This is a genomic window from Paenibacillus sp. P2(2022) (assembly GCF_029522175.1).
Classification (GTDB): Bacteria; Bacillota; Bacilli; order Paenibacillales; family Paenibacillaceae; genus Paenibacillus; species Paenibacillus polymyxa.
This window is the reverse complement of sequence record NZ_JAKWFI010000001.1, coordinates 230,686-288,356: the sequence shown is the minus strand read 5'-3', so window position 1 is coordinate 288,356 and position 57,671 is coordinate 230,686. Positions and strand designations below refer to the sequence as shown.

Here is a 57,671-nt window from a genome sequence, read left to right as displayed (position 1 = left end):
GAATTTGACTGGTTTGACCAGGCTTATTGGAGTATGCTGTGGAGATATTCGGGGAATCTATTAATCCCAATCCATATAAAACGTTGCCTTCAATTTACCCTTCTCACATGTTGGGCAGCTCAAATGAACCGGCACATTGTTTTCAATGTGTTCCTGCTGCATAACACTCGCGCATCTAGGACAAGCATAAGAAATTTTATACTGTGATGAGTCCGATTCCATCTCAATAAACAATTCATTACGGATGGCCTGACAGACCGGGCACACATACAGAGCGTCATAAGCATCATATCTCGTCGAAGGGTTGCCTATGAATTCCTCAATACGCCATTTAAGGGCAGCATCCTGTACAAACGAAGCAATAGATTCCAAACGCATATATAATAAACCAAACCCCACAAATATGTTCTCAGTATACGCACAGATATCACAGTCCAGCTTGTACGCTTCGCCCATTTTATCCTCCCCAGCTCTTCATATAGTTAATGAAGCCTCTATCTATCTCTTTATAAGACTTGCTGCATGTGTGACCCGGTTTCTCCCGCCACTCTTGGAAGCATACAGTGCCAAATCTGCTTGATGAACTATCGATTGTTCCGTATCCGCTTGTGTAACCGTTGCCACGCCAATACTCACAGTAATGCTGTAATCTCCCCAATCCCTTGAGGCCGTCGTGGAGCGATATCTTTCTGCTGCACGAATGGCTTCCTCTGCGTCGTTGCCCGGAAGAATAATGACAAACTCCTCGCCACCATAACGAGCGACAATATCCATCTCCTGTGACATGGATTGTAGTAACTCAGCCAGATTAGTGAGCACCAGGTCGCCCACCGGATGACCATAAGTGTCGTTAATGTTTTTGAAACGATCAATATCAATGATCAGCAACGAGAAAGGTATTCCGGTCTCTTGAAAGGAGGCTAGGCTGATTTGTAATTGATCTTGAAAATATCTTCTATTTTTAAGCCCAGTTAACGGGTCGGTTGACGCCATCGTTTCTAGCTGGTGATTAATCCGCACTAGTTCCTGCTGTTTGATTTCATATTCTTCGTGCAACCGTTTAAGCTTCTGGTTTGCTTCATTCGTCGCCTGATATAATTCCTGAAGCTTGGTTTTGGTCTGTAGTATATCTTTCTCATGTTCAATCCGCTTACGCATCATAAGCACTACACAATCAATAACAGCTTCTCCATTGCGTTCCTGCCGAACTCCGTTTAGAAGTACAGGCACATCCTGTCGATCACTTGTGCGAAACGAGAAGTACATCTCATCAACATGCCCGTACAACTGGATGTAGGGATAAAAATAAGTATGAAAAAATAGCTTGTTCGTAACAGACATTGTCGTTTCAATCGGCCGCCCGAGCAATTGATCACGTTCATAAAGAAGCATGTCCAATAAAGTTTGATTTACCGATTGAATGATCCCAGCGTCCGAAATTGAAAAGTATCCACAGGGAGCTTTATCTAATTGAATATCCATTGCATGACTGCCTTTCTTTCGATATTACACACTGGCTAAATATTCTTTGATTAAATCGCTCGTTTCTCCTGGTTGGCTTAAATGAGGATAATGCCCCTTTGCTCTCATCTGCTGAAGTCTGCTATTTCTAAGATGGGTATGCAAATAATCCCCTACCTCAATTGGAGCAATACTATCGTCTGAGCACTGGAGAATAAGCGTAGGAACCGAAGCATGCGGAAGATCGACACGGCAATCTGAAAAAAATGTAACCTCTGCGAATTGCCGTGCAATATGAGGATCTCTGGAGCAAAATGCCTTTTCCAACTCTTCGGTTAAGTCCCCTCGCTCGGGATTTTGCATAGCAATGGGCGCCATGTAACTAGCCCAGCCAATAAAGTTCATTTGCATCATATCCAGTAATTCATCAATATCACTCTTATCGAAACCTCCATAATAAGAAGGCAGGTCATTCACATAGCGTGGAGAAGGACCGAGCATGACAATGCGTTCAAAATATTGAGGGCTTCGGATGGATGCGAGCATTCCGATCATGCTGCTAACGGAGTGTCCGACGAATATGGTATTCCGTAATTCTAACGCTTCCATAATATCCAGCACATCTTGGGCATATCCTTGCAAGTCACTGTATTTTTGGGAATCATAGTATTTTATTTGGGAATCTCCAGACCCAACGTAATCAAATAAGACGATTTGGTAGTTGTCGATAAAGCTAGGGACGATATAACGCCACATATCCTGATCGCATCCAAAGCCGTGAGCAAATACAATCGTCTGGCTGCCTGTACCCAACACTTTTACATTATTACGTCGGAGAATATCAACGGTCATTGTAAATCACCTCTCTGAGGTAGTATCTGTTCTATGGCTTCTCTTCCCTATTATATCGGAAAAGATTTGATTATGGATAATGGATCTCATTCATAAATCCAGCGTTTAATGATCCCCTTTACCTTGTGCACATGTTGCTGTGATGGGGAACAAATAATAACTAATTCGTTTTTCCCATTCGTATCTAACCAATAGTGAACGTCATCCCCCTCATTAACCGTTTCATGAATGATTCTGATGGATTTATGACTTATTTTCGATTTAGCCGAAAAAATGGGGTTCATATCCATAACTTTCTGACCATTAGAAAAGGATGTGTTGTAATAAGGAATCACCCAGTTCTCTTTATCCTGATCTTGTACTAAATTTAGAAATACACGCACCCAATAATCCTCTAGTTCTGTGTAACTCTGTTCATTCAACCCATTCAAATTCATATATGTATCCACTCCAAATGATTTAATAAACTTAAAAAAGTCTCGCCCTGTGATCACATTTCCATGACGGAATGCACAATTCACAGACCGAGACTTCTTCCAATCTTTATTTTACATCCACATCATTCGTGATTTTCTCTATTAAACCTCTCAAGCCTTGGTTGGTATCATTTAATTGATCAATAATATTCATGAACTCCGACACAAGCTTGGCCTGCTCTTGGGAAGATACAGTAATCTGCGTAATCTCTTGTTCCATACTATAAACCGATTGTCTGACAGCTTGCAAGGATTGCTCGATTCGCCCAGTGGCTTCCTTGGTGCCCGTAGACATCTTGCGGATTTCTGCGGCAACAACCCCAAATCCTGCTCCTGCCTCACCCACCCGAGCAGCTTCAATGGCTGCATTTAGTCCAAGCAAGTTTGTCTGCTCTGAAATTTCCTTGATGTAGCCAGCCACCTCAGTCACATTACCAGAGTCCTCAACCGCCTTTTTCGTATTGCTTAAAATTTCCTCGGCTGTCGCACTAAGCTCCTCCGAATGGGCTGCTACATGCTGAATCCCTTCCACTAGCTTGCTTGTAACATCCTCTGCTTGGCTCATCAACTTCTTCAGTTGATCCTGATTATCCATACTATAGGTGATGCACATTACTGCCTCAATCTCATTCTGTTCGTTCTTTATCGGATGAAAGTAAGAATCAGCAGCAAACCCGAAAACTTCGGCATCATAGCGAACTCGGGTCTTTTCTCCGCCTACTAGCATTTTGAAGTTCTTGTGTACATCAGGGAGAGGGTCGCCTGCCTTGAAATCATAGACTAAACTTTTCCCCGACTGAAAGAATAGAAATTTTTCTTTATCCATTACAGATATTAAAACATCATGTCGTGCAGCTTCTCTAATAAACGGCATGGCAGACAAAACAGCTTCTACTTGATTCATAATATGTATCCACTTCCTTATATTTTGTTATCCACCCTACCCTTTATTTCGACATTTTCACCCCATGTGTTTAGTAAAATTAACATACTATTGACTATGGTGATCTCCTAATCTGTATACATTCACCGTAGTTTCCTGAAGGGAAGCTGGTTTTAAATCCAAACAGCGCATGCCTACTGAATAGGCATGCGCTGACTGTATCACTTTTTGAAGACACACACTAATATTTAGTCCAGCTGTTCCCCATTAGTTTCGATCACACTCTTATACCAATAGAAGCTCTTCTTTCTGAATCTGGCAAGTGCTCCTTTACCTTCATTATCCTTATCGACGTATATGAATCCATAGCGTTTTTTCATTTCACCGGTTCCCGCACTTACTAGATCAATACATCCCCAAGGTGTATAACCTATTAAATCTACTCCATCAGCAATGGCTTCTTTCATTTGCTCAATGTGCTGCTTTAGATAATTAATTCGATAAGCATCTTGAATGGAGCCGTCTTCTTCCACTGTATCCACAGCGCCCAGACCATTTTCCACAACCATTAACGGGATTTCATATCGATTATAAATGTTATTGAGGGACCATCTCAATCCCTGCGGATCGATTTGCCAGTCCCATGCGCTTGCTTTTAAATAGGGATTCTTTAATCCCATGGATAAATTCCCACCCACCTTCTCCTGATTGGGGTCTGCACTGACACAAGTGGATGAATAATAACTGAAAGTATAAAAATCTACGCATCCTTCTTTTAAGACGTCCTCATCATTGTCCTGCATCGTAATTTGGATATTATGTTCTTTAAAATATCGTTTGGCAAATCCGGGATAAGCACCTCTTACTTGAACATCTGAACATAGGAAATTACTCAAGTTATCCTTTTGTTGAGCGAGCAAAACATCATCGGGGTTACAGGTAAGTGGGTATGAACACATATAAGCAATCATACAGCCAATTTTAAAATCCTTATTGATTTCATGCCCCAGCTTTACTGCCTTTGCACTGGCTACAAATTGATGATGCAAAGCTTGATACAGGTCCTGCTCATCCTTCACTGTAGCATGGGCAAGCTCTCCATTCCCCTCTGGCATCATCGCTCCAGCCATGAACGCCCCAAAAGACAAGGTTAAGATATTGATTTCATTAAAGGTGAGCCAGTATTTTACGACATCTTTGTATCTGTTAAAAAGAACTTCACAATATCTTACATAAAAATCTACCACTCTGCGATCTGACCAGCCGTTATATTTTTGGGTTAAATGAAACGGTGCTTCATAATGTGAGATCGTAACCAACGGCTCAATGTTGTACTTTTTTAATTCTGCGAACACACGATCATAGAACTGCAAGCCTTGCTCATTCGGCTCTGTATCATCTCCGTTCGGAAATATTCTGGACCAAGCGATGGACATTCTAAAAACCTTGAAACCCATTTCAGCAAATAATCGGATATCCTCTTTATAATGATGGTAGAAATCAATTGCCTCGTGACTTGGATAGTTCATGCCTTCTTCCAATACAGGCGTAATTCTTCGGGAAATAGTATGCGTCCCGGCTGTTATTACATCAGCAGTGCTTAGTCCCTTACCATCCACGTTATACCCACCTTCAAATTGGTTAGCAGCCGTGGCCCCTCCCCATAAAAATCCTTGTGGAAACTCCTTGGTTATATTATTGTTCATTGTTTATTCCTCCTAAAATATAGGTATCTTAGACCATGACCGTCAACAAATCCTCTTTATAACCAATCGTCTTCTTCTCCGTTTCAATAACATCCAAGTAACTAGCAGTGTTGGCAACAATTACAGGAGTAGTCAGAACATAACCAGCCTCTTGGATAGCCTCCAGATCAAACTCCATGAGCAATTGTCCCTTTTTGACGGCTTCCCCTTGTTTTACTTTGGGATAAAAATGTTTACCTTTCAATTTGACTGTATCCTTACCTACATGGATGAGAATTTCCACGCCCTGATCACTGGTAATTCCGATCGCATGACCTGACGAAAATAAGGATGTTAAGACACCATCTACAGGTGAAACGACCTTGCCTTCGGAAGGCTCAATGGCAATCCCTTTACCCAGAGCACCTGTCGAAAAGGCTTCATCAGTTACCTCAGATAAAGGTTTTACATCACCCTTTAACGGACTAATTACCGTCTCCTGTCTTATTAAGACTTCTCCTCCTTTTGCTGCTCCCGTTGAACTAACTTCTTTTTTCGTTTCTTTCACCTCATCATCTTTAAATCCGCCAAAAAACATAAGCAAGAAGCCTAATACGAAACTTACCAGGATACCAATAACAGCCCCATAAAATCCGCTGTCTATTCCTGACGGATTAATATAGCTCGGAATCGCGAAAATGCCTAAGCCGCCAATGATATAGCCTTTCGTTCCCATCATTCCGATAATACCGCCACCTACTGCAGACGCTATACAGCTTAAAATGAATGGTTTCTTACGTGGTAATGTAATCCCGTAAATCGCGGGTTCTGTTACACCAAAGATCCCGGAGATAACAGCTGGAATGGAAAGGGATCTCAGCTTTACATTTTTGGTTTTGAACAAAATCGCCAGTACGACACCTGTTTGAGCAAAGGAGGCTCCCAGCGTTGCAGCAAGGATCGGATCGAATTTGAGCACCGCCAAGTTGTTCATAGCGATAGGAACAAGACCCCAGTGCAGTCCAAAAATAACAAATACCTGCCAGAAAGCCCCCATGATAATACCTTCAATCATCGGGCTTAAGTTATACACAAAGAGGGTGGCTGCGCCAAGCAGTTGACCTGCCCAAGTCGAGAGTGGTCCAATCACAATCAGCGCTAAGGGTACAATAACTAACAAAGTGAAAAACGGAACCAAGAATGTTCTCACTACGCTAGGGATGACCTTTTTAAAGAAATTTTCTATTTTTGAGCCTACATAGGTGGATACGATAATCGGAAGAACCGTTGATGCATAGCTCATCAGAATGACCGGAATACCTAAGAAGGTGATATATACCGGTGACTCAAATATAGTGCCGCTAAATAAAGTGTATAGCGGTTTACCCGAGGCTGTTATCGTGCTAAAGGTTGGATAAACAAGTGACGCCCCGATCGCCATACCTATAAAAATGTTGGCATTGAATTTTTTAGCTGACGTATACCCCAGGAAAATAGGGAAGAAGTAGAACAAGCAGTCTCCTAAAGCATTGAGAATTTGATAGGTACCCGATGTAACAGTCAGCCAGCCTATAGCTACAAACAAGGCCGTAAAACCCTTAATCATACCCGTGGCACTCAAGACACCCAGCGTGGGTGTAAATACACCTGAAATGGTATCAATAAACCTATTGAACAAACTGACTTTTTCATCTGATGTTTCTTCTGAATCACCTGCCTGGAAGCCGCCTATCGCAGCAACATCCGCATAAACCTCGGGCACATGATTACCGATCACAACTTGGTATTGTCCCCCGCTTTTTACCACCGTGACGACACCATCCATACTTTTCAGAACCTCTGTATTGGCCTTATTTTCATCCTTTAGCTTGAAGCGCAAGCGTGTAATACAATGAGTTAGACTATTTACATTTTCTTTGCCGCCGACATTTCTGATGATGTCTTTTGCTAATGTCTCATACTTCATTGTAACTGCCCCTTTATTTGTATTTATAAAAAAAGGCAAAACCAAAATAGATCAAATTCGATCTAGGTTGGTTTCGCCTGCATTACCAGTAACAATCCAAGGAGTTATTCAATTGGTCATTGAGTTACGCGCTGAATATGAATCGTTATATACAGTTTTTCTTCATCTGACAATACCGTGTCCAAGTATTTCTCAATTTTCAGCATACAACTGTAAGCTTTTTTGTACTTTGCTTTCACTTGCCTTAATAGAAAATCATCTTCCAGTGCTAATTTTTCTTTTTGAATTAACCGCTGAAAGAAAAACCTTAAATGTGTAATAAATCGTTCATAGCTAGTCGAGTGTTCATCCAGGGTAATATTGTAAGAGTACTTAATAATATTTAGGATATCCTGTATTTTTTGAGTTTGCTGAGCGACATCCGCTACTTTATGGTAGGAGCTGTTGACTTGAGCATTGATTAAATGAAGAGCTATATTACCTGCTTCATCTTCAGACAATCGTTTACCTGTTTCGTCTTCAATAAACTCCAGCGCTTTTAAGCCAACTCCAAACTCTTTAGGATAAAATTTTTTAATTTCCCAGATGAGCGGATTTGCATTTTTAAACCCTTCATCAAACATTTTAAATGCATTGTTCATGTGATCTGTAAGCGAAACATATACATAGTCGCTCAGCTGTGCTTCCAATATGCTTTTTCCATATTCAATGATGTCATAGCATAACGAAACATATTCTGTAGGGACATCCTCTAACAGTAATTTAAATTTCTCTGAAGCATCTTTTTGTTTAAGTACAAACACCTTTTCAATTAAATGCTCTTCTACTTGTTCTCCTGCATTCTTTTTGAATGCAATTCCACGACCCATAACAACAAATTCATGCCTTTTTGAATCTTTGGCTATTATGGCGTTATTATTAAATATCTTTGTTATGATCATTCTGGCTGCCCCCCTGATCCCGCAATAATCTAAAAAAGGATTTAGATGCTGGGCGATATTTCAGATAGGTCACAAGACGGTAATAGCCGATCAAGCTTTCGCAGTAAACCAAACTATAATGTGTAGATTTATAAACCCATTAAAATGAAAGCGTATTCATAAAGAGGAATAAGCCCTACACTATCACTCACCTTTCTACGTTATTGCAAATCTGTATACAAAAAGAAAAGGCAAAACCCAACACATGGAAGTCCAGTTCCATGTCCCGGGTTTTGCCTTTTCAGTAACAATCCCAAGATCATAATAACATCGAATTTAAGTTTTGCCAACAAAAATGTTTGCGCTTTCTTTTCGGGAATATCCACATCGAATACGGCACATTACCCGTATAAAAATGTCAGCCGCCAATGTAGGACATGTTAATTTTTTTTCTGTTGTTTGCAGTCTGTTCTGTACGTTCATCGGAATACCGATCTATGCGTTGTTCCCATACTGAAGTAATCGCATCAAGTAATTCCTGATCATTCGCCCCGTTACGAAGCATCTGGCGCAAATCAAATCCGTCTGAAGCAAACAAACACGTATAAAACTTACCATCAGAAGATAAACGGGCACGCGTGCAGGATGAGCAAAACGAATCCGAAACCGAAGTAATAAAGCCAACTTGCGCGTCGCTGTCTTTATAACGGTAACGTTTTGCCACTTCTCCAAAGTAATTCTGATCTACCGGCTCCAACTCGTACTCATTCTTAAGTCGCTCCATAATTTCTTCTTTTGTTACTACCTTTTTGAAGCTCCATCCGGTATCGTTACCTACATCCATAAATTCAATAAAACGAAGAGTTATTCCCTGGTCCTTAAAATAAGCAGCCATCGGCAAAATCTCAGAATCATTAACACCTTTTTGAACCACCATATTGACCTTAATCTCAAAACCGATTTCTCTTGCAAAATCGATCTGCTTCAAAACAAACGCAGGCTTAATGCCCCGTCCATTCATCTGCCCAAATAGCTCGGGGTTCAGAGCGTCTACACTGACATTAAGCCGTCGCAGTCCCGCGTCATAGAGGCGTTGCGCCTGTTGTCCTAGTAGCAAACCATTTGTGGTCAACCCTATATCCTCAACTCCACTGATAGACAAAATACTAGAGACAAGGTCGGGAAGGTTCGGTCGCATTAACGGCTCACCACCTGTGAGTCGTATTTTTTTGACCCCAAGGCCTACAAAGAGCTCCGTAAGCCGATGAATCTCTTCAAACGATAGGCATTCGCTTTTAGGAAGAAAGGCAAAATCGTCGCCGAAAATTTCTTTTGGCATACAGTAGGAACAGCGAAAATTGCAGCGATCCGTAACAGATATACGTAAATCACGAATCGGACGCCGCAATGGGTCCTTCAGCGGATGTGAACTCATGTGACCACCTTCTTTTTTTCATTAGCTGTATTTGACGTTGCGGACATGGACACATGACAAGCACTTTCACTAGCCGCCGCTGACAGGCGGAATAAAAGCTGCGATATCTCCATCCTGCAGTACATCTGTAAGCAACGCGTACTCCTCGTTTACTGCAATTCGTGTAGAATTGATCGGCATATCCGGGTATTTATCTGTGATCCAACTGTATAATTCCCCTACAGTTTGGCCTGCCAAATCTGCCATTTCTTCGAATTTTCCCGTTACTTCACGGAGTCCCGCAAAATAGTACAGCTTAATCATGACTGATTTCCTCCGGCTTTTTCTTTTGTTGTCCGATCCATTGTGTTCCGTTTTCCCATATCTCTCGCTTCCAGATCGGAACGATTTCCTTGATTCGTTCGATTGCGTATTCATTCGCCTTATACGCATCCGAGCGGTGTGGTGAAGAAACAGCGATGACAACGGCAATATCACCGATCTGAAGCTCACCAATCCGATGTGCAATTGCTACTCTTGTCCCTTCCCATTTCCGTTCAATTTCGTGGCCAATCTCTGCAAGCTTTTTCTCAGCCATAGGCACATAGGCCTCGTAAGCAAGATATAATGTCCGTACGCCTTGGGTCCACTCTCTTACGTGCCCTGTAAACACGGTCACCGCTCCCGCTTCTGGTCTTAAGACATAATCTGCATAAATCTGCGGAAGAATGGGCTCCGTCACGATTTCAAATACACTCATCTTTTCCACCTTCCAGCCACCTGGCAAGCTACTCTGCTATGAAAACTCTGCTCACTATTTATATTTCCTGGATCTATATCCCTTGTTTAACCGAACAACTGATGGTATAGCTTTTGACCTCTGGCAATACTTCCAATACCGTGAATGAGGAGCCTTCCGTTTTTAAATAAAATCATTCGGTGCTCAAAGGCATAAAATTCAACGAAATAAGGGGTCCTTTTTACACGTTCCGCCATAAGCCTGCCCATTTTCTCTGCATCGTCCAACGTAATCGGACGATGAGGGTCTGGAAGAACCTGCACTACATCCCGTCCGCACAGCGAAGCATACGCCGAGCGACGGGATGCGGTCAGTGCAGGAAACACAGGATGCTCTCCACAGGTCGGACAATTCTGATTGCGGATGCGGGAAATCCCTATGTCCATCTGCGTATTTTCCCATAGATCAAATAAATGAACCTTGCTGCGCATTTTATCATGTTTACCGCTCAGCCACTTCATGGCTTCTGCACTTTGGAGAGCAGCCGTCACTTGAACTGCGGGCGAGATGATTCCAGCCGTATCGCAGGTCTGATTGATTGCCGGCAGCGATGGCAGTAGGCAACGAAAACAAGCTGACTTGCCCGGCACGAACGGAAAAACAACGCCTGTGCTTCCAACACAGGCGCCGTAAATCCATGGAATTTCAGCCTTTCGTGCAGCATCGTTTATAAGCAGCCGGGTTTCAAAATTATCCGTTGCATCCATCAGCAATGTGCTTTTACCAGCAAGCTCTTGAGCAAGCCCGGTATCCAAGCTGTCGAGATAGGTATACAAGCGTACGTCTTCTCGTATCGCCTTTAACCTTTTTTCAGCAGCCGTTACCTTGGGGAGCATTTGTGCAGCATCCTGCTCCGTGAATAACTGCTGGCGTTGCAGATTCGACGTCTCCACATAATCACGGTCAACCAGGTGAATCTCTCCGACGCCCGCTCTTACTAATGTTTCAGCGATGGCGGAGCCTAGTGCCCCGCAGCCGATAATGGTAACAACAGCTTCAGACAGATTACGTTGTCCTTCACTGCCGATGGGTCTAAATAAGATCTGTCTTGAATAACGTTCCTTCATCACAATGTCCCCCTAACGTTGAAGAGCGATCGTTAACTTTGTGCTTTTTCCTGTGGCTCTCGCTAGAAACGTTAAAGGTGTCTTTATAATTTCTCCACTCTTAATGCTTTACTGCTGAAGTTCCTTTTGTTTCTCAAAGCGGTTCTGCTCGGCAGCTACAGGGAAACGTCCTTGATAATATAGCCATATGACGAGAATCAGGCTAGCCAGTGCCACTTGGGAGAGTAACATGAACCCAATGGAATATTGGCCAGTAGCCGCATGAATCGTCGATAACAAGATCGGAGGGAAAAAGCCACCCAGGCCACCCATCATGGATACAATTCCGTTCACTATGCCTGCCTGTTTATTAAAATAAAATGGAACTAGCTTGAAAATGACACCGTTCCCGATTCCCGCACTCACAGCGATAGCCAAGCACCCTACGGTATACAGAGTGATGTCTGGTGAAAAAGCCAGAAGAATCGCAGCGACCGTATACACAGCAAACGTACCTACCAGCAGAAACAAGGGCTGAAAACGATCCGCCAGCCAGCCACCGATCGGGCGGAAGAATGTAGCAATCGCGATAAAGCCTGCTGTACGCATCCCTGCATCCACTTTATCCAGCTCAAAGTTCGATACGAGAAAATTCGGTAGATACACCGTGAACGCTACAAATGAGCCAAACGTAATAAAATAAAAGAGCGAGAAAAACCAAAGCTTTTCATTTTTGTAAACCCCTTTGATTTGCTCCATAATGGGCGTCTTGACTTTAGCTTCATGACGGTCCCCAAAGAAGAAATTCAAAACGATAAAAACAAGCAATAGGATAAGATACAGCTTGACTGTAAGTGCCCATCCTACCTGTGTCGCTACAATCGGAGCGGAGAAGGTCGTTACTGCTGTCCCCAGGTTGCCCACACCATACATCCCGTTGACAAAGCCATGTCTTTCTTTCGGATAGTACTTGGGCAGTGAAGTTACTCCAACCGAGAACACCGCTCCCCCAATCCCAAGGAACAAGCCACCGATAATTAAATCCGTCATCGTCGAAGCTTCACTGATATAGTAGACCGGAAACAAAAGCAAAACAAAGCTAACGAGGAAAACGATTCTCGCCCCGAAAATATTGGCATAATAACCAAGCGGAATGCGCAGAATCGATCCAAGCACGACCGGAATCGCCGTAACCATGGCCAGTTTTCCGGGTGGAATCACGATATCCTCCGTAATGAACGGCATGAGGGAAGAAATGATGACCCACACCATGAATCCAAGAATCAGGTTCAATGTTTGTAGCGGCAACTGCATTTTTCTAATCATTTAACTCACCTTTTCAACTTTATTCTGTCGAATGTTTGATTTGTATTTTTCTGTTCCCATTGTAGCCGCTAGCCGTTCCTTTCGAATATAGGGGACTCCCCTTTCCCGGTCAGGGGAGTCCCTGAAAATAAAAAAGCCGCTTCTCGTAAGAAGCTGCTTGATTCATTGTAGATATATTATTGGATTAAAAATAATCTTCTTCATAAACTAGAAATCCAGCATTTTTTTCTTTAAAGCATATTGGACCAGCTCAGGCCGGCTTTTTAAGTTCAACTTCTCCATGATTTTAGCTTTATTCGCTTCCACGGTTTTGACAGAAATGAACAGCTTTTCGGCAACTTCCTTGTTACCGTATCCCTTTGCAACCAAAGGGAGAATCTCTAGCTCGCGCTTGGACAGAATCTCATACGGATCTTCGGTTTGTGATGTTGTGTCTTTCTTAATGAACTCACGCACGAGAGAAGTGGCCATTTTAGGATGGATATAAGTCCCACCCCCATGAATGGTACGTATGGCAAGCAATAACTCCTCATCTGGCGCATTTTTCAAAACGTACCCTGAAGCACCATTCTTCAAAATATGAAATAGATATTCTTCGTCGTCATGCATGGTCAAAATCAGAATTTTAGTATCAGGATGGTCCTCTTTAATCTTGCCTGTGGCGATCAATCCACTTTCGCCTGGAGGCATGCTGAGGTCCATAATTAGAATATCCGGCTGATGTTTGGCTACCATAGTATACGCTTCAATCCCGTCCGCAGCCGTTCCGACAACCTCCATATCCGATTGGAAGTTGAGAATCATGGAAAATCCGCTTCGTACAATGGCATGATCATCCGCTAATACAATTTTGATCAAGTTTCTATTCCTCCTCGTGTCCAATCGGAATTTGTAAAAAGACTTTGGTTCCTTGGCCAACATTCGAAAGGACGCCAAAACTTCCACCTACCAGCTCTGCTCGCTCCTGCATACCATACAAGCCTAGTCCTGTTCCAATAGGCTTGCCCCCCTTATCAAAGCCAATCCCATTATCCTCTACAGTCAAACGAAGCGCGTGTTCGTGCTCCGACAAAGTAACTTTAACGGTATCCACCTGGGCATACTTCAACGCATTGAGCACAGCCTCCTGACAGACGCGATAAATGACTGTTTCTTTTTCGCTTCCATACCGCTTCTGGGGAAGATCAGATACGAACTCAACCACTAGACCAAAACTTTGCTCGACCCGCTTAAAGTGGGAACGGAATGCCGCCTCAAGTCCAAAATCATCAAGGGTAGCAGGACGAAGATCCACAGACAGGTTGCGGATATCATCCAGCAAGCGTGTCATGGATGCTTCTGTTTGTTTCATGTTTTTAATGAGCTGCTCATCATTCGTCATGTATTTTAATACCCGTAGTTCAACAACCGCGCTCATCAATTCCTGGGCGACGCTGTCGTGCAGCTCTCTGGAAAGCCGTTTACGCTCGTTTTCCTGTGCTTCAATAACATGTTTCATCATTTTGTTCTGATACAATTTCTCCTGCGTCTGAAATTGCGGGGTCAAATCTCTCAGCATCAGCACCCGGATTCCATTTGTAGAATCAATCGTATGAAAAGAAGCTGCATAGGGAACCATTCCGTTGCTTTTCGTCTCCAGATAAACCTGAAAAGAAGCAAAATTGTTGGATTCAGGCACATTGAAATAACAGTCAAGGCAGGTACGGGGCTCTGTGTCGCTAGTATAGCCTCTGCATGTTCCACATAAGGCCCTGTCCTGTCCTTCATAGAGTTGAATGAGAACGTCATCGTCTACAATCTCCTCAGCCGCCGGGTTCATGGCTAGGGTTTTCCCTTCCCTATCAAAAAAGAAGATAGCTTCTGTACTGTTCTCAAACATCTTCACCATTAGCGCACTCAAAGAGTCTGTCCCTATAGACAATGTCAATTCAGATCACTTCCTTCCCGTTCAACTCTCCAATTCCCCTATGTGCCAAGGTTTCCAAATCACGCATCATAGCTTCGGTCATCAGCTGTTCTTCTCGAAATCCACCCAGCAGTACACCCGCGACGCGAGCATCATTCCACAGGGGCACAGCGCCGAGACTCTTGAGCTTCTCGGATTGAACGATTGGATAGTTAAACAGGTTGTCTGCCCCAACAAATTGATGAACAGATGGAATAAAGATAGATTTCCCGGTTTTAAACACGACTCCTGCTATGCCCTTTCCAGATTGCAGTACAATCCGCTTAAATCGATCATTCAAATTGCCAGCGGCGTTTTTCCATTTAATGACGTATTGATATTCGGCCGGTTCAACCAGAGCAAGTGCCATAAAATCATAACCGAAATGTTCGCGTATTCGCTCAAGCTCCCTTTGATAATCCATCTTATTATTCATCACTCTCTCCTAATAAAACTAGGAAAGAAGGCAGAGCCCGCTTTCCTAGTTTGATTTATGTCTTCTGTAAAGGATATAACTTCTGCGCACATAATTCAACGGAACACTCCACACATGTACAAGCCGGGTAAACGGCCAGAATGCAAAAATCGCAAAACCCATAAGTACATGAAGCTTGAAAGAAATCGGTACATCTCTCATCAGTGTAGGGTCAACACGGAATATGAACAAACCGCGGAACCAGATCGAGATTGTCTCCCGATAATCAAATTCCGGCTGAACCGCATTCGTTACGAGTGTGGCAAACATCCCCATGCACACAAGCGCCAACAGCAATACGTTTACGATCAAATCAGAAGCTGTACTTAAACGGCGCACATTACGAATTGTAAAACGTCGAGAGGTAAGTATCAACATCCCAAGGAACGTCATGGCTCCAAATATTCCACCAATATAGACCGCTCCAATGTGATATAGATGATCGTTTACCCCCAGTGCATGCATCCAGGTTTTGGGTATACCCAGACCAGACACATGACCGAAAATAACTGGAATGATCCCCAGGTGGAATAAGAGGCTTCCGATCATCAATTGTTTCTTTTCAATAAATTCGCTCGATTTTGCCGTCCAATTGAATTGGTCCGTTCTATAGCGGAAGATATGGCCTACGATAAAAATGACCACACACATATAAGGGAAAATGACCCATAAAAACTGCTCCATCATCATAGCGTGGCTGCCTCCTGTTCTACGCAAGCTTTAAGCGTTTCGCGCAGTCCCTTGACCAGATGAAAATACGGGCTTTCCATTTTTTCCAGCGCTTTAAGCAAATGATAAGTGCCGTCTTCCAAAATCGCGATCGGCATGCGGAAATTTTCTGTCGTCTTTGCATCCTGTACCCATTCGGCGGCATACAGGAATTCACACATGAGCGGTAGGTAATCCGGCAACTCACCATCTGGCATTTCAAGACCATACATTTCATAGAGAACCTTTAACTTGACCAGCATTTGTCCTCTTTCTTTTGCATCTTCAAACTTGAAGTAAGTCATATATAGTGCGCAATTTTTTTGAAAATCGAAGGTTTCTGTATACAGTTCCTGGATCTCTTCCATACTAAACTCTTGCATAAGAGACCAGTACTTATGAGCATGCGTATACGCAGGATGATCCGGATCAAATGATGCTTCCAGAAAAGCCGGATGAAAATCCAGCTTTTCCGGGTACATGAGTTGTTGGGCGAAAAACCCGAATGAAGGCTTGAATTCATACAGTTTCGCTACATTAATCACGCCAAATACCCCCGTAGAAGTTTTCTTCATACATTTGCTTGCCTGATTTCGAAGGCTCTTCCATTCCCGTGGAGCTTGCCAGGCTACAACCGCTACAGCCAGCTCCTTCAACTCCACAACCTTCCATATTCCCTAAGGTATCACCGTAACCAGCAGCTCCTTGGGCGCGATATGGATTAGAATAACCCTCTTTATGCGATGTTGGAATAACGAAACGGTCCTCGTATTTGGCAATGGCCAGAAGCCGGTACATCTGCTCGGCCTGACGTGCTGTCATGCCGGTGCGTTCCAGACGGCTTTCATCGAAAGATTGTCCTGCGGACTGGGCACGCATATAGGAGCGCATCATAGCCATCCGCTGCAGCGATTCTTTCACCGTCTGGGTGTCGCCCGCCGTCAACATATTGGCAAGATACTGAATAGGCGTGCGCATTTCTTCGATAGCTGGAAAGATCATATCTGGATTCTCGATGGAGTCTTTCCCTTCAAAGTAATTCATGATCGGACTAAGTGGTGGTACATACCAGACCATCGGCAGCGTGCGGTATTCCGGATGAAGCGGGAATGCCAGCTTATACTCAATAGCAAGCTTGTAGACCGGTGAGTTCTGCGCAGCCTCAATCCAATCTTGCGAGATCCCATCTTTTTTTGCCTGCGCAATTACCGCTGGATCACTTGGGTCCAAGAACAAATCACACTGTGCTTTATACAGATCTTTCTCATCCTCTTTAGAAGCAGCCTCCTGCACCTTATCCGCGTCATACAATAGAACGCCAAGGTAACGAATTCGTCCGGTACACGTCTCGGAGCAGACGGTTGGCAACCCGGCTTCTACGCGCGGGAAGCAGAAGGTACATTTCTCTGCTTTATTCGTCTGCCAGTTGAAGTACACTTTCTTATATGGACAACCCGTCATGCAATATCTCCAGCCGCGACATGCTTCCTGATCCACAAGCACGATGCCATCCTCGTCCCGTTTGTACATGGCACCTGAAGGGCAGGATGCGACACAGCTTGGATTCAGACAGTGTTCGCAAAGCCGAGGAAGATACAGCATGAACGACTTCTCGAAATTGAATTTAATCTCTTCTTCAATTTTCTGAATATTGGGATCGAGAGGTCCTGTCACATGGGTACCTGCCAAATCATCCTCCCAGTTTGGCCCCCAATTCAGATCCATTTTTTCGCCTGTTACAGCAGATTGTGCACGCGCGACCGGAGAATGCTTCTGCTCTTTGGCGTTGGTCAAATGTTCATAATTGTAAGTCCAGGGTTCATAATAATCCTTCATTTCAGGCATATCGGGATTGTAGAAAATTTTACCGAGCGCTATCTTGGACAGCTTGTTCCCTGACTTCAGTTCAAGCTTCCCTTTGCGAAGCTGCCAGCCCCCCTTATACTGTTCCTGGTCTTCCCAGCGTTTTGGATAACCAATACCAGGCTTCGTTTCCACGTTGTTGAACCACATATATTCCGCACCTTTGCGGTTTGTCCAAGTTGTTTTGCACGTCACGCTGCACGTATGGCAGCCAATACATTTATCCAGGTTCATGACCATGGCAATTTGAGCTTTAATCTTCAAGCCAGTTAACCTCCTTCATTTTACGTACCGCTACGTACACATCGCGCTGGTTGCCGATTGGACCGTAATAGTTGAACCCATAGCTAAGCTGAGCGTATCCGCCAACCATCTGGGTCGGTTTGAGATGAATTCTTGTTGGCGCATTATGACTGCCCCCGCGTGTATCCGTGATTTCGGAGCCTGGCACTTGAATGTGCTTATCTTGTGCATGGTACATAAACATCGTTCCTCTTGGCATCCGGTGGCTGACAACTGCCCGGGCGGTGACAACACCGTTACGGTTGTATACCTCTACCCAGTCATTGTCGGCCAGATCGTGGGCTGCTGCGTCTTCGTTATTGATCCATACCGTTGGGCCTCCACGGAACAGCGTAAGCATATGCTGGTTATCCTGATAAGTGGAGTGAATATTCCATTTCCCGTGTGGAGTCAGATAACGAAGCACAAGTGAATCCTGGCCACCCTTGATTTCCCGATCACGTGTACCGAATACCATCGGTGGCAAAGTCGGTTTATAGATAGGCAGCGACTCCCCAAACTGCTGGAAGATTTCATGATCGATATAGAAATGCTGTCTTCCTGTCAAAGTCCGGAACGGAACGAGACGCTCAATATTCGTGGTAAATGGCGAGTAGCGACGTCCCTGCTTGTTAGAGCCACTGAATACCGGTGTCGGTATAACTTCACGCGGCTGCGCTGTAATGCTTTGGAACGTGATCTTCTCGGCGGCGCGGTCGGCTGAGATGTCCATTAGCTTCACACCGTGATCCTTTTCCGCCTCTGCGTAGGCTTTTTGGGAGACACGACCATTCGTTGCAGACGAAAGATGAAGAATCGTATCAGCCACTTGACGGGCTGTCTGGATCTTCGGTAGTCCATCTTTGATGGACTCATCGTAATAAACCCCGTTCAGCTTCTTCAATTCCTCATATTCATCCGCTACCGAGAAGCTAACGCCATGCGCGCCCGTTTTTCCTGTAGCCAAATTTGGACCGAGCGAGACATATTTATCGTAAATTTTGGTGTAATCGCGTTCTACGATGCTGAAATTAGGCATGGTTTTACCCGGCACAGCTTCGGCCTCGCCTTTCGTCCAGTCCTTTATAAGACCCATCGGTTGCGCAATTTCGCCTATGGAGTCATGCCCAAGCGGTGCAGTTACAAGGTCTTTATATATTCCCGGTAGATGCTCTTTGGCCATGTTCGAGAAGGTTTCAGACAACTGACGGTAAATATCCCAGTCCGAACGTGATTCCCAAAGCGGATTTACCGCAGGATTAAATGGATGCACGAACGGATGCATGTCTGTCGAGGACAAATCCGTCTTCTCATACCAGGTTGCCGCCGGAAGTACGACATCCGCGTACAACGGTGTTGTGGTCATCCGGAAATCAAGTGCGACCATCAAATCAAGCTTTCCTTCCACATCTTCCCGCCAGACGATTTCCTCAGGCTTCTGATCTTCGTTCGGCCGGGCAAGCAGCGCGTCGGAGGCTCCGAGCAAATGCTTCATGAAATATTCCTGTCCCTTGGCCGAGCTGGAAATGAGGTTGGACCGCCAAATAAAGAGCGAACGCGGAAAGTTCTCCGCTGCCCCTGGATCTTCAATAGCAAAACGAGTCTTACGCGATTTAATCTCTTCCACAGTGTGGTTAATGATTTCCTCGTTTGACTTCTTGCCTAATTGCGCCGCCTCTTCGGCGAATAGCAGGCTGTTTTTATTAAACTGCGGGTAAGAAGGCATCCAGCCCAACCGTGCAGCAAGTACATTGTAGTCCGCCGGATGTTGGTAACTGACCTCTCCCCCAGTCGGCGATTTCAATGTGTCGGTGCCGCTTTCTTCATAGCGCCATTGTTCAGTTGCAAAATAGAAAAACGAAGTAGCATTTTGCAACCGAGCCGGTCCCTGCCAGTCTTTGGCAAAGGCAATCGTTGACCAGCCTTCAATAGGACGGCACTTCTCTTGACCTACATAATGCGCCCAGCCTCCACCGTTAACACCTTGGGAAGCCGTCAGTACGACCAGGTTCAAGATGGAGCGATAAATGGTGTCACTGTTGAACCAGTGATTGATCCCCGCCCCCATAATGATCATGGAACGTCCTTGAGTGTCGATAGCGTTCTGAGCAAATTCGCGAGCAACTTGCACTACGACCGATGCCTTGACTCCCGTGATCTTCTCCTGCCAGGCAGGAGTGTAATGAGAAGCTGCATCGTAATAATCCTTTGCATTATGAGGGCTATCATTGCGAGCGACACCATACTGACTCATCATCAAGTCATATACGGTGGCTACGAAACGCTCTGAGCCATCAGCCAGACGTACTTTTTTCGCCGGAATGACACGTTTGAATGTTCCGTTACCTGTGTTATCAAAATAAGGGAATACGATTTCTTCCCATTGCTCGTCATGACCTTCCACCGTGAGCGCAGGCTCAACCTTGGTTCCATCTTCCCGCTCCAAGATCAGATTCCATTGCTTATCCTGCTCCCAGCGCTGTCCCATTGTACCGTTCGGGACCATCATTTCCCCTGCTACTTCATCGAAAATGACCGGTTTCCAATCTGCATGCTGTGAAGCATCCCCCAGATCACTCGCCCGCAGAAAACGCCCACCTTTCCAGGCTCCTTCGTGGGGATCAAGCAGAATCATGAATGGCATATCTGTATATTGCTTGGCATAGTTAATGAACATGGGTTCCTGACGTTCCTGGTAGAACTCATCCAGAATGACATGAGTCATCGCCTGTGCCACAGCGGCGTCTGTACCCGGATTGGGTGCAAGCCAGTTGTCAGCGAACTTCACATTTTCCGCCAAATCCGGAGCCACGGATACGACCTTGGTTCCTTTATAGCGTACTTCCGTCATAAAGTGGGCATCCGGCGTCCGGGTAAGCGGCACATTCGAGCCCCACATGATCAGGTAGCCCGCGTTGTACCAATCTGAGGATTCAGGTACGTCCGTTTGCTCACCCCAAATTTGGGGAGAAGCAGGCGGAAGATCAGCATACCAGTCGTAAAAGCTCAACATTTCCCCACCAAGCAATGAAATGAACCGCGCTCCCGAGGCGTAGCTTATCATTGACATCGCTGGAATGGGTGTGAAGCCTGCGATCCGGTCAGGACCGTACTTACGAATGGTATAAATTAATTGCGCCGAAATCAGGTGTAGAACATCATCCCAAGCCACACGAACATGCCCGCCTTTGCCGCGAGCCGATTTGTAGAGCTTGGCTTTCTCTGGGTCTTCCACAATGCTGGCCCATGCGTCTACCGGATTGCTATGCTCCTTGAGGGCAGCTTGCCATAGTCGCAATAGCTTACCGCGCATATATGGATATTTCACACGTAACGGGCTGTATTCATACCAGGAAAATGAAGCACCACGCGGGCATCCACGCGGCTCAAATTCTGGCATGTCTGGACCGCAGGAGGGATAATCGATTTGCTGATTTTCCCAAGTGATGATGCCGTTCTTAACAAAAACCTTCCAGCTACAGGAGCCGGTACAGTTAACACCATGCGTCGTGCGAATCACTTTGTCATGAGACCAACGCTGGCGGTACACGTTTTCCCATTCTCTATTTTTTTCTTCAAGGATTGACCAATTTCCAGAATAGCTCTCGATTGGCTTGAAGAAGTTGAGACTATATTTTTTTTTCATCGGTGATCAACGCTCCTTTTCAGAATAAATCAGCCCGTTGCAAACCCGCGGAGAGGATTCATTCGCTTACTCTCATTATGTAATTCATTCCTCTCCGTTCCCATTAGGGAATGTCCTATAGCGCTATAGAAAATCCCTCGTTCTAAGGAAAGATACAAAAAAAGCCCCCCTCTACCAGAGGGAAGCTTGTATGAATAGATTAATTGTTCTTTTGGCCTGTTAACAGGAGCATTATAAAGGAAATGAATATGATAGAGCATGTCCAAGCCCAGGCCATAGGAAGATGGCCAGAATCCACTGCAATATAGATGGCTGTAGGGATCGTTTGTGTTTTACCCGGAATATTTCCGGCAATCATCAGCGTAGCACCGAATTCTCCCAGCCCACGGGCAAAACCAAGTATAAAGGCCGCTTTAAAAGAAGGGAAAATCAAAGGAAAGGTGATATATCGGAAGACCTGCCATTCATTTGCCCCCATCGAGCGCCCCGCGTTTTCCAAGTCACGATCCACTGCAGCGAATCCCATTCTCAGTGTCCGATAGACTAGGGGAAAAGCCACAACCACCGCGGCCACGACCCCAGCCCACCATGAGAATACAATAGGCTCGCCAAACCAATGCTCCACCAAACGTCCAAACCCACTTTTTCGTCCGAGTAAGATTAGCAGTAAAAATCCAACTACCGTCGGCGGGAGCACCAAAGGCAGCATAAGCACGGTTTCAACGAGTGTTTTCCCTTTAAATAATCCTAACCGCGACATGGACCATGCCGCAAACAAGCCTAATAGGATCACCAAAACGCTGGATAACAGTGCAATCTGTAACGATAATCGAATCGGAGGCCAATATTCGCTCCAATCTATAGCCTGCATGCTCACTTCGGTATGGTAAATCCATACTTAGCCATAATGTTCAGAGATTCTTGCGATTGAAGGTATTCATAGAAGCTTTCGGCTTCTTGGATGTGTTTGGAAGCTTTGATGATCCCGATAGGGTACTCAACCGTTGAATAAGTTTTAGAGTCCACCTCAAAAGCAATTTTCGCCTTTTGCGAAGTTAACGCATCTGTCTTATACACAAATCCGACATCTGCGTTACCCGTTTCTACATATTGCAGCACTTGTCTAACATCTTTTGCCTGAACAAGCTTGTCTTGTAACACATCCCAAAGCTTAACGTTCGTCAGTGCTTCCTGTGCATATTTGCCTGCAGGAACACTCTCAGGAATACCGATTGCTACCTTTTTCACTTCTTTTTGCATTAAATCCTTTACACTCGTGATGCTCGTCGTCCCGTCAGCAGGGATCACCGCTACCAACTCGTTCGTCAGCCATGTTTTTTGTTTATTGCTCTCTATTAAATGCTGATCTACGAGAGACTTCATGTTTTTCTTCGAAGCAGACAAAAACAAGTCCGATGGAGCTCCTTGCTCAATCTGCTTTTCCAGTGCACCAGAACCACCAAAGTTGAAATTCAATTGAATACCTTTATGGGATGATTCGTACAATGTCTGGATTTCTTTAAGTGCATCTGTTAAGCTCGCAGCCGCGGAAATGGTCAGTTCTAAAGTTTCAGTCTTTTTCGATGAATCCTGGCCGGAGACCTCGTTCTGGACCGCGCTGCTACCACTTGAAGCTGATTGTTGCCCCGCACCGCACCCTGCTAGTAATAACACAACACAAAAAGCAAAAAAGAGTGCCTGGCTATGTTTAATAATTTTTTTCATTTTGTTTGACTCCTTACGTCTAGCCTGTCATGAAGTGATAGGTTTCATTATGAATGGGGTTGTGCCTGTCTGGTACGTTCAACTAGTGTACAATTCTCAAGAAGAATATGATTATAAATGTCCGCTTCCAGATCCTCCAAACGCTTCAATACAAGTCGATGTGTGCCACAAGCTTCCTGTAACGGCTCAAAGCCATTGGTAATCAAACGCAGCTCCTGCAGTAAATCCACAACCGCTTGGTGCTCGTCTTGCAACTCGGATAAGTGAAAAAGAAGTGCGTCCACACGCTCAAACGTCGAGTCCTGAAAAAACGCCTGAATCAACGGAAACAGAAGACTTTCCTTGAATTGAATATGTACCGTTAACTTCTGTTTAAGCAAGGTATAAAGTTCATTCACTCGCTTCAGGTGCGAATAGCGTTCGCCATGAACCCGTGTTAGCTTGGTAATATACGGTGTGAGCGCCGCTAGTTCTTCACACAACTTTGTATGATACTCATCCTGAATATAGGCGATCAGTTCTTTGGGTTCTAGTGAGGAGGGTTGCATTTGCTTATGCTGTGCCTGATTTTCCTCCACTTCATGCACCCGCGCCAGCAGTTCACCAGCGTGCAGCCCCCGGCTGGCAGCCGCTTCACGGAGCGATATTTTTCCGCCACAGCAGAAGTCAATCCGTAGTTTACGGAACAAGTCACTTGTTTTGGGTACTTCTTTTACAATGTCCGCTACCCATGTTTCTTCCGTTAACTGGCTCATTTTCATTCCCCCATCTTACTTCAGTTTTATACTTAACTCTCATTTTATGTCTCTCTCAAGGCTGAACCAATTAGGGCGATCCCTTTTTCACTCATGGAAAGCGCCTGCTTATAAAAAAACTGAGACCAGCTGTTCAGCTGCTTCTTTGCCTTGAGCGATACAATCCGGAATGCCAACCCCTCCATAACCAGCACCACATAAAAATACACGCGGAAAATCCTGTGACAAATCATGTCTCACCTTCGCCATCTGCTCTTTGTGTCCTATCGGATATTGTGGCATGGATTGATTACACCGACTGACTTCAGTTAATTCAGGTTCAGCATCGATTCCCATTAAATCCTTCAGGTCTTTGCGCGCCGCAGCTACAAGTTCATCGTCTGTCATCTGAACCCATCCCTGTGCGCCTGCATGCCCAATGTAAGTCCGTAAGAGTGTATATCCTTCAGGTGCGGTATGGCTCCACTTTGTCGATGACCAAGTACAGGCCGTAATCATTTTTCCTTCTTTGCGGGGAACTAAAAATCCAGTTCCCTCATAGGCAAGATCAAGGTCTGAATTTTTATACGCCAGGGAAATATTCGCTACCGAAACGTAGTTAATCTTATGGAGCCAGCTCACACTTGCGATATCGGAAAATAATGTGGCCGCTTCAAAGGCTGGAACAGCGCAGATCACTGCATCTGCATCTATGATTTGCCCATGGTCTAGTACTACTTGATAACCGTCCTCTTTTCTCACCTCAGCCACACGCTGTCCCATCACAAAATGGACGGTGTCGAGCTTTTCCTTTAACCGCTCCACGATGGTCGATAATCCATGTTGATAGGAAAGAAACATGCTCTTCTTGGCGATTTCTGGGTATTTGTTAGGTGCACCCGATCTTCTCCCTGCCCCTTTAGCCATACCTATAATCAGACTTCGATGCTTTTGTTCCATCTGCTTAAATTGAGGGAAGGTTGACTTGAGGCTAAGAGAATACGTATCGCCAGCGTAAATACCAGATAGCAAAGGCTCAGTAATCTGCTCCAACACCTCTTTACCTAGACGTCGCTTGATAAAATCCCCCAGAGATTCATCCGTATCGCCTTGCTTGGCTGGAATGATTAGATCCAGGGCTGCGCGCGCTTTTCCCAGTGGAGAGATTAGCCCTGTCCGAATGAAGGGAGTTAACTTTGTTGGAATGCCTAAAATAAAGCCCATTGGCATAGTATGTAGCTTGCCTTTATGCAAAATGGAGGCCGACTTGGCCTTCGGGTTTGTTGACACCAAATCGGCTTCCAGCCCCAATTCCATAGTCAGATCCAATATAGCTGTTTTTCTGGCCAGAAAAGCATCCGGTCCTTTTTCGATCATAAAATGGTTTTGGCGAACCGTTTGCAGCTTTCCTCCCAGACGGTCGCTTTTCTCCACCAGTGTAATCTCCACTTCAAGCTGCCTGTCCTCCGCCAGCTTTTTCACATAAAAGGCAGCACTTAAACCGCTTATTCCTCCACCAAGGATAACAACTCTTTTAGCATTTTTATTCATGAGCACACGTTTCCTTCCCCACTCCAGGCATATATGCACAATAAGGGTCACTCTCCAAATAGTCTCCTGTGATGGCAAAAGCCCTTGCTCTGGAGCCTCCACAGACTGTATTGAATTCGCAAACTCCACATTTGCCTTTAAGCAGAGATTTATCCCGAAGATGGTTCATAATCGGAGAGTGCCGATAAATATGGGCCAAACTATCCTTTCGTACATTCCCGCAAGTTAGAGGTAGGAAACCACTCGGGTACACTTCGCCGATATGACTGATAAAAACAAATCCATCTCCATCATTTACGCCTTTCGGGGCGCGTCCCAAGACATCTGCCCTTTTTTGTTCGGACGTTGTGTTATGCTGTCCTGCTTTGTGCTTTTCCTGTAGGACAACCCTTCGATAATGAGGTGCTTCGGTAGCCTTTACACCGTAGGGCATCTGTTGCTGTATCTGATACAACCACTTCATTACAGCCTCATGCTCATCAGGAGTAATCATATCTTTTTCCATCCCACGCCCGGTTGGAACCAGAAAAAACAAGCTCCATAACACCGCCTGCATTTCCTTTACCTTTTCTGCAATTCGCTCCAGATCGTGAAGATTGTATCGGGACACGGTGGTGTTCACTTGGATAGGGATGTTCAATTCCTTCAAATATCCAATTCCCCGCATGGTCGTATTGTAAGAACCCACAGTCCCGCGAAAATGATCATGAATGTCCGCGCATGAACCGTCCAGGCTAAAAGCCCATCGTGATAAGCCAACCTGCTTTGCTTTTTCGACCGCTGCTCTTGTCACTTTTGGGGTAGCACTGGGAGTCATGGAAACCGATAGCTTTTTCTCCTCAATTGCATATTGAGCCAACTCAAATAAATCAGGACGCGATAACGGATCTCCACCTGTGAAAACCACCAGTGGTTGATTCATTTCAGCGATTTGATCGAGCAGCTTTTTGCCCTCTTCAAATGTCAGCTGACGAGGGTCAGGCTTATATTGGGCTTCCGCTCTACAGTGAAGGCATTTTAATGCGCAAGCTCTCGTTACCTCCCAAATGACGATAAACGGGTCTACGCGATAATCTCGTGGCGTTTGCAAAGATATCATTGATGTCTCTCCTTTTTAAAAATATAAAAACAGCACAGATACATAGAGCATCAATGAAAATCCAATTTCAGCCATGCCTACATGCTTTGCCTTTAACTCGAATTTAGGAAGCCATATAGCTCGTATGAACAAAATTAAAAATGGAATAACCAAAAACACCTTGAGCCAGGCGGCCAACAGCACAATGATCAGATGATAGGTAATAGACGCATAATAGTAACGTGGATTTTTTCTTTCACGGATGATCGTTTTAACATAAAGAGCCGTTCCTATGAAATAACATACCAACAGCAAAAATAGCTCTGTGGTTAATGTCCAATCTCCACCTTCTCCAATATGAACAACAGGGTATATAAAAGAACAGAAAAGCAGAATCGCGGTAATGTCATTTAACAAAGCACGCTCATTCTTCATTTTGGCGTAATACATATTAGCCATAAAAAAGAACAGGAGCAGAACTCCGTACCAGATCAACGCAGGTTTAACCCATACTAGAGAAGCCAAAAGAGGAAGGAGTATTGCTCCGTATATAACAACAGGTTTACGGTATCTTTTACTGTTTCCCGTTTTGATCCATTGGAGAACAGGAAAACTAAATAAATAGATAAAAAACCAGCATACGAATAGAGGTATATGAATGAATTGTTTTGGAGAAGCAGCTAAGCCAAACAAAAATGGAAGAATGAGCATTGCCCAGGCTCCATGCTGATTGGGGATGTATCTATCGATCCCTTTCAAAGTCTTGATCCTTTTTTCACAATGTGTAACATCTTTATAGCTTCGGTTAATCGACTCATCATCCATTCCCCCAAAATTCAATTTTTCACCCTACTTTAATTCTAAGTATTCTGTCCAATTGAACCAATCAGGGAGTTCCCTTTTTTGTTTGGGGGAATAGCCTAACCTGAAGATAAACCTTCACTTTCTTTATAAAAACGTACCAAAATAATAGTCCAGCGCTTCCTGGGAGTATCCGTCATCTCCTTGCCAGGCTGCTACCGAATAAAAATCATCATTGCCGCCGCGGCGTCTACGAGGTGTGTCCCGTGGTGCCAGCAAGCCAGCATATCCCCATACCTCCATAACCACGTCGCGTTCATTTTTGCTGGATGGGAACACATCTTTCCAGCGCTTCTCCAATTGCCGCGCACCATTCTGAGCCTCACAGTCCTGAACCGCTTCCAGCATGTTATGAAGGATAGCCAGATCCTCATCAGAAACCTGGAACTCCTCTTCTTGACTAAACAATTCAAGGTCCATCCAGCAGTAAAGAAGGTGATTCAGCCGAATACCGCCCCATTTGATCCGTTCAAAATTCAGCACATTCAAATCCTTATTGACGTATTCCTTATCGGACATTAGTTTATGAAAATTACAATCCCCACAGCTGCTGTAATTGGTCAGGACGACAGGTCGCTCCCCATAGGTATGCATAGGCAGTTTTGCGGTTAATGCCCAGCTCGATAAGGCGCTTCGCAAATGAACCTTTTTCGTGGAAAGACTGTGCAGAAACGCCGCTGCCACTCGCTCTTTTGTAGCCTTTTGCTGATGCAGCTCATATAACCTTTTTATCATCTCATCATGTGTAATGGTGATCGGATCGAACATCAAGCCCTTACTTTTGGCATATTCAAAATCCTCACCCGAAAAGGGTCCTCGCTCCTGCTTCCAGCCGCTGGACCAGAAAGTGTTCATGAGTATTTTCTTTGCTTTTTTATCCATCACACTTCTCCTTACTTATCCCAACAGTCTCACCTACAAGATCGCTATTCACCTTTATACTTAAAAGCAACGGCCGTATTTCCCGACCGCGGGTCAAAATAAGAAGAGATTTTCCCCCAGTCAAGTTCATATTCCATATAGGGGTAAGGCTTGGTTTGACGATAGCTTGGCTTTACGGACAAATGTCGTTGTAACAAACGATCATGCTCCCTTTGACGCTTTCTTTCCCCTTCTTCAGACCAATTATCCCATGAAGTTGGAAATTCATTGCCTTGGAGCGAAATCTCCACAACCACTAGACTCGTATCCTTAAAGCATACAGACACAAAAAAATACCGGTGCAGCAGAGGAACTTGATCAAAATGATACCAAATGTAATCATTCCCTAGCTTTCTTACAGAATGAAAATATTTCGTGTACAAATCGGTCTCTAACAACTGCTCTTCTGTTAAAGAAGAATAAATCGCGTGCTCATTATCAACTTGAATGATGCCCGATTCCCAGTCATTCATTGCTGCCACTCCTTAAACTGATATGCCAATCTTCTACAGCTACTCTTTATCCTCGTTTGTCCACATGATGGAAAATGGCCTGCCAGGACCGATCCAGCACACGCGTATGTAATCGTCTGGCATAAACATTTCTCACGATGGCAAGAACGATCACACCCACAAATACAACACTAAGTATCGTAATAGAGGGAACCCAGTGGTCAAACATGGCATTCGCCAACACTTGCAGCAGATGCCGCTCCGGCTGCAAATATTCCACCACTGCAACGATAACTGCTGCCAGCAATATAATCACAGATAGGATCATAAGCATTGCATTGATTACTTTGTATCTGGCAAGCCCTTGCTGAAAAATGCGAGTGCCAGCATATTGCTCCAGCAAGATAATTTGCTTGTGAAAATCATCTTCCACCTGCTCTACAGGCAGGTCGTGCTTTTGAATCAATGCATGTGCTTTCTTCAGTTCGGATTGAATAAATAGGCTGCTCTGGATAGCAGATCCTAACTGACCTAAAACATTCATATCTTTTTACCTCATTTCAATAGTTTCTAAATTACGAGTATATCGTTTCACACTGAACATGACAATGTATGGAAAATTATAAACAAATGATAAGATAGGATAGTCTAATATAAAACAGAAGGGAGATTGGTCATGCAGTCTGTTGATCACCAACTCTATCTGGCTGAAAGCCATCGTATTCCTAAATTATCCATGTCACGGTACATTCAATATTTTAATATAAATGTCAAACCATTTTTGGAACAATGTATGGTTGAGCATACGAGCCAAGGCTATGAAGTCTACAGATTCAGATTGACGGCAGAAAAGCGCGGAGAATTCGATTCATGGAACTTCCTGCTGCTTCTACAAGTTGAAAGCAAATCGGTCGCCGAGCAATATGTGAAGTTAAAGCAACAGCTGACAGGCTTCCCAAAAGAAATAGAGGTACGCAGCGAATTGATGATCAGCACGCCCCAATCGAATTACCCCACACCACCGCAACATGTACAGCGACGTGCATTCAAACCCTTTTTTGCTGTTGAATATGTAGATGTGCAAGCCCCATATTTGGATGAATTTCGGCACATTATGATTCACAATAACGGCCCTGCCATGCGAAACATTCTTGAGCATAAAAAGTGGTGCTACATGATGATTGCCCTTGAAACATTGGAAGTGTGGTACCATCATGACGCCTTTCCGACATGGAATCAAATTCATATCATTGGCCTTTACCCAGAAGCTATGCTCCATTATAAAAAAGATTTCGAAGAAGGCTTGCAACAACATGCCGGAGTTACTTTTCAGGAAAACTTCGATAGACTCAAAAGTATTCGAACCATGCTGTACAAAACGATCGCTTCCAGGCTCTTCCCTACATGAGCTTATTAATAGAAATCAAAGTAACCTCGCCAGGTTCCTTCATTCTGATGCTTGGCAAAATAAAAGCTACCCCCATCGACAATATTCAATTCGGCTTTGGCATCTGACGCAATCTGAAACACAAATTCACAGCCTTCGCCAAAGTCGATGCCTGGTTGAATAAAGCTGGGATAGCCGCCCATTTTGTGAACCGCATATATGTCCTCTACGATGTCCTCGAAATAGTCGGGCTCCTCCTCGTCCATATCTTTGAGGGCATTGCCGTATTCCTCAGGAATATCTTCACCGTCCCAGACCGGATAATCATTCTCTATGAGCTCGGGGAACAGCGGAAATGCTTTGATTTGCATAAATGCCGGACCAAAATCTTTTTCAACCAAATCCTCTACCGACGTATACTCACGAATACACATATATCCTTCCATATCCTCATGATCCAGTACATCGGGAGACAGGAAGACTGTCAACAGCTTGATATCACGTATAGCCTGAGGAACAAAAGGCATAGCAGGCAGATACAATTGCATGATCGGAGCCATAACATTTCCCTGTACGTCAATCGGCTGTTCCTCTGTCGGTAAAGCTACTGTGACTCTACCGATCCAGCTCTGATCAAGGGAACCCGACGGTCTGCGTCCCCCTGTATGAAAAATAGTAGCTTTACGTCTTAAAATCGTTCTTAGCTTCTCAATGGAGTTGCTGGACAACGAAATCACTCCTTTCTAACCTAGAATAGAAACATCACAACATCCTCGCCTGCTCTACAACCAAACTCACTTAAGCGGTCTTCCATCTCTTGAATCTGGCGCAGATAGTCTTCCTGTACAGCTGGCAGCTCCTGTTCATTCACTAATGTCCCACCGAGTCTGGCGCGCGCATATTCGGCACCTTTCCACATCGCCTCAAACACAGCTTGCGGCTGCACCGTTCGTACCGCATCCATACTGAAAATCAAATCTGCAAAGCGATCCTCTGCGAGTGTACTCAACCAAAAGAAGCCGGGATCGGTTCCCGTATGTACGCTAAATAGTTCATCATAGCCTCCCGGACCGTGATGGTGTGCATGGAAAATATCCATATCTCCCCACTCCATTCCAAGGCTGAGCATGACATCCCAGATGTCCACTCCACGGTAAGATTGACCTTGATCTGCTACCAGCCTAAGCATGACAGTGTGTTCCCTCTCACCTTCCTGATCTACAAATGCTTGAAGTTTTTCCGCTTTTGCACGTGCATGAGCAGCGTCCTCCCGAGGAAGCACACGAACGGTACCCTTCTCCTGAAATCGCGCTGGCAGTGTGTTCATAAAGTCAGTAACTTTGGCTTCTTCCAATCGAATCTGCATCTCTACATTATCGAATATATCCATACAAATACAGATTTTATCATAATGGCATTCGCCTGCCGGTCTGCGTCCCACACTAGTCCATATCTGCAAATCATGGACGTGCCCATACACAATATACCCCTTAAGCAATTGCAAAATATCTTCATCTGACAACGTAAAACCACTGAATTCCACATCAATCAGCCAATAGATATTAGCATCTGGCTCCACTTGATGGATTCCTTTTATGGTCTTCACAGGCTTCTGTACCAACTCTACGGCAAGAATGCTAGATACATCCTCACTCCCATGTTCTGGTAAATTCAAGAATTCCCCTCCTTATTACCTGTTTTCACTTAACAGTTTCCTATAATTCTCAATCTATATTAAACTATAAATCACCAAGCACAAAATAGTATAAAAACGGTGCTGGGTCGTTGAACATGATTCGTAGAAACTCAAAGCTTCGAAAGGGGAGAACTCATGATGCAAAAACTTTGGCAAAAAGGAAAGGCTTTGTCCCTGCCTATTATGGTGTCTGCATCGCTGATTTCTGGAGCGCTGTTGGTAAATATACCTGCAGCGAATGCAGCTGCAACCAAGGAATTGCTTCAGTTATCCGGGCAGGCTACTTACTATGGAGAGGTTGAGAATGGTCAGCCACACGGGCGCGGTACGATCAAATGGAGCGAATATAAGCAGTATTCGGGTGATTTTGTGAATGGCAAGCGATCAGGTACTGGGAAATATATAAATCAATACACGGATGCAGATGGACAACATCATAAAGTCGTATATAGCGGAACGTGGAGCAATGACACCATAAGTGGCAAGGGTACGCAGACTGATAAAGTGACGCAAACGGACGGAACGATACGTTCGAATGAAATCCAAGTCGGTACTTTTCAGAACAATGGATTACAGAACGGCTACCAAGTGATCCATGCTGTAGCCGATCCAGACTACAGCTTTACTTATAAAAATGGTAAAGAAGTGCTAAATATTTTGCACAGTAATCAGGATCTGGTCCAAAGGTGGCAGCAAGGAGAGCTTTTCTCCGTAAATTATAAAAATGGCTCCGTTCAAAAGGAATACTCCATGTTCCCTGAAGAGGTCGCAACCAAAGAACGTCAAAGACAAGCGGCCATCAAATATCTCAAAGGGATTACCGCCAAGATCACCCCTCACTTGCAGCAGTTTGAAAAGCTGTCCAAGCAGGTTCCTTTAAAATAAGCTAGAGTGTCGCACATTATATAGTAGCTTCTATGCATGATGGCCTCTCATTCTTATGGAAAGCTCCATTTGAACAGAGAGGCTTTTTTTCATCTTCTTTATGAGTAACATGTAAGAATTTCGAATCATAACAACTCCTACTATTTTCCCTTATACCCCCTCATGAACTCATACAAATGACTTATTTTTAACAAAAACCCCCTCCTTTTTTTGCTAACCACAACTAGAATCACTAAAATATTAAGTAATTATTTTAATCATCCGAGGTGGACATCATGGCTAAAATTATGGTTCCTCCTGAGAAACTAGAGGCGGTTTCCAGGCAGTTCGCACAGGCACGTGAACTGGGAGCACAAATTTGCGGACAACTGTCACAGCAAATCCAAATGCTAGAGAATAGCTGGGCAGGAACGACACAGCAGCGCTTTTATCAGGATTTTCATAAAGCACGTGGACAAATGGATGCTTTTACTCAAACGGTCGGTTCTGTCAGCACAGAGCTGCGTTCCATTGCAGTAAAATTCAAGGAAACAGATACCCAAGCAGACACAGGGATTAACCAAGGAGATCAGAGCGGACAGATTAAGAGCAATGAAGGAGCAACTTCTGGGAAAAAAGGGAACGACCCAGCAGATATAGCCATTAACAGCCTGTCAGAAGCCAATAAATGGCGGGGACAATTGGGCTTTGCCGGGACAGCGATCTATAGTGGTCTGGCTTCCACACTTGTGCTCACCAAAACAGTAGAATTCAAAAAAAGTCTGAAAAATCCCACTCGGGCGGTTATACATAATGCGGCATGGGTGAAAGGCAAAGGTAACAATGCTTTTATGCGTAATTTGGGCAAAAGCATAAACCGCCAATTCGCTAAACCAGGTATTGTCATGAAAGGCTTGAAGGGCTTTGACCGTTTAGCCGGAAAGCTGCAAATGGGTAAGCTCGGCCTTGGATTCAACAAAGCCAATAGCTTTCCTCAGTGGACGCGCAACGTCATCGCCGGGGTGGAAAAAGGACGTTATGGCATAGCCACCCGCCAAATTCCCGGCATGATCGCCAAAAAGCTGTACCCTATTAATGCCACCATGAATATTGTGGGCGAGGGCATCAGTCTGGCTGGAAAATGGAAAAGTGGGAAGCTTACCGGAACGGATGTGGCTGTATCTGCTTCTAACGTAGCGATCAAAACTGCCGCAACTTATGGCGGTGCTGTCGTTTTGGGGTCCGTAGGCGGTGCTATCGGCGGTCCGGTTGGTGCAGCCGTCGGTGCATACGTTGGCGGTACAGTGGGAAGCTGGGCAGGTGGAAAAGTCGCCAAGTTCGCCGAAAAAGGGATACGCTGGGCCAGCAAACTATTTAAATAACATACACTTAACAGAGAGAGAAGGAGCCTGACTATGGACAAACAAACGGTAATTTTAACGCTTGAGGAACTAGGCTTTGCCTTGACTGCACTGGGTGCAGAGGATATGGCTTCGGGTCTGCTCCAATCCTATTACGGGGAACTAACGGAGGATCGCTGGGAACTGCTTTTTCATGCTGCAACACATAGCCTGGTATCCAAGGGCTTGTTGGAACAGCAGGATGACGGGCAACAGCAGCTTGAATTTGATACGTTCATTGTTGACATGCTGGCTCATCTGGTACAAAGCCGCCAAATGCTGCGTGGATACAAGGAGCAACAGGACAAGCAAAATACATTAACGATACACCATGGAAATGGCCGTTTTTTGTATCACCTCTCCAGCCACAATGAACTCCATTTCTTTCGCTGGTCTTCCCCAGAAGACTGGCATCACGACATTGATCAATTATTCGACCTGTTTTCCCCAAACTTCAATGCACACTGCCGATACGTCGATCTGACAGAAGAACAGTGGAATGAGTTAACCTCATCTAACTTCACGATGCAGCAAATGGCAACGTGGAAGCTTCAAGAGTCGGCTGAGCAAATGATACAAGACTGGCGAGAGGATTTTAATCGTAATCACTGCAACCTCGATAATTTGAGCCAGATGGTATACACGGACACGGATGAAGAGGGGCCTTCCGTTACAAATCTGCTATTTGTTCTTAAAGGAACGAATGATGTGTGGATCGTAAGAAATACAGCACTGGATATGCAGGCCACCCCATGTCTGCGCATTGAAAGTGTGACTGAATCAGACTGGAGAGAACGGATCACTCAGTTCATTCAGGCGTTTGTACCCGACGAGGCGGTATTCCGTGGATAAAATTGTATATCGCAGATCTCTAGCATTTTGGAAAGCCCTTGGTAGCTTGATGTTTGTGCTGATTTGTCTGTTTTTACTGTTGCTCATTTTTATCGACGAAGATATCTCTGCTCTGCAAATCTTCTTCTTTATTACGTCTGCTATGATTGGAATTCCTTTTTTTGGTAGTTATTTGGTGGTCTGTTTGAACAGAACGCTTCGTAAGGATACCTTCCTGTTCATCTTTGATGAACACAGTATTTCCGACGGTATTCGAACTGTCCCGTGGTCTGCAATCACTAAAGTTGAATTCGAGGGAGCCTCCATCCGCAAATGGTTGCGCCCTCGTTTCCCCACCTTTATTTTTCATCTGAATGACCGCAGCACCTGGGAAGTCAGCACCGATTATGTGCTGAACGATATGGAACTGAATCAAGCCGGGAAACAACTGCGAACTCTCATTAACCAGTATGGCAAGCTGAAGAAAAAACGTTTTTGATTTGCGCTCTCATTCCATGAATTTCTTTTATTCCAGCTTATTCTTTATGCTTGAAAGACACCCGTTGCTGCGATGCGCTGTACCGCCTCTAGCAGTCTTTCTTCACTGTTCACCAGGCTGACCCTCACATAAGAAGCTCCTGCACGACCAAACCCTTCTCCAGGGGCAACCGCAACATGCGCCTCGTCCAATAAAAAGTTTGCAAAGGAAGCCGATGTATACCCCTCCGGCACCTTGAACCAGGCAAAAAAAGACCCTTGGGGAGCGGCAACATCCCAGCCAATATTTCGTAACGCTGCAATGAGAACATCACGTCGCCGCTCATATAACGCCGCGAGCTTCCGTACTGGCTCCTGGGTGCCCAGCAATGCGACAGCTCCCGCATCTTGTACCGCGCCAAAAACAGTACTGTAGGCATGCGTATGATAATGCTTAAGCGCACCAATAACGGACGCATTTCCAACCGCAAAGCCAAAGCGCCATCCAGCCATGTTATACGTTTTGGAAGCTGTATACGTCTCGACACCATATTCCTTGCCGCCAGGGATTTGCAATAGACTAATTGGCTTATGCCCGCCAAATCCAAGAGCACCATATGCAAAGTCATTCATAACCGGAAACTGGTGCCGAGCAGCATAATCCAGTGTGTTCGTCAGGAAATCTACGGAAGCTACCACTCCTGTCGGATTGTTCGGATAATTAATCATGAGCAGTTTGACCTGCTTTGCGATTTCTTCAGGTACGGTTGTATAGTCCGGCAAGAATCCATGTTTCTCATCCAGAGGAATCGTATGAATACGAGCTCTTGCCAGCGCAGCAGCGGAATAATATTGGGGATATGCCGGATCGGTGGTCAACAACCAATCACCGGGATTCAGCAACGCCTGCGGAATCCCCATTACACCTATGGCTGAGCCATTGAATACAGCAACTTCCCGGTCAGGGTCTAGCTCCACCTGATACTCCCGTTGATAGAACGCAGCGACAGCCTCCAGCGTGCTTCTTTTCCCATGAAAAGGCGGGTAGCCCTGATTGATCGGTTGATCGACCGCTTCCTTCAAAGCGTTGATGATATGCGGTGGTGTTGGCTGATCTGGGTTGCCGGCTGCCAAATTAATTACATCTATTCCTTTGCTTTTATACAGATTCACTTTGTCATCAATTGCGCTAAAATAGTTGTCAGGCAGAGCCTTGACGAGATCAGAGGATGAAAAAATCACGTTTATCTCCACCTTCTATCCATAAGATACAGACTAGGTAAGTCAGCCCACATAAGATAATACCTCAGTTATTTAAAATAGCTTGGCAGCTTGTAGCCTTCATACACAGGATTCGATTGGATGTACTTTTGGAATTCATCGGAATGATATCCCTCAATAATGTCTTTGACGAAGGGCTTGTCCTTATTCTTGCTGTCCACAGCTACCACATTTGTGAATGGATCTGTCAGTTTTTCAAGCTTTAATGCTGAGGTTAACTTCATTCCATTCGATACAGCAAAATTCCCTTGTATAGCCGCAAAATCAACATCCTCCAATGCACGTGGCCCTTGTGCCGGGTCGGTAGCAACAAATTGTAGATGATGCGGATTAGAGGTGATGTCGTTCACCGAGGTTTGCAATGGATCAATATTGTCCTTTAACGTAATCCAACCTACTTCCTTCAAAATGTTCAGCGCCCGCAGCATATTGACTGGCTCGTTGGGCAGGTTGATTTGGGCTCCAGCGCTGACTTCCTCAAGGCTGGTATGCTTGCTGGAGTATAATCCCATTGGAGGTGTCGGGACCTGCACAGCACCAACCAGATCAATCTTCTCCCGCTTATTGATAGAGTCCAGATAGAGCGAATGCTGGAACACATTGGCATCAATATCTCCATTAGCTACGGCTACATTAGGCTGAACCCCGTCTGTAAACTCTTTATATGTAATCTTATATCCCTTCTTCTCCAAATATGGAGCCACACCATTCTTAAACTGATCGCTATATGGACCGGGATTAAAGCCGATATGCAGTGTTTTCTTTTCTTCGTCCGCAGCGCTGCCCGACGTATTCTTGCTGCCACAGCCTGAAATAAAAAGCATAACTACTCCCAGCAGCACTATAAATGAAATCCATTGTTTCTTCATTTTGATGTCTCCCCCTGCTCCTTGATATGGTCTAGTTTTGGTGAGTTAAAATATTTAAAGCTTTTAAAACATAGTAATTTGATATGTTTTGTAGATATTACAATGATTTTTTATTCACTGTCAACAACATTTAAATTACGTATCTTCCGCAAAACTAAAAAGGGGGTCGCTTCGGGCGCTCCACTTGAAAACAAAGCACTTCACAAGTTTGTAAAATAATTCCGTTTCAAACATACCCCCTATGGGTATATTTGAGTGTGAGAATATAACCCTAAAGGAGCTATTGAATATGAGAATACAATGGACTTTACTTGCTGGTGCAGTCATGATTATTTTGAGTGGGTGCGGGAACAGTAACACGCCAGCCCAGGAGCATACGACAAGCAGCAGTCAACAGCATGACGCATCAGATATGAACCATTCCACATCCAGTGAGCTTCCTGCTGGACTAAAAGAAGCTGAAAACCCAGCCTTCAAAATTGGCAGCCAAGCGACCATTCAAGCCGATCATATGGCAGGCATGAAGGGCGCTACGGCCACGGTTGTAGGTGCTTATACGACTACTGCTTATACAGTCTCCTATACACCAACCACTGGAGGAGAAAAAGTGAATAATCATAAGTGGGTTATTCATGAAGAGATTAAGGATGCGGGCAGCGAGCCCTATGCAGCTGGCACAGAAGTTATTCTGGCGGCAGATCATATGAAGGGGATGGATGGGGCTAAGGCTATCATAGATTCCGCTGAGCCAACGACCGTATATATGGTAGACTATACGCCGACTACTGGAGGAGAGCCTGTCAAAAATCATAAATGGGTGACGGAGAGTGAGCTTTCAGCCAATTAGAACTCTTTTATCATAGGTTGCTTGTGATCGCCAAAGGGAGCCGGGCAACGGCTCCCTTTGAACGGCTTTATGGGATTTGGACAAACCTTGTTGGCTTTACCTCTAGTCAATGTTCAATGTCATATGTATTTCCTTGAGTCAGTTGGTTTAACGCGGCATACGCAGAATGGCTGCCTTCAGTGCCTTGATCCCTTCTTCGCTTTTTAAATAATCTGACGGTGTTTCGTGACCAAGTGCGGGAACCTTTCGATCCATCCAAGTCAGCAAATACTCGCCCATGTCGGGCAGCAGCACGATCTGAATTTCCCTTGGAATTTTACTTTTGGCCACCTTTGCCCTTATCACCGGATCTACCTGATCATATCGCTCCTGATAGATCTGAACCATGTTAGCCCAGCTTTCCGGCTTAAACTCTTTTAAATATGTCTCTCTCATCCATGAACCCTCCTTATGATCTCAGACAACGCTTCTCATGCTGGAGCAACCATTCTTTTCTCCATAGGCCCCCTGCATAACCAGTTAGTTTCTGATTTGATCCGACAATTCGGTGACATGGAATCACAATGCTCAGCTTATTTTTGCCGTTCGCACTGCCAACGGCTCGGATTGCTTTTTCGTTTCCAATAGCGAGAGCAATATCTTTATAAGCTGTCGTTGTACCGTAACCCACGGTCACCAGCGCATTCCATACTTTTTGCTGGAAGTCCGTACCTTCAAAAGCATAAGGAAACGAAAATTCAAAGCGCTCACCTTTAAAATACTCGTCAAGCTGGCTGGCGCATTCCTCTAATACTTGGATTGGAGCTTCTTCTGTAAGCATCGTTAAAGGCTCATTCCGATTAGAGAACATAATGGAATAGACAGCCTCATTGGTGCCCCGTATCTCTATCTTTCCAATCGGCGATACATAATTTAATACGTATAACTTGCTCATTAAGGATATCCACCTTCCTTTTCTAATCCTTATTCAAATTTCTATACTCACTAGGAGAACATTGGTTCAAGCTGCGAAACGACTTATAGAAATTGGAGGGACTTTGGAAGCCTGTCTCATAGCAAATTTCAAGATTCGTAAGATCTGTATTTTTAAGAAGATAAGCTGCCTTATCTACTCTTATTTTTTCCAAATACATACGCGGGGATTCCGAGGTTTCTTGTTTAAAGATCCGATCCAAATAAAAAGTGCTTATTCCAACATGATCCGCAATATCCTGCAATACTAGTTTTTCTTTATAATGATTGATTAAAAAAGCTATCACATTCTGGACAAGCCTGATATACGGCGAATGATCTGTATGAGGCTGGCATCTTTTGCAAGCGCGAAAACCCGCTTTTTCCACGGTGTCCACATCAAAGTAAAACTCGACATTGATTTTTTTCGGCTTTCGGGATCGACAGGAAGGTCGGCAATATATACGGGTTGTTTTCACAGCGGTAAAAAACACCCCGTCATATTTACGATCACATGCTATAATTTTCTCCCACATTTCTTCAAAAGAAAGACTAGGTTTAGCCATGATCAAAGAATCCGTCCTTTCTCTAGTTCATACTCATATAGTTCAGGATTTTGTAAAATTCGATTCCAGTCGCTCCGAAGTGCAATATATAGACGAACTAAACCATTTCGATCTATATATTGTTCATTGGAAGTCACTTATGGGATTTTTGCAAAATCCTCATATAAATCTGAAGTATCTTGAAGGTTGATCAACTGTTCCGCATTCTTTTGCAAAGCAACTATTATCTTATCAGAAAACGCATTTCCAAAGCTAAACCGTTTGACTCCTAACTGCTGAAGCTGGCGGACATTCGTCAGACCTGGCAAAGATAAAACATTAAGCGGAGCATGTATATGAAATACAACCTCTCTGATCTCTTCATCACTCTTTTAACCTGGAACAAAAATTCCATCCGCACCACTATCCACATACGCTTTGGCCCTTTCTATGGTCTCCGAAAGTGGAGTCTCCATCTGCAAAAATGTATCTGTTCTTGCATTTATAAAAAACTCTTTAAACCCATGAACATCCAAGGCAGCTCTTATTTTGGACAGCAGGTCACTGTGCGCCCTCACTTCTCGAAGTCCCTTTTGCTGTTTTAATGAATCCTCAATATTAATCCCCGCCACTCCGACATCGGCTGTCCTTAATACATGCTCGACAATCGTTGCCGCATCCTCCCCATATCCTGCTTCAATATCTGCCGACACAGGAACTTGAACATGCTCTGCAATAGTGCGAATGATGCTTATATGCTGGTCAAAATCAATAAGCTCTCCATCTGCAAACCCAAGTGTATTGGCAATCCCCCAACTCGTTGTACCTATCGCCTTAAAGCCTGCCTTCTCCAGAGCCACGGCAGATAGCAAATCCCAAGCATTCCCCAAAAATAAAGGTTCCTTTGAAGTATGAAGTGCATGAAATTGCTGGATTTTGTTCATAAATATAGCCTCCTAATAGGTGATGTTTCTCATTCTATCAAGAGGCTGTATTTGTTTCGTCCTCATTCTTGCACATATGGTCTGTGAAATTGCTTTTTATGTTAACGAAGCTATTGAAAAACAGGAAACTTTTTAAACCAATTCATAGACAAGCCTTCCCTTCATTCCATACTATATTTAAAATTTAAATTTCATTTTAAAGAAGTATGCCATACGCTTAAAATGTATTATTTCACATTATAAGTAAAATGCGATTGTTTTCATCGCCGACATGAGTGTACATCGTTGACTTGTCCATGATTTTGTTTTACTTTTAAAGTATTACTCATATTTTCCAGTTCCATCATACAAAAACCGTTCCAGAAGCCCCAAACCTGCAAGCTTCTGAAACAGTCTAGTAAAATAGCGTATTTATAAACTAAAGACCGTTAGATGATCCGATAGCCGGATGGCAGTCTGCCAGTACTGCGGATATTACGGATTTGCTGCAACGTCAAACGTTGATTGGTAGAGATAATAGATTCCACATCATTCCCGCGAATCAGATCATCCAGGTCGGCGATGCTGCGATTGCCTCTATACACACGGAAGTTACCTCTAAACCGCGTGCCAGTAAAGAGTACAAGTGTAGCATTGCTGCTGGTAGAAAAGAAACGCAGACTTTCGATGCCGTCGAGAATATTATCGGTGTTGCGGATACCTAGGTTTCCTCTGAATACTCTGCTAGAACCCCGAAAATTTTCTTCATTGTAGACTGTAAGGCGTGGATACGTTTGAGATACGTATGCTTTATTAGTCATGTTGTAAATTCCTCCTTTCAACTTTAGCATATGCTTCCCTATTCAATTGGCGCGGGCCTCACAGCATTCATCTAAAAATGGTTATGTGTTGAATAGAGTAGACGCAGACTTGAAAAAGGAACATACGTTCTGTATAATTTATCTTAGTAATTTGGAAAATCCTGAACTAACGGAGATGCAGACATGGACGATAAATTTATTGAGGAACTACGTGAAATTAGCAGGAACGACAAGCGAAGATCCGAATTTCTCATTAAAGGGATGAAGGAAACGCTTCAGGAAAGAAAAGAAAAAAACTTTATCGAAAGATGGATTTGGCGACAAAAGAATAAGAAGCTTATAGCGCGGAAGTTTAAATCCTAGTAGATATAACAACAGCTCTTCGTAGCAGTTTATTTTCATAGCATATACAAGTACATTAGATCAAACCTCATTTTTTAGGGAGGCAAAGCCATGATTGAGCAGCTAGTCCCATTCGATGATCTATTAAATCACAATCCATTTTTGATTGATGAGGTTCGATATAATTTGCTTCATCGAATATGTGAGTCAGAAGAATCAACATGCCTTAAAACGTCTGATGGAAATATGATTTTCGCTCAATCACCCGGACATAAGGCTTGGCTATGGATTTCGCAGCAAATCATCGGCAACCATAAGTTAACCTATATCGAAGAACTCTTACATTATTTAGAAGGAACCAACCTATCAGGTGTATGTGGTGATGTCGAAACAGCCGAGAATTTCGCACATGCTTACGCCGAGCGGCATACTGCTCAGGTACATACTCATATGGTTATGGAATCTTATTTCTGTCCTGAGTACAACAAACCTTCTGGCGTTGAGGGGATCATACGACAAGCCACTTCAGAGGACGTACAGGTAGTTGCCCAGCTTCTAGCTGGTTTTTCAAAAGATGCTTTAGACCGTTCAGTTGATCCGACTAGTCAAATATCAGCTGCGAAGGCAGCGATTGAGACAGGGAATTTATATCTTTGGATTGTAAATAGTATGCCCGTGTCCATGGCTAACATTGCTCATCGTTCTCCGAGGCATGGCCGTATTAATGCTGTTTATACTCCCCCTACCTGGCGAAAAAACGGTTTTGCCAGCGCAATAGTATCGGGGTTATGTTCCATTTTGAAAAATGAGCAGCTAACCCCCATGCTTTACGCAGATGTAAAAAATTCAGTTTCCAATCAAGTTTATAAAAATATCGGTTTTAAAGAAGGCGGCAAAATTACTGATATTGCGTTTGAATAGACCCTCCTGCTGTCAGAGAGCATATGAGTGCTCACTCAAAACAAACAAGCCCAGCGATGCCATCTACCGCTGAGCTCGTTTTTCTATAATTCTTTATTCTGTCACACCCAATTCCGTGTGAACCGAAGATCTTCGTGAAAGTAGATATACAGCTACCATGGCGATAGCGACACCAGCTGCTCCAAACCAAGGGATGGAGGCCAGCGAAACCTGACCAACAACTACACCGCCAATTCCGGCTCCCGCTGCCATAGCAAGCTGCATGGTAGACTGGTTGAGACTCAGCATCACACCGGAAGATTCCGGTACGAGAGTGACCAAGTTATATTGTTGAGTAGGTCCGGTTGTCCAGGCTGCGAACGACCATAGAATCAATAAAGCAAATACTGCCATCAAAGAATGAGCGGCAAAAGGAAGTAAGAGTAAGGAAATACCGTGCAACATCATGCCCCCTAATAATGTAAAGGGTATACCCTTTTTATCCGCACTGTATCCACCAATTTTTGACCCGATTAGACTGGCAATTCCGAAGGCGAGTAATACTGAGCTTAGCATATCCTCTCCTACACCTGATACATTCAGCAAGTACGGTGAGATGTAAGTATACGCGAGTGAATAACCTCCTAGCCAAAAAAAGGTAATGCCTAATCCCAAGGCAACTTCAGGCTTTTTCAGAAGTGCAAACTGCTGCAGTAAAGGGATCGGTTGATCTCCTTTCAAGCGAGGGATTGTCATAGCGATAACGATCAAGGCAATAATCCCCGATAAAGCGATGCCGAGAAATACGGTTTTCCAGCCATATGCAGAAGAGATCATTCTCCCAAGCGGCACCCCTATAATCAGCGAGGCTGTAAAACCCATAGTGACTGTAGCAATAGAACTGGCCTGCTTGCCAACTGGGGCTATTTTTGCAGCAATGCTCAGTGCAGTAACCACGACCATCCCCGCCCCGAGGGCCATCAGAATACGTGCGGCAATAAACATCCCAAAACCTGGCAAGACAAAGGAGAGCATATTGGCTACTGCAAATAATCCTAAGGAACTCAAGAGCAGGTTGCGTCTGTCCCATTTAGCGGTTACTGCCATCAGAATCGGCGTGCCTATCGCGTAAGCAAGAGAAAAGACGGTAATCAACTGGCCCGCTGCGGACACCGTAATCCCCATGGTTGTCGCAATCTGATCCAAAATACCTGAGATAATGTACTCAGATGTACCTACCAAAAAACTGACAATGGCCAAAATGTACACCTTCCACGTGCTCTGCATTTTAAAAAACGCCTCTTTTCTTTAGTTTTTTTATATTTTTGTATTTTTACAAATATCGAAATTAAGACTAAAAAAAATTATGTCAACAGGAACGGGGCATATTTCTGTGCTGCTTCCACATCCAAGCTGTAATAAATAAACGTCCCCTCTTTGCGGTATGTGAGCAGTCCCGATTCTGCCATTTGCTTCAAATGGTGTGATAGCGTTGAAATCGCTACACTGTTCAGCTTCTCGCCCAGTACAGAGCAGCATTGATCACTTTCCTCTTTTAGCAGAAGTGCTATCTTGAGACGAGTCGGTTCTCCAAGTGCTTTATATATTTTTACAGCTTGCTGCATCTCTGTTGTCTCTTTCACCCTGTTCGTCTCCCTTCGGTTCCAGTCTTAATTTCGATGTTTGTCGAAATTAACTTAACACAAACATTGGTAAAAGTAAACCCGATTATGTTAAAGTCGCATCTTTTTTGGACTCTATAGTGTGAATAATGGTCTTCCTCATCTTATAATAAAAATAATCCCCCATCGGCAAAGAAGGATAGGGGACAAAACAATCTGAATGCAGAGATGGAACCACGGATTTTATTGCATGGAGTTAATTTGTGCTTGCCGTGGGTCTGACAATGATTTCATTCACATCTACATCCGCAGGCTGCTCCATGGCATACACAATGGAACGAGCAATGGCATCCGGCGAAATCGAAATACGGCGGTATTCTTTCATTCCCTGCCGAGCCTCTTCATCTGAAATACTGTCGGCAAGCTCGGATTCGGTTACTCCCGGTGATACCAGCGTTACACGAATATCCCCACCAACCTCCATACGCAACCCCTCAGAAATCGCCCGAACTGCATACTTCGTTGCGCAGTATACTGCTGCAGTCGGCGTTACACTATACGCGCCAATAGAAGCAATATTGATAAACTGACCAAATCCTTGTTTTTTCATGATGGGAAGCCCTGCCGCGATCCCATGCAGAACGCCTCGTATATTAACATCAATCATGCGGTCCCATTCTTCTACTTTCAGGGCTTCCAATTTTGAAAGAGGCATCACTCCTGCATTGTTCACAATGACATCCACACGTCCAAACCGTTTTTCAGCGTACTTAATGAACGCTTCCATCTGCTCCCTTTGGGTCACATCCAGTTGCATATAATCAGCCGATCCCCCTTTTGAACGAATTTCGGAGGTAAGAGCCTCCAGTCGTTCTGTGCGTCTGGCTCCTAATACAACATGAGCCCCATGTTGAGCAAGTAAACGAGCAGTAGCTTCACCGATTCCACTGCTTGCTCCTGTAATAGCTGCAACTTTCCCTTTAATATCTAACATGCTTATTCCTCCTTTAGTTAAGAAATTATTGAAGTAGAATGCTGTTTTCCTTTTCACATGTTTATTGAGCATTGTTTCTACATCTTTATTATGAGACGATGGTGATTGGAGATGGTAGAAGAATCAGAGCAAATTATTGCCTAATCCTCCAGAGGTTCATTAGAAGGGATGTGTCATGATGGAGGCAACTAATATAGAGGATTTCACGATGAAAAAACAAGCCGAATTGCCCATTCTCATAGAACAATTTACAAGTCACGACGGAGTTCACGCTACAGATATCCCTTCACTTCACTTCGTCCGAAGTTCGACTACCACCGTTCCAATTTATCAGGTCCATGAACCCGCCTTATGCATTGTGGCTCAGGGAAAAAAAGTCGTGATACTCGCAGAGGAAAGTTACTATTACGGCACATCCGACTACCTTGTGGTTTCGGTGGATTTACCAATTTCCGGGCAGGTGATACAAGCCTCAGCAGAAGCCCCGTATTTGTGCTTCCGGCTCAATTTTGATCCGTATCAGGTTTTGGATCTCATCAAGGAGTCTACTTTTCCTACTACCTCAATACCTGATTCCAGACGAGGCTTGTATGTAAGCCAGACCAACTCCCTACTGCTGGATGCCGTGGTAAGGCTCGTACGTCTTTTGGAAAGACCGCAGGATATTCCGGTGTTGGCTCCATTAGTTATACGTGAGATATTGTATAGGATTTTACAGGGGAAGCAGGGAGAGTCCTTAAAACAACTGGTCATGACTGGTAGCCATTCAAACCGGATCGCAGAAGTCATAAAGCGAATTAAACAAGATTATGATAAGCCGTTGCGAATTGAGGAATTGTCCCAACTGGCTAATATGAGTCCTTCGTCGCTACATCGTCATTTTAAAGAGGTTACAGCTATGAGCCCAATGCAATATCAAAAACAATTACGTCTGCAAGAGGCCCGTCGCCTGTTGTTATCTGAATCAGCAGATGCGGCAGATGTCGGTTTTCAGGTAGGCTACGAAAGTCCCTCTCAATTCAGTCGTGAATACGCTCGCTTGTTCGGCCTCCCTCCAATTCGTGACATCAAGCGCTTGCGTGTAGATCAGGATCACCTCCAATCATAATCGCAGGATGTACAAACAGCACAAAAAAGCTGCCTCGGGTAGAGAAGCAGCTTTTCATTTTATATACTTCTAGGCAAAGCTCATCGCTCATTCAGCATCAGTACGGATTATCCAGCTTGGCGAACAGAGCACGAATAACATCCTTCTCTGCCGTAGTAAGCTGTTGTCCTGCCTGCCATTGTTGAATCTCTTTCTTGACTTCCTTCGGGTCTCTATAGCTGAGAGCATACCCGATGCCCCCTATACCTTGTACGCGGTTGGTTTTGTCCATATCTGCCAATGCTCGGATCATCGTAGTTTTGTCCCTTGTAAACAAATCTTCCATAAGATTATCGTATTCTTCAGTTAGCGCTCCATCCAAGCCAGCAGTGCCCTTGATCACATTCGGGAAACTTTCCGAAGGAACCAAAGCGCGCTGTTTATAGAGATAATCAATGATTTCCATGCTTTGATGTTCACTAATTTCGTTCATCTTCCCCCAATGGATACCTGCCAAATGGTCCGTAATATGACGTACTTTTGCTTCATCACTGAGGGATGAATCCTTATAAAAGGACAGTACAAGTTCCTCTTTACTTTGCTGGGTATGCTGCGTACTGGTTGCACTGGCCGCACTTTGCTTGGGCTCCTCATTGCTTGCTCCAGACGGCGACGCAGGGTCAGCATGGGGAGTACATCCTAGGATTACAGCCAGCAATAATGTAGTACAAGCTCCAGAAACGAACACGCTACCTTTTGACATGAATCCACTCTCCTATCCATATCTATTACGCCTGCAGCCATTCATCCATGGTTATAACGGAATAGGGTTCAGAGCTAGACTTACTTTACTCGTCATGTCCAACCGTAGGCTTACGGATCACGGAGAAGCTGGATTCCCTGACAATCAGGCGAGGCTCAAACTGTATACGCTCATAATCCCCCACGGTCTGTTCCTGAATTCGCTTAAGCAGCAGTTCCGCAGCCAGGCGTGCCACCTCTTCCCCCATGATAGAAACTGAGCTGATCTGCGGGGTCGTTACCGTAGCCCACAAATTGTTATCAATACCGACCACTGCAACCTCTTGCGGTACTTTTACACCCAAATCCTTAAAGCGGTTTACGATTCCTATGGCCACCATATCATTAACTGCATAAATCGCATCCGGCATATTTTTCAAGCTGTAAAAATAATCGGCTGCCCGTAGCCCGGTCTCGAAGGAAAAGTCATCGCCAAAATACACCAGTGAAGGGTCCACATGCTGGAGAGACTGCTCATAAGCAAAGTATCTCTCTTCGATTTTGTCCTTCGCCGCACCTGCATAAGCAATTCTCGTTCTTCCGATTTTAAGCAAATGCTCCATCACAAGTCTTCCCTCTTGCCGGGCCAGACTGACGATATCCGCTTTGACGTCTTCACCCAGCTTCTTGCCATAGTTAATAATAGACACGGGAACGTTCGCTTTGTTAATCAGATCAACCAACATTTTGGGATACGCCAGCGGCATAATGATGAGCCCGTCTACATGCAGCTTCTTAACCTCACGCACCGTTTCAAGCTCCATTCTGGCATTCCCGGCCGTATTGATCTGCACGACACGATAACCGTGCTGCTTGGCAGCCTGTTCTACGGACCAAGCAATCTCTGGAATGATGGCGTTCCGGATATCTGGTACAGCCAGCGCAATTTGGCGTGTCTGCCGCACCTTTAGACTCTGAGCTGAAGTGTTAGGCGTAAAGCCCATTTCTTCAATCACTTGCAAAATAAATGCCTTCGTCTTGGGGCTGATACCCTCGCTATCGTTAATAGCCCTGGAGACAGTCGCAATACCGACCCCTGCCCGCTTGGCTACATCCTCTATGGTTACTTTCTTTTGCTCTGACACACCCAAAATCCTTTCACGCTCGGAATCGTTTTCTCTCTATGCACATAAACTCTCTAATATAGATATTATACCACAGAATGAGTCTCTAAAAATTGAATTCGTTTTCTTCTAGTCTCTTCCTCACCTGAATAATTCATAAAAACTCTTTTGTACAGAGCAACAAGTCAAATATAGCGCCATAGTCACAAGTGATTATATTCACAAAAAAATCAAGTGCTTTTTGCATTAATTTGGTTTGACAATGTGTAAAAATTGTGACATATTATTTTTCGGAAACGTTTCCTTATTCATTCACTTTTATAGCAGCAATGATCATATATTCATCAAGGAGATGACAAGACATGCAAGCATTGAGATGGCATGGAGTAAAAGATTTACGTTTGGAAAACATTGAGCAACCCGCTGCTCTTCCAGGAAAAGTAAAAATCAAAGTAGAATGGTGTGGCATTTGCGGAAGTGATCTTCACGAATATGTAGCAGGACCGATCTTCATTCCTGAAAACGCTCAGCATCCACTGACTGGCGAAAAAGCTCCGATTGTGATGGGACATGAATTTTCTGGACAAGTCGTTGAAATCGGTGAAGGTGTAACTAAAATTCAGGTTGGCGACCGTGTAGTCGTAGAACCGGTTTTTGCATGTGGAGAATGTGATGCATGTAGACAAGGCAAATATAACCTTTGCGATAAAATGGGCTTCCTCGGTTTGGCAGGCGGCGGCGGTGGATTTTCTGAATATGTCGCAGCTGACGAGCACATGGTTCACAAAATTCCAGAAAGCGTATCCTTCGAGCAAGGCGCTTTGGTAGAGCCTTCGGCCGTTGCTTTGTACGCTGTACGTCAAAGCCAACTGAAAGTCGGCGACAAAGCTGTCGTGTTTGGCGCTGGTCCTATCGGATTGCTGGTTATTGAAGCGTTGAAAGCTTCGGGCGCATCTGAGATTTATGCAGTAGAGCTTTCCGAGGAGCGTAAAGCTAAAGCTGAAGAGCTGGGTGCTATTGTGCTTGATCCTAAAACTTATGATGTTGTGGAAGAACTGCACAAACGGACCAACGGTGGCGTAGATGTAGCCTATGAAGTCACTGGAGTACCTCCTGTGCTGACTCAAGCGATTGAATCCACTAAAATTAGCGGACAAATCATGATCGTCAGCATTTTTGAAAAAGAAGCTCCAATCAAACCGAACAATATCGTTATGAAGGAACGCAATCTGACTGGTATTATCGGCTACCGTGATGTATTCCCGGCTGTCATCAGCTTGATGGAAAAAGGGTATTTCCCTGCTGACAAGCTTGTGACCAAACGTATTAAGCTCGAAGAAGTAATCGAGCAAGGTTTTGAAGGTCTCCTGAAAGAAAAAAATCAGGTTAAAATCCTGGTATCTCCGAAAGCCTAATATCGAAAAAAACAGATGTCTGCCCTGTGCAGGCATCTTTTATTATAAAACCAGGTTGCACGGCAAACGTCCATGTAAATGAAAAGACAAAACAGCGCTCTCCTACTGTGGCTTCTGCCGTTAAGTGAGAAAAGCGCTGTTTTTATTATAATGGCTAGATTATTGAGTTACATTATTTCATTACATTTTTCAGAACATCGTCAATCATTTGACTGTTTGCGATTGTACCTGTATACAGCCAGCTGGAATCCTTGCCAAAGTCGTATACATGGCCTTCTCTGACTGCCGGAATTCCTGCCCAGACTGGATCTTTAATAATCTCATCCTTGCTCACATTTTTGCTGTTCACGATAAAGATATAATCAGCGTTCAGCTCAGCCAATTTTTCCAGCGATAAGTTGCTCCAGTTCGCCTTGGCTGTTTTGGAAATTTCCTGTACGACCTGTGGAATCTTGAATCCCAAATCCTTGTACAATACATCACCGCTGGATAAATTCTGGTTCACCACATATACGTTTTTATCCGTTACCCACAATGCCGCAGCCGTTTTTTGTCCTACCGTCTGACTTAGCTTGGCTTTCGCCTCTGCTGCTTTTTTGTCGTAATTGCTTAATGCCTGCTTCGCTTCACTGCTCTTATTCAGCACCTCACCCACGGTCAGCAGCTCTTGGCGCCAATCATTATTCATATTACTGCCTACAACATAGGTTGGAGCAATTTTGGAGTATTGATCATATTTGTCGCCTTCCACCATGCTCGCACTGTCCATAATGATCAAGTCAGGCTTGAAATTCAGAACCGCCTCGAACGGAAGATCTGAAGCGATGGCAGGAACATCTTTCAGTTCTTTTTGCAGGTAAGCTTGAACTGAATTTTTACCCACCGACCATTGGGCTACCGGTTTAACATCCAACGCCACCAGATGATCCTCCAGATAAGAAGCGAGCACACGCTGAGGCTGAGCCGGAACCTTCACCTCATGCCCAAGTGCATCCTTCAGTACCCTTTCCTGTGATGCTGGTTCTGCTGATGTATTATTGTTCCCTTGCGAAGCGCCATCGGTTGCCGTAGGACTGGATGTGCCTGAGCACGCGCTCAGCAGCAAGGTAAAACTAAGCAATACAATAAATGCCATGGAATGCTTTGTGTTTCTATTCATTTGTAAAATCCCTTCGTCATGGTTTTGATAATGATTATTATCCTCAATACCAGTATGCAGGGCACCACCTGTTGAATCAATGGAACATTCAGACAGGCTTGATGGATTATCCAGACGCATATCACTAACAAAAGCAGATGAATATAAGCTGTCCCGATAATGAACCGGGGATACGCCAGTATATTTTTTGAATGCCCGGCTAAAGAAATAGACATCTGAATACCCCACACTCGCAGCAATATCCTGCAAAGTAGCATCCGTCTTCCGCAAAAGCTCCTTCGCCTTGTCCATCCGTAATTGAATCAAGTACGTAATCGGGCTACTATCCGTTTGTTTTTTAAATAACCGGGTCAGGTGTCGCGGACTACATTCCAATAATCCGGCCAAACGTTCCAGCGTGATGGACTCCGCATAATGAGCCTGCATAAATCGAATTGCCTGTGCCACGACATCCCGCGTGGAGGTCCGAGCCTGCGGTTCCTGCGATTGGCGCATACATTCATATGCAAAATCATAGAACCGACCCTGCGCCTGAACTTTGGATAACGCCTCTTGATCCTGCCATGTGTTCGCCAGTAGCTGCAGCTTTTGATATAGTATAGCCGGATAGGGCGGTATGAAACCATAGGCTGCCGAAGGTTGATGATAAACTGTGCGTCCTGATAAAGAAGTTGCTTTATATAGTACAAGAATATATTCGATCCCGCATGATGAAGGCTTGATATTCAGGTCAAAACCTTTGCTGCCATGCAGTACATAGCCTGAATGGGATGCATCCTTCCAATCATCAGCCAAGCGCACGCTACCCTGTAGCATAAACACAAAAGCATGCGCTGGGAGACGATATAATTGAACCAGCTCTTCCGCTTCCAATCGAATGTGCCGGACATCCATGACACGGATCGACGAATGAAGCCATACGGACAGCAGCTTGTTCAGTTCATCAGCTTCATGCCCCTTGCTCATCCCGGATTGAGAATCTGTCTGCTTTTGCCGATCCTGCTTCACGTATCAAAGCCTCCGCTTCATAAATTCATACTTTTTTCCAAACCAACCTCATTATATATCATCCTTTACTTTGGCTACCATGAAACAATTATTCCCGCGCGAAACAAGGTGAATATAACATAAAGACAGAATGATATCGATATTACAACAATCGTCAACAATATCATTCTGCCTCTGTTTCTACATTTTTTCCTCTATCTATTTTAATCTCCCTACCAGATCCTATTTCTTTCATTTCCTAATTGGATATTTTCATGTAGTATAAGTCTAATTGAAGTAACCCTGCTTGGGCTATGCTGAAGCTGTACACTATGATGAAGGAGGATTTCATATTGAAATCAAATGAAGCAACTTTACACAAAAAGCTTCGACCACGGCATATTACCTTTATGGCTATGGGTGGAGTCATCGGGACGGGTATTTTTAAGGGTAGCACCGAAACGATTAGCTTGGCAGGACCTGGAGTTATTTTATCCTATGTCTTCGCAGGACTGCTGCTCTTGGTCGTTATGGGTGCGATTGCCGAGATGGCTACCGTCTACCCCAACATGAATATGAAGGATTTTATTCGCAAGGCTTTTGGAGAACGACTTTCTTTTATTATCGGCTGGTTGTATTGCTTCATGTGGCTGGCTGTTTGTGTCATTGAGGTCATTGCCGCGGGAAGCTTCCTGCAATATTGGCTGCCAGATGTCCCTCTATGGCTCCTCAGTTTAGCGAGTGCGGCTTTCATTATTGTCGTCAACATGCTGAGTGTCGGCGGTTTAGGGGAGCTGGAGTTTTGGCTGGCAGGCATTAAAATTGCCATGATTATTATCTTCATTGCCTTGGGTGGCTGTATACTGTTTGGGATTATCCCCACTGAAACTCCACCTTATTTAAGCAACTACGCTCAGCACGGCGGGTTTTTCCCCAATGGCTGGCTGGCAATCTTTTCGGCATTGCTGGTCGTTACCTTTTCTTACGGAGGTTCTGAGCTGATCGGATTGACGTTGACGGAGACTGAAAATCCAGAAAAGGTACTGCCTAAAGTGGTTAAAAGCTTTATTCTTCGCGTTGTTTTGTTCTATACGCTGCCTATTCTCATTATTTGTGGCTTGATTCCCTGGAACCAACTGGATGCAAGTACCAGCCCGTTTGTACAGGTATTGTCTTCTGTAGGGCTTCAAGGCTCAGCTCATGTCATGAACTTTATTCTGATCACTGCTGTACTGTCAGCCGCCAATTCGGGAATTTACGGGGCTACACGCATGCTCCATTCGCTGGCGATTAATGGAGAAGGTCCCAAGTCACTCGCTCGCCTGTCTTCAAATGGAGTTCCGGTGAACAGTCTCAAACTGTGCGCGGTCATCCTGATTGTTGGCTCCATGGTCGCATACGTCGCTCAGGACGGGCTGTTCCGTATTTTAATGGCTGTACCTGGCTTTGTCGTGCTGCTCGTCTGGAGCTGCATCTGCCTGTCCCAATTGAAACTGCGCAAATCTTATCCAGTGGAGCCTACCTTCAAGATATGGGGATTCCCTTATGTGACGGCGGTTACGGTCGGATGCCTATGGGTCATTGCCTTCCTGTTCTTGATTGACCCGCAAAATCGGATTAGCATCAGCGTATGCGTGGCTTTCATGGCATTTTTGGTCATCTGGTCTTTGGTGAAGTTCCGGAGAAAGCAGGCTTAAACAGCTCATGATTCAATCTTATCTGTTTCCCGTTTCATATGCTTTTCTGGCCTTCCCTGTTGCTGCGTTATTGTTTACACTTCCGTTCCTTATCGTGCAATATCGCAGACATGGCTATATTCACAAGGCTAGAGCGTGGCTGCTTTACTTGATGCTTTTATACTTGATGAACACCTTCTTTTTAGTCATACTACCGCTTCCGGCATCGCGTCATAATGCTGCTTTGGCCGGGGGAGCTTTGCAGTGGATGCCCTTGCAGTTCGTGCAAGACATCATAAGAGAAACATCCGTTTCACCTGCTCATCCTTCCAGTTATTTGCATCTGCTGAAGGAGCGTGCTTTTCTGCAAGTGGTTTTTAACGTAATGATGACCATGCCTTTCGGTATGTTCTTACGTTATTACTTCCGTGCACGATGGGGCTGGTGTCTGATTCTGTCCTTCGCCTTGTCTCTCTTCTTTGAGGTGACACAGCTGACAGGATTGTATGGATTTTTTGACCATGCGTATCGTGTATTTGACGTGGACGATCTGATGGCCAATACTTTGGGCGGTATGCTGGGCTTTCTGCTCGGCGAATGGTTTTCACGCTTTCTTCCCCGCTTGGAGCATCTGGACAAGCATGTGGACATTACAACCAAACGGGTGTCCTATACGAGACGAGGAGTAGCCTTCTTAGTGGATTCTATCCTTTGGACAGGGTTACTCGGCATGATGGAGTCCCTGCATGTATCTGCTGCTTTCTGGATTTCCAGCGGGATATACTTTATGGTGGTTCCTTACCTGACGAATGGACGGACTCCAGGGAAATGGCTGGTACGTATTCATCTTACAGGGAGAGGAAAACGAGTTTCCCTGTGGGAGCTCATCAAGCGCTACAGTCTCTTGTACTGGTTGTATTTTGGACTGAATTACGTACTGGGTGGACCTGTGCTGCGGTCTCAAGTGTCCCCTTGGGTAAGTGTGCTGATCGGTCTTGTGCTATTGGTGTTGAACGGATGGTTCTTTCTCCATCTGGTCATACGCCTGTTCAAGAAAGCACCGTTATTTTATGAGGAGCTTAGCCATACTTCTCACCAGATTATATGGCCCAAGCGCGATCATCCACCTCAGAATGACACTGCTGACTATGGACAGACGTCGGGAGCGAATATAGGTCAAGGATCACCCTAAGACTAAAGGACGTCATCAATTTCCGAATCAGCGTTACATCGTGCAAATAAAAACAGGCGGAGCAAAGGATGTCCTTTGCTCCGCCTGTTTTTTTATGTCGCGTATAGATATAACTTAACTTATTTCCACTGTGCAATTTGATCAATCGGCAAACGTGTGGACGGGTGCCCCTCGTTGATTCCTTTACCCATCGAAATGAGCATAACAGGAACATAACGATCTTTGTCCATACCAAAGGCCTCGGCAATTTGATCCTTTTCATAACCACCGATAGCGTTGGTATCGTAGCCATGAGCGCGTGCCACCAGCATAAGCTGCATAGATACCAAACCACCGTCGATCAGGACCGTTTCTCTGTTCACAACGGGATCAAGGGCAGCAAAATGGGCTGTTACTTTTTCCTGTTGCATTTCTTTAATGTCTTGTGGCATATAGCCCAGTTCTACAGCTTCTCCGAAGATTTGTTCGAAATTATCAAAGTTGTTCAGATCCCCAAACACAGCGATCACGGCCGAAGAGGTCTCCACTTGACGTTGGTTGAAACGAGCCAATGGTGCCAGGGTTGCTTTACCTTCCGGGCTGTCAATCACAAGGAAACGCCAAGGTTGCAGATTAATGGATGATGGTGCACGTGTAGCTTCCGTCAAAATCTCAGTCATTTCCTCGCGGCTGATCTTCACGGACGGATCGTATACTTTTACCGAACGGCGTCCCAATGCGATTTCTTTAAAATCATTCGTTTTTACAATATTGGATGTATTCGTATTACTCATTCCAATCTCTCCTTTGTTCCTCTGTGGGTAAATGTAAAATTACAATGTTGTCAGTCCATACTGGATATATGACTATTCATCACTTGCAGCATATCAGCTAGCTGCTGCCGCTGGGTCTCGTCGAAGCTCTGTAGCAGCTGAGCTACAAACTGCGAGCGCTCCTGCTTAAAGATGACAATACGCGCACGCCCATAATCGGTTAGGCTTACCAAGGTAACCCTGTTGTCCTCTGGCTTCGTGCGTCGTGTGACCATTCCTGTCGCTTCCAGTTGCTTCAAATGACGCGTAACGGCTGCAGCGTCAATGCCAACCTCTTTTTGCAGCAGCGTTTGACTAATCTCCTCCACTTGATACAGCTTGCATAATAGCTGCAATCTGGATGCGCTGACTCCTGCACACCGCTCGAACTTGGAGCTAATCTGCTTGTTCAGTAGCAGCAGCATATCAAAAATATAATCAGCCTCGGATGGTGTCTGGGTGATATCAATCTCTCCTCCCTTTAGCATATCGCTGGGCCTCGTGATCCAACCTTTGATCCATCAATTATTGATCTATCAAGTAATATACATCCTCTTTAGCAATAAATCAAGTCCCTGAGAAAAATAAAGTGCCTCATGCCAAATAAAAGCTGAGCGACTCACACGGAGCCGCTCAGCTTCAATTTTGCTTTTATTAGCTAGGTTATTCAATCATTGTACAATGGAGAAAAGGAATTGTGACGTTGAGTTAGATAATTCCGTGAGACAGCATAGCATCAGCCACACGCACAAATCCGGCGATGTTCGCTCCGACCACCAGATTGCCTGGCACGCCGTATTCCTCAGCCGCCTTCACGCTGTTAGCATAGATATTTTTCATAATATCATGCAGCTTGGCATCCACTTCCTCAAAGGTCCATGACAGGCGCATGCTGTTCTGCGACATTTCGAGCGCCGAAACCGCTACTCCACCTGCATTGGCAGCTTTGGCTGGTCCAAACAGAACCCCGTTCTCCAAAAATACTTCAATCGCCTGTAGCGAGGACGGCATATTGGCACCTTCACCGATAGCTTTTACGCCATTACTTACCAGCAACTGTGCTGCTTGCTCGTCGATTTCATTCTGTGTCGCACATGGCAGTGCGATGTCGCATGGGATTGACCAGATTCCCGAGCAGCCTTCTGTATAGATTGCGCCTGGACGCTCTTTCGTATACTCGCTAATCCGCAGACGATTCACTTCTTTAAGCTGCTTCACCAGCTTGAGATCAATACCGTCTGGATCATAGATATAACCATTCGAGTCACTACATGCCACGACTGTAGCACCGAGCTGCTGTGCTTTTTCAATCGCATAAATGGATACGTTCCCCGAGCCCGACACAACAACACGTTGTCCTTCAAAGGACAAACCTTGAGCTTGCAGCATCTCGTTTACAAAATACACACAACCGTATCCAGTCGCTTCTGTTCGTGTGAGACTGCCTCCGTAATGAATCCCTTTACCTGTCAGGACGCCGCCTTCATGTCCTCCGCGAATACGCTTGTATTGCCCGAACATGTATCCGATCTCACGGCCGCCTACACCAATATCCCCTGCCGGAACGTCGGCATCTGGGCCGATATATTTATACAGCTCCGTCATGAAGCTTTGTGTAAAACGCATCACTTCGTTATCTGATTTACCTTTGGGGTCAAAATCCGAACCGCCTTTGCCACC

General features: G+C 44.7%; 58 protein-coding genes and 1 pseudogene (1 of these 59 running past the window's edge). 12 read left to right on the top strand and 47 right to left on the bottom strand.

Going from position 1 to position 57,671, the window contains the following annotated elements:
- Nucleotides 1-60: 60 nt before the first annotated feature.
- The 29 genes from MMB75_RS01265 to MMB75_RS01125 all read right to left on the bottom strand — a co-directional run bounded on the left by MMB75_RS01265 (nucleotide 61) and on the right by MMB75_RS01125 (nucleotide 29,613).
- Nucleotides 61-456, bottom strand: a complete 396-nt coding sequence (locus tag MMB75_RS01265) for a hypothetical protein (protein ID WP_045244308.1) — start codon at nucleotides 454-456, stop codon at nucleotides 61-63.
- 42 nt (nucleotides 457-498) lie between these two features.
- Nucleotides 499-1,482, bottom strand: a complete 984-nt coding sequence (locus MMB75_RS01260; RefSeq protein ID WP_045244307.1) for a sensor domain-containing diguanylate cyclase — start codon at nucleotides 1,480-1,482, stop codon at nucleotides 499-501.
- 24 nt (nucleotides 1,483-1,506) lie between these two features.
- Nucleotides 1,507-2,313 (bottom strand): alpha/beta fold hydrolase, encoded by an 807-nt coding sequence (locus MMB75_RS01255; RefSeq protein ID WP_045244306.1) that lies wholly within the window; start codon nucleotides 2,311-2,313, stop codon nucleotides 1,507-1,509.
- Nucleotides 2,314-2,399: 86 nt separating this feature from the next.
- On the bottom strand, nucleotides 2,400-2,750 hold the full coding sequence (locus MMB75_RS01250; protein ID WP_206704146.1) for a hypothetical protein: 351 nt from the start codon (nucleotides 2,748-2,750) through the stop codon (nucleotides 2,400-2,402).
- Nucleotides 2,751-2,856: 106 nt separating this feature from the next.
- The gene (locus MMB75_RS01245; protein WP_016821777.1) at nucleotides 2,857-3,693 is read right to left on the bottom strand and encodes a methyl-accepting chemotaxis protein; all 837 of its coding nucleotides are present in this window, start codon (nucleotides 3,691-3,693) and stop codon (nucleotides 2,857-2,859) included.
- Between the two features lie 227 nt (nucleotides 3,694-3,920).
- Complete coding sequence (locus tag MMB75_RS01240) at nucleotides 3,921-5,378, bottom strand: glycoside hydrolase family 1 protein (protein WP_045244305.1); 1,458 nt, start codon at nucleotides 5,376-5,378, stop codon at nucleotides 3,921-3,923.
- Between the two features lie 28 nt (nucleotides 5,379-5,406).
- Complete coding sequence (locus MMB75_RS01235) at nucleotides 5,407-7,323, bottom strand: beta-glucoside-specific PTS transporter subunit IIABC (RefSeq protein ID WP_045244304.1); 1,917 nt, start codon at nucleotides 7,321-7,323, stop codon at nucleotides 5,407-5,409.
- A 116-nt stretch (nucleotides 7,324-7,439) separates the two neighbouring features.
- The gene (licT, locus tag MMB75_RS01230) at nucleotides 7,440-8,264 is read right to left on the bottom strand and encodes a BglG family transcription antiterminator LicT (protein ID WP_025365497.1); all 825 of its coding nucleotides are present in this window, start codon (nucleotides 8,262-8,264) and stop codon (nucleotides 7,440-7,442) included.
- 397 nt (nucleotides 8,265-8,661) lie between these two features.
- Nucleotides 8,662-9,678 carry a GTP 3',8-cyclase MoaA gene (gene moaA / locus MMB75_RS01225; RefSeq protein ID WP_044787699.1) on the bottom strand — a complete coding sequence of 339 codons (1,017 nt, stop codon included), beginning with the start codon at nucleotides 9,676-9,678 and terminating at the stop codon, nucleotides 8,662-8,664.
- A gap of 69 nt (nucleotides 9,679-9,747) precedes the next feature.
- Entirely contained in the window at nucleotides 9,748-9,981 is a 234-nt protein-coding gene (locus MMB75_RS01220) for a MoaD/ThiS family protein (RefSeq protein WP_016821782.1), read from the bottom strand.
- On the bottom strand, nucleotides 9,974-10,417 hold the full coding sequence (locus MMB75_RS01215) for a molybdenum cofactor biosynthesis protein MoaE (protein WP_025365499.1): 444 nt from the start codon (nucleotides 10,415-10,417) through the stop codon (nucleotides 9,974-9,976). The genes MMB75_RS01220 and MMB75_RS01215 overlap by 8 nt, the downstream gene beginning before the upstream one ends.
- An 86-nt stretch (nucleotides 10,418-10,503) precedes the next feature.
- Nucleotides 10,504-11,523, bottom strand: a complete 1,020-nt coding sequence (locus MMB75_RS01210) for a ThiF family adenylyltransferase (RefSeq protein ID WP_045244303.1) — start codon at nucleotides 11,521-11,523, stop codon at nucleotides 10,504-10,506.
- A 108-nt stretch (nucleotides 11,524-11,631) separates the two neighbouring features.
- Nucleotides 11,632-12,828, bottom strand: coding sequence for a nitrate/nitrite transporter (locus tag MMB75_RS01205; protein WP_045244302.1), 1,197 nt, complete (start codon nucleotides 12,826-12,828; stop codon nucleotides 11,632-11,634).
- A 207-nt stretch (nucleotides 12,829-13,035) separates the two neighbouring features.
- Complete coding sequence (locus MMB75_RS01200; protein WP_038978085.1) at nucleotides 13,036-13,683, bottom strand: response regulator transcription factor; 648 nt, start codon at nucleotides 13,681-13,683, stop codon at nucleotides 13,036-13,038.
- Nucleotides 13,684-13,690: 7 nt separating this feature from the next.
- Nucleotides 13,691-14,755, bottom strand: coding sequence for a PAS domain-containing sensor histidine kinase (locus MMB75_RS01195; protein ID WP_017426863.1), 1,065 nt, complete (start codon nucleotides 14,753-14,755; stop codon nucleotides 13,691-13,693).
- A gap of 1 nt (nucleotide 14,756) precedes the next feature.
- Nucleotides 14,757-15,209, bottom strand: coding sequence for a GAF domain-containing protein (locus MMB75_RS01190; protein WP_016821790.1), 453 nt, complete (start codon nucleotides 15,207-15,209; stop codon nucleotides 14,757-14,759).
- 45 nt (nucleotides 15,210-15,254) lie between these two features.
- Complete coding sequence (narI, locus tag MMB75_RS01185) at nucleotides 15,255-15,938, bottom strand: respiratory nitrate reductase subunit gamma (RefSeq protein WP_013372381.1); 684 nt, start codon at nucleotides 15,936-15,938, stop codon at nucleotides 15,255-15,257.
- Nucleotides 15,935-16,501 (bottom strand): nitrate reductase molybdenum cofactor assembly chaperone, encoded by a 567-nt coding sequence (gene narJ, locus MMB75_RS01180; RefSeq protein WP_016821791.1) that lies wholly within the window; start codon nucleotides 16,499-16,501, stop codon nucleotides 15,935-15,937. Before narJ ends, narI begins: the two co-directional genes overlap by 4 nt.
- On the bottom strand, nucleotides 16,494-18,083 hold the full coding sequence (narH, locus tag MMB75_RS01175; protein ID WP_045244301.1) for a nitrate reductase subunit beta: 1,590 nt from the start codon (nucleotides 18,081-18,083) through the stop codon (nucleotides 16,494-16,496). The genes narJ and narH overlap by 8 nt, the downstream gene beginning before the upstream one ends.
- Nucleotides 18,073-21,747, bottom strand: a complete 3,675-nt coding sequence (locus MMB75_RS01170; RefSeq protein WP_045244300.1) for a nitrate reductase subunit alpha — start codon at nucleotides 21,745-21,747, stop codon at nucleotides 18,073-18,075. Before MMB75_RS01170 ends, narH begins: the two co-directional genes overlap by 11 nt.
- 199 nt (nucleotides 21,748-21,946) lie before the next feature.
- Nucleotides 21,947-22,624: a molybdate ABC transporter permease subunit gene (modB, locus tag MMB75_RS01165; RefSeq protein ID WP_016821794.1), complete on the bottom strand. Its 678-nt coding sequence runs from the start codon at nucleotides 22,622-22,624 to the stop codon at nucleotides 21,947-21,949.
- Nucleotides 22,621-23,472 (bottom strand): molybdate ABC transporter substrate-binding protein, encoded by an 852-nt coding sequence (gene modA, locus MMB75_RS01160; RefSeq protein ID WP_045244299.1) that lies wholly within the window; start codon nucleotides 23,470-23,472, stop codon nucleotides 22,621-22,623. The genes modB and modA overlap by 4 nt, the downstream gene beginning before the upstream one ends.
- A gap of 47 nt (nucleotides 23,473-23,519) precedes the next feature.
- Nucleotides 23,520-24,227: a DUF542 domain-containing protein gene (locus MMB75_RS01155; protein ID WP_016821796.1), complete on the bottom strand. Its 708-nt coding sequence runs from the start codon at nucleotides 24,225-24,227 to the stop codon at nucleotides 23,520-23,522.
- A 108-nt stretch (nucleotides 24,228-24,335) separates the two neighbouring features.
- The gene (hemY, locus tag MMB75_RS01150; protein WP_045244298.1) at nucleotides 24,336-25,757 is read right to left on the bottom strand and encodes a protoporphyrinogen oxidase; all 1,422 of its coding nucleotides are present in this window, start codon (nucleotides 25,755-25,757) and stop codon (nucleotides 24,336-24,338) included.
- On the bottom strand, nucleotides 25,750-26,856 hold the full coding sequence (locus MMB75_RS01145; protein WP_016821798.1) for a TIGR04053 family radical SAM/SPASM domain-containing protein: 1,107 nt from the start codon (nucleotides 26,854-26,856) through the stop codon (nucleotides 25,750-25,752). The genes hemY and MMB75_RS01145 overlap by 8 nt, the downstream gene beginning before the upstream one ends.
- 15 nt (nucleotides 26,857-26,871) lie before the next feature.
- Nucleotides 26,872-27,660, bottom strand: a complete 789-nt coding sequence (locus tag MMB75_RS01140) for a YwiC-like family protein (protein ID WP_045244591.1) — start codon at nucleotides 27,658-27,660, stop codon at nucleotides 26,872-26,874.
- Nucleotides 27,661-27,783: 123 nt separating this feature from the next.
- On the bottom strand, nucleotides 27,784-28,578 hold the full coding sequence (locus MMB75_RS01135) for a hypothetical protein (protein ID WP_031461951.1): 795 nt from the start codon (nucleotides 28,576-28,578) through the stop codon (nucleotides 27,784-27,786).
- A 44-nt stretch (nucleotides 28,579-28,622) separates the two neighbouring features.
- Nucleotides 28,623-29,090, bottom strand: a complete 468-nt coding sequence (locus MMB75_RS01130) for a hypothetical protein (RefSeq protein ID WP_017426854.1) — start codon at nucleotides 29,088-29,090, stop codon at nucleotides 28,623-28,625.
- A gap of 46 nt (nucleotides 29,091-29,136) precedes the next feature.
- Nucleotides 29,137-29,613 (bottom strand): DUF6097 family protein, encoded by a 477-nt coding sequence (locus MMB75_RS01125; RefSeq protein WP_016821801.1) that lies wholly within the window; start codon nucleotides 29,611-29,613, stop codon nucleotides 29,137-29,139.
- A gap of 132 nt (nucleotides 29,614-29,745) precedes the next feature.
- Here MMB75_RS01125 and MMB75_RS01120 point away from each other — a divergent pair, with 132 nt between their 5' ends.
- Complete coding sequence (locus MMB75_RS01120; RefSeq protein WP_045244297.1) at nucleotides 29,746-30,477, top strand: hypothetical protein; 732 nt, start codon at nucleotides 29,746-29,748, stop codon at nucleotides 30,475-30,477.
- A gap of 5 nt (nucleotides 30,478-30,482) precedes the next feature.
- On the opposite strand, the gene MMB75_RS01115 is transcribed toward MMB75_RS01120, so the two are convergent.
- Both MMB75_RS01115 and MMB75_RS01110 read right to left on the bottom strand, forming a co-directional pair.
- A complete protein-coding gene (locus MMB75_RS01115; RefSeq protein WP_230681865.1) occupies nucleotides 30,483-31,193 on the bottom strand; it encodes a DUF1963 domain-containing protein in 711 nt (236 codons plus the stop codon).
- Nucleotides 31,194-31,204: 11 nt separating this feature from the next.
- Nucleotides 31,205-32,131 carry a cell division protein ZipA C-terminal FtsZ-binding domain-containing protein gene (locus MMB75_RS01110; protein ID WP_045244296.1) on the bottom strand — a complete coding sequence of 309 codons (927 nt, stop codon included), beginning with the start codon at nucleotides 32,129-32,131 and terminating at the stop codon, nucleotides 31,205-31,207.
- 159 nt (nucleotides 32,132-32,290) lie between these two features.
- Between MMB75_RS01110 and MMB75_RS01105 the strand changes: the two genes are divergently transcribed.
- From MMB75_RS01105 to MMB75_RS01090, 4 genes are all read left to right on the top strand, one after another.
- Complete coding sequence (locus MMB75_RS01105; RefSeq protein WP_019688199.1) at nucleotides 32,291-33,037, top strand: MORN repeat-containing protein; 747 nt, start codon at nucleotides 32,291-32,293, stop codon at nucleotides 33,035-33,037.
- A 275-nt stretch (nucleotides 33,038-33,312) separates the two neighbouring features.
- Nucleotides 33,313-34,398, top strand: coding sequence for a WXG100 family type VII secretion target (locus MMB75_RS01100; RefSeq protein WP_044787725.1), 1,086 nt, complete (start codon nucleotides 33,313-33,315; stop codon nucleotides 34,396-34,398).
- Nucleotides 34,399-34,431: 33 nt separating this feature from the next.
- On the top strand, nucleotides 34,432-35,268 hold the full coding sequence (locus MMB75_RS01095; protein ID WP_045244295.1) for a hypothetical protein: 837 nt from the start codon (nucleotides 34,432-34,434) through the stop codon (nucleotides 35,266-35,268).
- Nucleotides 35,261-35,746 (top strand): DUF5381 family protein, encoded by a 486-nt coding sequence (locus tag MMB75_RS01090; protein WP_045244294.1) that lies wholly within the window; start codon nucleotides 35,261-35,263, stop codon nucleotides 35,744-35,746. Before MMB75_RS01095 ends, MMB75_RS01090 begins: the two co-directional genes overlap by 8 nt.
- 44 nt (nucleotides 35,747-35,790) lie before the next feature.
- Here the strand turns inward: MMB75_RS01090 and MMB75_RS01085 are convergent, their stop codons facing one another.
- Nucleotides 35,791-36,966, bottom strand: coding sequence for an aminotransferase class I/II-fold pyridoxal phosphate-dependent enzyme (locus MMB75_RS01085; protein WP_045244293.1), 1,176 nt, complete (start codon nucleotides 36,964-36,966; stop codon nucleotides 35,791-35,793).
- A gap of 68 nt (nucleotides 36,967-37,034) precedes the next feature.
- A complete protein-coding gene (locus tag MMB75_RS01080; protein ID WP_031461962.1) occupies nucleotides 37,035-37,874 on the bottom strand; it encodes a MetQ/NlpA family ABC transporter substrate-binding protein in 840 nt (279 codons plus the stop codon).
- Nucleotides 37,875-38,163: 289 nt separating this feature from the next.
- Between MMB75_RS01080 and MMB75_RS01075 the strand changes: the two genes are divergently transcribed.
- On the top strand, nucleotides 38,164-38,721 hold the full coding sequence (locus MMB75_RS01075) for a YdhK family protein (RefSeq protein WP_045244292.1): 558 nt from the start codon (nucleotides 38,164-38,166) through the stop codon (nucleotides 38,719-38,721).
- A gap of 147 nt (nucleotides 38,722-38,868) precedes the next feature.
- Here MMB75_RS01075 and MMB75_RS01070 read toward each other — a convergent pair whose 3' ends face one another.
- The 5 genes and pseudogenes from MMB75_RS01070 to MMB75_RS01050 all read right to left on the bottom strand — a co-directional run bounded on the left by MMB75_RS01070 (nucleotide 38,869) and on the right by MMB75_RS01050 (nucleotide 41,961).
- Complete coding sequence (locus MMB75_RS01070; protein ID WP_045244291.1) at nucleotides 38,869-39,156, bottom strand: antitoxin Xre/MbcA/ParS toxin-binding domain-containing protein; 288 nt, start codon at nucleotides 39,154-39,156, stop codon at nucleotides 38,869-38,871.
- Between the two features lie 13 nt (nucleotides 39,157-39,169).
- On the bottom strand, nucleotides 39,170-39,655 hold the full coding sequence (locus tag MMB75_RS01065; RefSeq protein WP_016821813.1) for a methylated-DNA--[protein]-cysteine S-methyltransferase: 486 nt from the start codon (nucleotides 39,653-39,655) through the stop codon (nucleotides 39,170-39,172).
- 22 nt (nucleotides 39,656-39,677) lie between these two features.
- Nucleotides 39,678-40,238, bottom strand: a complete 561-nt coding sequence (locus MMB75_RS01060) for a bifunctional transcriptional activator/DNA repair enzyme AdaA (protein WP_016821814.1) — start codon at nucleotides 40,236-40,238, stop codon at nucleotides 39,678-39,680.
- Nucleotides 40,239-40,375: 137 nt separating this feature from the next.
- Nucleotides 40,376-41,161: pseudogene (locus tag MMB75_RS01055) on the bottom strand (isocitrate lyase/PEP mutase family protein).
- Nucleotides 41,162-41,589: 428 nt separating this feature from the next.
- Nucleotides 41,590-41,961 (bottom strand): hypothetical protein, encoded by a 372-nt coding sequence (locus tag MMB75_RS01050; protein WP_016821817.1) that lies wholly within the window; start codon nucleotides 41,959-41,961, stop codon nucleotides 41,590-41,592.
- Nucleotides 41,962-42,144: 183 nt separating this feature from the next.
- Between MMB75_RS01050 and MMB75_RS01045 the strand changes: the two genes are divergently transcribed.
- Nucleotides 42,145-42,324 carry a hypothetical protein gene (locus MMB75_RS01045; RefSeq protein WP_013311365.1) on the top strand — a complete coding sequence of 60 codons (180 nt, stop codon included), beginning with the start codon at nucleotides 42,145-42,147 and terminating at the stop codon, nucleotides 42,322-42,324.
- A gap of 90 nt (nucleotides 42,325-42,414) precedes the next feature.
- Nucleotides 42,415-43,224, top strand: coding sequence for a GNAT family N-acetyltransferase (locus tag MMB75_RS01040; RefSeq protein ID WP_016821818.1), 810 nt, complete (start codon nucleotides 42,415-42,417; stop codon nucleotides 43,222-43,224).
- A gap of 93 nt (nucleotides 43,225-43,317) precedes the next feature.
- On the opposite strand, the gene MMB75_RS01035 is transcribed toward MMB75_RS01040, so the two are convergent.
- From MMB75_RS01035 to MMB75_RS01025, 3 genes are all read right to left on the bottom strand, one after another.
- Nucleotides 43,318-44,490 (bottom strand): MFS transporter, encoded by a 1,173-nt coding sequence (locus MMB75_RS01035; protein ID WP_045244290.1) that lies wholly within the window; start codon nucleotides 44,488-44,490, stop codon nucleotides 43,318-43,320.
- Nucleotides 44,491-44,567: 77 nt separating this feature from the next.
- Nucleotides 44,568-44,846, bottom strand: a complete 279-nt coding sequence (locus MMB75_RS01030) for an ArsR/SmtB family transcription factor (RefSeq protein WP_016821820.1) — start codon at nucleotides 44,844-44,846, stop codon at nucleotides 44,568-44,570.
- A gap of 235 nt (nucleotides 44,847-45,081) precedes the next feature.
- Complete coding sequence (locus tag MMB75_RS01025; RefSeq protein WP_016821821.1) at nucleotides 45,082-45,819, bottom strand: SDR family oxidoreductase; 738 nt, start codon at nucleotides 45,817-45,819, stop codon at nucleotides 45,082-45,084.
- A gap of 178 nt (nucleotides 45,820-45,997) precedes the next feature.
- On the opposite strand from MMB75_RS01025, the gene MMB75_RS01020 reads away from it, so the two are divergent.
- On the top strand, nucleotides 45,998-46,927 hold the full coding sequence (locus MMB75_RS01020) for an AraC family transcriptional regulator (protein ID WP_029514428.1): 930 nt from the start codon (nucleotides 45,998-46,000) through the stop codon (nucleotides 46,925-46,927).
- Between the two features lie 97 nt (nucleotides 46,928-47,024).
- Here MMB75_RS01020 and MMB75_RS01015 read toward each other — a convergent pair whose 3' ends face one another.
- Nucleotides 47,025-47,669 (bottom strand): hypothetical protein, encoded by a 645-nt coding sequence (locus tag MMB75_RS01015; protein WP_016821823.1) that lies wholly within the window; start codon nucleotides 47,667-47,669, stop codon nucleotides 47,025-47,027.
- Between the two features lie 85 nt (nucleotides 47,670-47,754).
- Nucleotides 47,755-48,792 carry a LacI family DNA-binding transcriptional regulator gene (locus tag MMB75_RS01010; RefSeq protein ID WP_277506745.1) on the bottom strand — a complete coding sequence of 346 codons (1,038 nt, stop codon included), beginning with the start codon at nucleotides 48,790-48,792 and terminating at the stop codon, nucleotides 47,755-47,757.
- Between the two features lie 341 nt (nucleotides 48,793-49,133).
- Between MMB75_RS01010 and MMB75_RS01005 the strand changes: the two genes are divergently transcribed.
- Nucleotides 49,134-50,186 (top strand): 2,3-butanediol dehydrogenase, encoded by a 1,053-nt coding sequence (locus MMB75_RS01005; protein ID WP_016821825.1) that lies wholly within the window; start codon nucleotides 49,134-49,136, stop codon nucleotides 50,184-50,186.
- 172 nt (nucleotides 50,187-50,358) lie between these two features.
- On the opposite strand, the gene MMB75_RS01000 is transcribed toward MMB75_RS01005, so the two are convergent.
- Nucleotides 50,359-52,353 (bottom strand): AraC family transcriptional regulator, encoded by a 1,995-nt coding sequence (locus MMB75_RS01000; protein WP_080942667.1) that lies wholly within the window; start codon nucleotides 52,351-52,353, stop codon nucleotides 50,359-50,361.
- A gap of 332 nt (nucleotides 52,354-52,685) precedes the next feature.
- Between MMB75_RS01000 and MMB75_RS00995 the strand changes: the two genes are divergently transcribed.
- A complete protein-coding gene (locus tag MMB75_RS00995) occupies nucleotides 52,686-54,029 on the top strand; it encodes an amino acid permease (RefSeq protein ID WP_016821827.1) in 1,344 nt (447 codons plus the stop codon).
- Nucleotides 54,030-54,036: 7 nt separating this feature from the next.
- Complete coding sequence (locus MMB75_RS00990; protein ID WP_017426835.1) at nucleotides 54,037-55,200, top strand: VanZ family protein; 1,164 nt, start codon at nucleotides 54,037-54,039, stop codon at nucleotides 55,198-55,200.
- Between the two features lie 119 nt (nucleotides 55,201-55,319).
- On the opposite strand, the gene MMB75_RS00985 is transcribed toward MMB75_RS00990, so the two are convergent.
- The 3 genes from MMB75_RS00985 to gdhA form a co-directional block, all read right to left on the bottom strand.
- Nucleotides 55,320-55,973 carry a nitroreductase family protein gene (locus MMB75_RS00985; protein WP_016821829.1) on the bottom strand — a complete coding sequence of 218 codons (654 nt, stop codon included), beginning with the start codon at nucleotides 55,971-55,973 and terminating at the stop codon, nucleotides 55,320-55,322.
- A 50-nt stretch (nucleotides 55,974-56,023) separates the two neighbouring features.
- Nucleotides 56,024-56,416, bottom strand: coding sequence for a MarR family winged helix-turn-helix transcriptional regulator (locus MMB75_RS00980; protein WP_026065410.1), 393 nt, complete (start codon nucleotides 56,414-56,416; stop codon nucleotides 56,024-56,026).
- A gap of 283 nt (nucleotides 56,417-56,699) precedes the next feature.
- Nucleotides 56,700-57,671 carry the 3' portion of an NADP-specific glutamate dehydrogenase gene (gene gdhA / locus MMB75_RS00975; protein WP_019688217.1) on the bottom strand. Its footprint extends 405 nt past the window's final position, so the window shows 972 of its 1,377 coding nt (coding positions 406-1,377); its start codon lies beyond the right edge, outside the window — the gene reads right to left on this strand; its stop codon occupies nucleotides 56,700-56,702.

Bases quoted from the DNA above. Each gene is read 5' to 3' on its own strand.
- MMB75_RS01265 (WP_045244308.1), bottom strand. From the start codon at position 456: ATGGGCGAAGCGTACAAGCTGGACTGTGATATCTGTGCGTATACTGAG.
- MMB75_RS01260 (WP_045244307.1), bottom strand. From the start codon at position 1,482: ATGGATATTCAATTAGATAAAGCTCCCTGTGGATACTTTTCAATTTCG.
- MMB75_RS01255 (WP_045244306.1), bottom strand. From the start codon at position 2,313: ATGACCGTTGATATTCTCCGACGTAATAATGTAAAAGTGTTGGGTACA.
- MMB75_RS01250 (WP_206704146.1), bottom strand. From the start codon at position 2,750: ATGAATTTGAATGGGTTGAATGAACAGAGTTACACAGAACTAGAGGAT.
- MMB75_RS01245 (WP_016821777.1), bottom strand. From the start codon at position 3,693: ATGAATCAAGTAGAAGCTGTTTTGTCTGCCATGCCGTTTATTAGAGAA.
- MMB75_RS01240 (WP_045244305.1), bottom strand. From the start codon at position 5,378: ATGAACAATAATATAACCAAGGAGTTTCCACAAGGATTTTTATGGGGA.
- MMB75_RS01235 (WP_045244304.1), bottom strand. From the start codon at position 7,323: ATGAAGTATGAGACATTAGCAAAAGACATCATCAGAAATGTCGGCGGC.
- licT (WP_025365497.1), bottom strand. From the start codon at position 8,264: ATGATCATAACAAAGATATTTAATAATAACGCCATAATAGCCAAAGAT.
- moaA (WP_044787699.1), bottom strand. From the start codon at position 9,678: ATGAGTTCACATCCGCTGAAGGACCCATTGCGGCGTCCGATTCGTGAT.
- MMB75_RS01220 (WP_016821782.1), bottom strand. From the start codon at position 9,981: ATGATTAAGCTGTACTATTTTGCGGGACTCCGTGAAGTAACGGGAAAA.
- MMB75_RS01215 (WP_025365499.1), bottom strand. From the start codon at position 10,417: ATGAGTGTATTTGAAATCGTGACGGAGCCCATTCTTCCGCAGATTTAT.
- MMB75_RS01210 (WP_045244303.1), bottom strand. From the start codon at position 11,523: ATGAAGGAACGTTATTCAAGACAGATCTTATTTAGACCCATCGGCAGT.
- MMB75_RS01205 (WP_045244302.1), bottom strand. From the start codon at position 12,828: ATGATTAGAAAAATGCAGTTGCCGCTACAAACATTGAACCTGATTCTT.
- MMB75_RS01190 (WP_016821790.1), bottom strand. From the start codon at position 15,209: ATGAATAATAAGATGGATTATCAAAGGGAGCTTGAGCGAATACGCGAA.
- narI (WP_013372381.1), bottom strand. From the start codon at position 15,938: ATGATGATGGAGCAGTTTTTATGGGTCATTTTCCCTTATATGTGTGTG.
- MMB75_RS01170 (WP_045244300.1), bottom strand. From the start codon at position 21,747: ATGAAAAAAAAATATAGTCTCAACTTCTTCAAGCCAATCGAGAGCTAT.
- modA (WP_045244299.1), bottom strand. From the start codon at position 23,472: ATGAAAAAAATTATTAAACATAGCCAGGCACTCTTTTTTGCTTTTTGT.
- MMB75_RS01155 (WP_016821796.1), bottom strand. From the start codon at position 24,227: ATGAGCCAGTTAACGGAAGAAACATGGGTAGCGGACATTGTAAAAGAA.
- hemY (WP_045244298.1), bottom strand. From the start codon at position 25,757: ATGAATAAAAATGCTAAAAGAGTTGTTATCCTTGGTGGAGGAATAAGC.
- MMB75_RS01145 (WP_016821798.1), bottom strand. From the start codon at position 26,856: ATGATATCTTTGCAAACGCCACGAGATTATCGCGTAGACCCGTTTATC.
- MMB75_RS01140 (WP_045244591.1), bottom strand. From the start codon at position 27,660: ATGGATGATGAGTCGATTAACCGAAGCTATAAAGATGTTACACATTGT.
- MMB75_RS01135 (WP_031461951.1), bottom strand. From the start codon at position 28,578: ATGGATAAAAAAGCAAAGAAAATACTCATGAACACTTTCTGGTCCAGC.
- MMB75_RS01130 (WP_017426854.1), bottom strand. From the start codon at position 29,090: ATGAATGACTGGGAATCGGGCATCATTCAAGTTGATAATGAGCACGCG.
- MMB75_RS01125 (WP_016821801.1), bottom strand. From the start codon at position 29,613: ATGAATGTTTTAGGTCAGTTAGGATCTGCTATCCAGAGCAGCCTATTT.
- MMB75_RS01120 (WP_045244297.1), top strand. From the start codon at position 29,746: ATGCAGTCTGTTGATCACCAACTCTATCTGGCTGAAAGCCATCGTATT.
- MMB75_RS01105 (WP_019688199.1), top strand. From the start codon at position 32,291: ATGCAAAAACTTTGGCAAAAAGGAAAGGCTTTGTCCCTGCCTATTATG.
- MMB75_RS01100 (WP_044787725.1), top strand. From the start codon at position 33,313: ATGGCTAAAATTATGGTTCCTCCTGAGAAACTAGAGGCGGTTTCCAGG.
- MMB75_RS01095 (WP_045244295.1), top strand. From the start codon at position 34,432: ATGGACAAACAAACGGTAATTTTAACGCTTGAGGAACTAGGCTTTGCC.
- MMB75_RS01080 (WP_031461962.1), bottom strand. From the start codon at position 37,874: ATGAAGAAACAATGGATTTCATTTATAGTGCTGCTGGGAGTAGTTATG.
- MMB75_RS01075 (WP_045244292.1), top strand. From the start codon at position 38,164: ATGAGAATACAATGGACTTTACTTGCTGGTGCAGTCATGATTATTTTG.
- MMB75_RS01070 (WP_045244291.1), bottom strand. From the start codon at position 39,156: ATGAGAGAGACATATTTAAAAGAGTTTAAGCCGGAAAGCTGGGCTAAC.
- MMB75_RS01065 (WP_016821813.1), bottom strand. From the start codon at position 39,655: ATGAGCAAGTTATACGTATTAAATTATGTATCGCCGATTGGAAAGATA.
- MMB75_RS01060 (WP_016821814.1), bottom strand. From the start codon at position 40,238: ATGGCTAAACCTAGTCTTTCTTTTGAAGAAATGTGGGAGAAAATTATA.
- MMB75_RS01050 (WP_016821817.1), bottom strand. From the start codon at position 41,961: ATGACTAATAAAGCATACGTATCTCAAACGTATCCACGCCTTACAGTC.
- MMB75_RS01045 (WP_013311365.1), top strand. From the start codon at position 42,145: ATGGACGATAAATTTATTGAGGAACTACGTGAAATTAGCAGGAACGAC.
- MMB75_RS01040 (WP_016821818.1), top strand. From the start codon at position 42,415: ATGATTGAGCAGCTAGTCCCATTCGATGATCTATTAAATCACAATCCA.
- MMB75_RS01035 (WP_045244290.1), bottom strand. From the start codon at position 44,490: ATGCAGAGCACGTGGAAGGTGTACATTTTGGCCATTGTCAGTTTTTTG.
- MMB75_RS01025 (WP_016821821.1), bottom strand. From the start codon at position 45,819: ATGTTAGATATTAAAGGGAAAGTTGCAGCTATTACAGGAGCAAGCAGT.
- MMB75_RS01020 (WP_029514428.1), top strand. From the start codon at position 45,998: ATGGAGGCAACTAATATAGAGGATTTCACGATGAAAAAACAAGCCGAA.
- MMB75_RS01015 (WP_016821823.1), bottom strand. From the start codon at position 47,669: ATGTCAAAAGGTAGCGTGTTCGTTTCTGGAGCTTGTACTACATTATTG.
- MMB75_RS01005 (WP_016821825.1), top strand. From the start codon at position 49,134: ATGCAAGCATTGAGATGGCATGGAGTAAAAGATTTACGTTTGGAAAAC.
- MMB75_RS00990 (WP_017426835.1), top strand. From the start codon at position 54,037: ATGATTCAATCTTATCTGTTTCCCGTTTCATATGCTTTTCTGGCCTTC.
- MMB75_RS00985 (WP_016821829.1), bottom strand. From the start codon at position 55,973: ATGAGTAATACGAATACATCCAATATTGTAAAAACGAATGATTTTAAA.
- MMB75_RS00980 (WP_026065410.1), bottom strand. From the start codon at position 56,416: ATGCTGCTGCTACTGAACAAGCAGATTAGCTCCAAGTTCGAGCGGTGT.